The sequence below is a fragment of the Stutzerimonas urumqiensis genome (genome assembly GCF_003640395.1).
Classification (GTDB): domain Bacteria; phylum Pseudomonadota; class Gammaproteobacteria; order Pseudomonadales; family Pseudomonadaceae; genus Stutzerimonas; species Stutzerimonas urumqiensis.
In genome coordinates this window covers 230,547-286,089 of the sequence record NZ_RBZQ01000004.1, presented here as the reverse complement: position 1 = coordinate 286,089, position 55,543 = coordinate 230,547, and the positions used below count along the sequence as shown (strand labels likewise).

The 55,543-nt window shown below is 63.2% G+C and carries 56 protein-coding genes (2 of these 56 only partly in view); 24 read left to right on the top strand and 32 right to left on the bottom strand.

Annotation, left to right across the window (positions count from 1 at the left end; translation table 11 throughout):
- The 3 genes from D7325_RS09660 to D7325_RS09650 all read right to left on the bottom strand — a co-directional run.
- On the bottom strand, nucleotides 1-153 hold the beginning of the coding sequence (locus D7325_RS09660) for a response regulator transcription factor (protein WP_120995346.1). It extends 525 nt beyond the left edge of the window; only the first 153 of its 678 coding nucleotides appear in the window; the start codon lies at nucleotides 151-153; its stop codon lies off the left edge, out of view.
- Between the two features lies 1 nt (nucleotide 154).
- Nucleotides 155-529 (bottom strand): hypothetical protein, encoded by a 375-nt coding sequence (locus D7325_RS09655; RefSeq protein ID WP_120995345.1) that lies wholly within the window; start codon nucleotides 527-529, stop codon nucleotides 155-157.
- A 63-nt stretch (nucleotides 530-592) separates the two neighbouring features.
- The gene (locus D7325_RS09650; protein WP_120995344.1) at nucleotides 593-892 is read right to left on the bottom strand and encodes a YciI family protein; all 300 of its coding nucleotides are present in this window, start codon (nucleotides 890-892) and stop codon (nucleotides 593-595) included.
- A 180-nt stretch (nucleotides 893-1,072) separates the two neighbouring features.
- On the opposite strand from D7325_RS09650, the gene D7325_RS09645 reads away from it, so the two are divergent.
- From D7325_RS09645 to D7325_RS09620, 6 genes are all read left to right on the top strand, one after another.
- Nucleotides 1,073-1,948: a PHP domain-containing protein gene (locus tag D7325_RS09645; protein WP_120995343.1), complete on the top strand. Its 876-nt coding sequence runs from the start codon at nucleotides 1,073-1,075 to the stop codon at nucleotides 1,946-1,948.
- Entirely contained in the window at nucleotides 1,945-2,574 is a 630-nt protein-coding gene (locus tag D7325_RS09640) for an L-threonylcarbamoyladenylate synthase (RefSeq protein ID WP_120995342.1), read from the top strand. The genes D7325_RS09645 and D7325_RS09640 overlap by 4 nt, the downstream gene beginning before the upstream one ends.
- Nucleotides 2,575-2,645: 71 nt before the next feature.
- Nucleotides 2,646-3,821 (top strand): tryptophan--tRNA ligase, encoded by a 1,176-nt coding sequence (locus D7325_RS09635; protein WP_245962063.1) that lies wholly within the window; start codon nucleotides 2,646-2,648, stop codon nucleotides 3,819-3,821.
- A 102-nt stretch (nucleotides 3,822-3,923) separates the two neighbouring features.
- Complete coding sequence (locus tag D7325_RS09630) at nucleotides 3,924-4,754, top strand: segregation and condensation protein A (protein ID WP_120995340.1); 831 nt, start codon at nucleotides 3,924-3,926, stop codon at nucleotides 4,752-4,754.
- On the top strand, nucleotides 4,754-5,533 hold the full coding sequence (scpB, locus tag D7325_RS09625; protein WP_120995339.1) for an SMC-Scp complex subunit ScpB: 780 nt from the start codon (nucleotides 4,754-4,756) through the stop codon (nucleotides 5,531-5,533). Before D7325_RS09630 ends, scpB begins: the two co-directional genes overlap by 1 nt.
- A gap of 5 nt (nucleotides 5,534-5,538) precedes the next feature.
- Complete coding sequence (locus D7325_RS09620) at nucleotides 5,539-5,724, top strand: DUF1289 domain-containing protein (RefSeq protein WP_162988030.1); 186 nt, start codon at nucleotides 5,539-5,541, stop codon at nucleotides 5,722-5,724.
- Between the two features lie 6 nt (nucleotides 5,725-5,730).
- Here the strand turns inward: D7325_RS09620 and D7325_RS09615 are convergent, their stop codons facing one another.
- Together D7325_RS09615 and gap are read right to left on the bottom strand one after the other, a co-directional pair.
- Nucleotides 5,731-6,195: a methylglyoxal synthase gene (locus D7325_RS09615; RefSeq protein ID WP_120995337.1), complete on the bottom strand. Its 465-nt coding sequence runs from the start codon at nucleotides 6,193-6,195 to the stop codon at nucleotides 5,731-5,733.
- Between the two features lie 35 nt (nucleotides 6,196-6,230).
- Nucleotides 6,231-7,232 (bottom strand): type I glyceraldehyde-3-phosphate dehydrogenase, encoded by a 1,002-nt coding sequence (gene gap, locus D7325_RS09610; RefSeq protein ID WP_120995336.1) that lies wholly within the window; start codon nucleotides 7,230-7,232, stop codon nucleotides 6,231-6,233.
- 121 nt (nucleotides 7,233-7,353) lie between these two features.
- Between gap and edd the strand changes: the two genes are divergently transcribed.
- A complete protein-coding gene (gene edd, locus D7325_RS09605) occupies nucleotides 7,354-9,183 on the top strand; it encodes a phosphogluconate dehydratase (protein ID WP_120995335.1) in 1,830 nt (609 codons plus the stop codon).
- Entirely contained in the window at nucleotides 9,180-10,145 is a 966-nt protein-coding gene (locus D7325_RS09600) for a glucokinase (RefSeq protein WP_120995334.1), read from the top strand. The genes edd and D7325_RS09600 overlap by 4 nt, the downstream gene beginning before the upstream one ends.
- A 194-nt stretch (nucleotides 10,146-10,339) precedes the next feature.
- Here D7325_RS09600 and D7325_RS09595 read toward each other — a convergent pair whose 3' ends face one another.
- The 9 genes from D7325_RS09595 to D7325_RS09555 all read right to left on the bottom strand — a co-directional run bounded on the left by D7325_RS09595 (nucleotide 10,340) and on the right by D7325_RS09555 (nucleotide 19,130).
- On the bottom strand, nucleotides 10,340-11,935 hold the full coding sequence (locus D7325_RS09595; protein WP_120995333.1) for an isocitrate lyase: 1,596 nt from the start codon (nucleotides 11,933-11,935) through the stop codon (nucleotides 10,340-10,342).
- Between the two features lie 455 nt (nucleotides 11,936-12,390).
- Nucleotides 12,391-13,188 carry a secretin N-terminal domain-containing protein gene (locus D7325_RS09590; RefSeq protein ID WP_120995332.1) on the bottom strand — a complete coding sequence of 266 codons (798 nt, stop codon included), beginning with the start codon at nucleotides 13,186-13,188 and terminating at the stop codon, nucleotides 12,391-12,393.
- Nucleotides 13,185-13,679: a DUF7931 domain-containing protein gene (locus D7325_RS09585; protein WP_162988029.1), complete on the bottom strand. Its 495-nt coding sequence runs from the start codon at nucleotides 13,677-13,679 to the stop codon at nucleotides 13,185-13,187. Before D7325_RS09585 ends, D7325_RS09590 begins: the two co-directional genes overlap by 4 nt.
- Nucleotides 13,680-13,752: 73 nt before the next feature.
- Nucleotides 13,753-14,178 (bottom strand): GNAT family N-acetyltransferase, encoded by a 426-nt coding sequence (locus D7325_RS09580; protein ID WP_120995330.1) that lies wholly within the window; start codon nucleotides 14,176-14,178, stop codon nucleotides 13,753-13,755.
- The gene (locus D7325_RS09575) at nucleotides 14,171-15,337 is read right to left on the bottom strand and encodes a ribosomal protein uL16 3-hydroxylase (RefSeq protein WP_120995329.1); all 1,167 of its coding nucleotides are present in this window, start codon (nucleotides 15,335-15,337) and stop codon (nucleotides 14,171-14,173) included. The genes D7325_RS09580 and D7325_RS09575 overlap by 8 nt, the downstream gene beginning before the upstream one ends.
- 70 nt (nucleotides 15,338-15,407) lie before the next feature.
- A complete protein-coding gene (gene purB, locus D7325_RS09570) occupies nucleotides 15,408-16,778 on the bottom strand; it encodes an adenylosuccinate lyase (RefSeq protein WP_120995328.1) in 1,371 nt (456 codons plus the stop codon).
- A gap of 88 nt (nucleotides 16,779-16,866) precedes the next feature.
- Nucleotides 16,867-17,496 carry a high frequency lysogenization protein HflD gene (hflD, locus tag D7325_RS09565; RefSeq protein WP_120995327.1) on the bottom strand — a complete coding sequence of 210 codons (630 nt, stop codon included), beginning with the start codon at nucleotides 17,494-17,496 and terminating at the stop codon, nucleotides 16,867-16,869.
- The gene (gene mnmA, locus D7325_RS09560; protein ID WP_120995326.1) at nucleotides 17,493-18,602 is read right to left on the bottom strand and encodes a tRNA 2-thiouridine(34) synthase MnmA; all 1,110 of its coding nucleotides are present in this window, start codon (nucleotides 18,600-18,602) and stop codon (nucleotides 17,493-17,495) included. Before mnmA ends, hflD begins: the two co-directional genes overlap by 4 nt.
- A 90-nt stretch (nucleotides 18,603-18,692) precedes the next feature.
- Nucleotides 18,693-19,130: an NUDIX hydrolase gene (locus D7325_RS09555; RefSeq protein ID WP_120995325.1), complete on the bottom strand. Its 438-nt coding sequence runs from the start codon at nucleotides 19,128-19,130 to the stop codon at nucleotides 18,693-18,695.
- 229 nt (nucleotides 19,131-19,359) lie between these two features.
- Here D7325_RS09555 and icd point away from each other — a divergent pair, with 229 nt between their 5' ends.
- A complete protein-coding gene (gene icd, locus D7325_RS09550; RefSeq protein WP_120995324.1) occupies nucleotides 19,360-20,616 on the top strand; it encodes an NADP-dependent isocitrate dehydrogenase in 1,257 nt (418 codons plus the stop codon).
- Nucleotides 20,617-20,668: 52 nt separating this feature from the next.
- Here icd and cspD read toward each other — a convergent pair whose 3' ends face one another.
- A complete protein-coding gene (gene cspD / locus D7325_RS09545) occupies nucleotides 20,669-20,926 on the bottom strand; it encodes a cold shock domain-containing protein CspD (protein ID WP_120995323.1) in 258 nt (85 codons plus the stop codon).
- 189 nt (nucleotides 20,927-21,115) lie between these two features.
- Here cspD and clpS point away from each other — a divergent pair, with 189 nt between their 5' ends.
- Nucleotides 21,116-21,478 carry an ATP-dependent Clp protease adapter ClpS gene (gene clpS / locus D7325_RS09540; protein WP_120995322.1) on the top strand — a complete coding sequence of 121 codons (363 nt, stop codon included), beginning with the start codon at nucleotides 21,116-21,118 and terminating at the stop codon, nucleotides 21,476-21,478.
- A gap of 29 nt (nucleotides 21,479-21,507) precedes the next feature.
- Nucleotides 21,508-23,778, top strand: a complete 2,271-nt coding sequence (clpA, locus tag D7325_RS09535; RefSeq protein ID WP_120995321.1) for an ATP-dependent Clp protease ATP-binding subunit ClpA — start codon at nucleotides 21,508-21,510, stop codon at nucleotides 23,776-23,778.
- A 55-nt stretch (nucleotides 23,779-23,833) separates the two neighbouring features.
- Here the strand turns inward: clpA and infA are convergent, their stop codons facing one another.
- The 4 genes from infA to trxB form a co-directional block, all read right to left on the bottom strand.
- Nucleotides 23,834-24,052: a translation initiation factor IF-1 gene (gene infA / locus D7325_RS09530; RefSeq protein ID WP_002553999.1), complete on the bottom strand. Its 219-nt coding sequence runs from the start codon at nucleotides 24,050-24,052 to the stop codon at nucleotides 23,834-23,836.
- 90 nt (nucleotides 24,053-24,142) lie between these two features.
- Entirely contained in the window at nucleotides 24,143-24,850 is a 708-nt protein-coding gene (locus tag D7325_RS09525) for an arginyltransferase (protein ID WP_120995320.1), read from the bottom strand.
- Nucleotides 24,847-25,563, bottom strand: a complete 717-nt coding sequence (gene aat, locus D7325_RS09520; protein WP_120995319.1) for a leucyl/phenylalanyl-tRNA--protein transferase — start codon at nucleotides 25,561-25,563, stop codon at nucleotides 24,847-24,849. The genes D7325_RS09525 and aat overlap by 4 nt, the downstream gene beginning before the upstream one ends.
- Before the next feature lie 30 nt (nucleotides 25,564-25,593).
- Nucleotides 25,594-26,541: a thioredoxin-disulfide reductase gene (gene trxB / locus D7325_RS09515; protein ID WP_120995318.1), complete on the bottom strand. Its 948-nt coding sequence runs from the start codon at nucleotides 26,539-26,541 to the stop codon at nucleotides 25,594-25,596.
- A 206-nt stretch (nucleotides 26,542-26,747) separates the two neighbouring features.
- Between trxB and ftsK the strand changes: the two genes are divergently transcribed.
- The 6 genes from ftsK (at nucleotide 26,748) to cysG (ending at nucleotide 34,342) form a co-directional block, all read left to right on the top strand.
- Nucleotides 26,748-29,150 carry a DNA translocase FtsK gene (gene ftsK / locus D7325_RS09510; RefSeq protein ID WP_425452282.1) on the top strand — a complete coding sequence of 801 codons (2,403 nt, stop codon included), beginning with the start codon at nucleotides 26,748-26,750 and terminating at the stop codon, nucleotides 29,148-29,150.
- A gap of 11 nt (nucleotides 29,151-29,161) precedes the next feature.
- Nucleotides 29,162-29,791 (top strand): outer membrane lipoprotein periplasmic chaperone LolA, encoded by a 630-nt coding sequence (lolA, locus tag D7325_RS09505; protein WP_120995316.1) that lies wholly within the window; start codon nucleotides 29,162-29,164, stop codon nucleotides 29,789-29,791.
- Between the two features lie 63 nt (nucleotides 29,792-29,854).
- Nucleotides 29,855-31,180, top strand: coding sequence for a replication-associated recombination protein A (locus D7325_RS09500; RefSeq protein ID WP_120995315.1), 1,326 nt, complete (start codon nucleotides 29,855-29,857; stop codon nucleotides 31,178-31,180).
- Nucleotides 31,177-31,548, top strand: a complete 372-nt coding sequence (crcB, locus tag D7325_RS09495; protein WP_120995314.1) for a fluoride efflux transporter CrcB — start codon at nucleotides 31,177-31,179, stop codon at nucleotides 31,546-31,548. The genes D7325_RS09500 and crcB overlap by 4 nt, the downstream gene beginning before the upstream one ends.
- A gap of 63 nt (nucleotides 31,549-31,611) precedes the next feature.
- Nucleotides 31,612-32,892 (top strand): serine--tRNA ligase, encoded by a 1,281-nt coding sequence (gene serS / locus D7325_RS09490; protein ID WP_120995313.1) that lies wholly within the window; start codon nucleotides 31,612-31,614, stop codon nucleotides 32,890-32,892.
- 46 nt (nucleotides 32,893-32,938) lie between these two features.
- A complete protein-coding gene (gene cysG / locus D7325_RS09485; protein WP_120995312.1) occupies nucleotides 32,939-34,342 on the top strand; it encodes a siroheme synthase CysG in 1,404 nt (467 codons plus the stop codon).
- Nucleotides 34,343-34,345: 3 nt separating this feature from the next.
- On the opposite strand, the gene D7325_RS09480 is transcribed toward cysG, so the two are convergent.
- From D7325_RS09480 to D7325_RS09430, 11 genes are all read right to left on the bottom strand, one after another.
- On the bottom strand, nucleotides 34,346-35,335 hold the full coding sequence (locus D7325_RS09480; RefSeq protein WP_120995311.1) for a glycosyl transferase family protein: 990 nt from the start codon (nucleotides 35,333-35,335) through the stop codon (nucleotides 34,346-34,348).
- A complete protein-coding gene (locus tag D7325_RS09475; RefSeq protein WP_120995310.1) occupies nucleotides 35,332-35,667 on the bottom strand; it encodes a TusE/DsrC/DsvC family sulfur relay protein in 336 nt (111 codons plus the stop codon). The genes D7325_RS09480 and D7325_RS09475 overlap by 4 nt, the downstream gene beginning before the upstream one ends.
- Nucleotides 35,664-35,969 carry a sulfurtransferase complex subunit TusB gene (gene tusB / locus D7325_RS09470; RefSeq protein ID WP_120995309.1) on the bottom strand — a complete coding sequence of 102 codons (306 nt, stop codon included), beginning with the start codon at nucleotides 35,967-35,969 and terminating at the stop codon, nucleotides 35,664-35,666. Before tusB ends, D7325_RS09475 begins: the two co-directional genes overlap by 4 nt.
- Complete coding sequence (tusC, locus tag D7325_RS09465; RefSeq protein WP_120995308.1) at nucleotides 35,966-36,325, bottom strand: sulfurtransferase complex subunit TusC; 360 nt, start codon at nucleotides 36,323-36,325, stop codon at nucleotides 35,966-35,968. The genes tusB and tusC overlap by 4 nt, the downstream gene beginning before the upstream one ends.
- Nucleotides 36,325-36,717 (bottom strand): sulfurtransferase complex subunit TusD, encoded by a 393-nt coding sequence (gene tusD, locus D7325_RS09460; protein ID WP_120995307.1) that lies wholly within the window; start codon nucleotides 36,715-36,717, stop codon nucleotides 36,325-36,327. Before tusD ends, tusC begins: the two co-directional genes overlap by 1 nt.
- A gap of 69 nt (nucleotides 36,718-36,786) precedes the next feature.
- Entirely contained in the window at nucleotides 36,787-37,581 is a 795-nt protein-coding gene (fabI, locus tag D7325_RS09455; RefSeq protein ID WP_120995306.1) for an enoyl-ACP reductase FabI, read from the bottom strand.
- Nucleotides 37,582-37,595: 14 nt separating this feature from the next.
- Nucleotides 37,596-39,206, bottom strand: a complete 1,611-nt coding sequence (locus D7325_RS09450; RefSeq protein ID WP_120995305.1) for an ABC transporter ATP-binding protein — start codon at nucleotides 39,204-39,206, stop codon at nucleotides 37,596-37,598.
- A gap of 1 nt (nucleotide 39,207) precedes the next feature.
- Entirely contained in the window at nucleotides 39,208-40,227 is a 1,020-nt protein-coding gene (locus D7325_RS09445) for an ABC transporter permease (RefSeq protein WP_120995304.1), read from the bottom strand.
- On the bottom strand, nucleotides 40,228-41,301 hold the full coding sequence (locus D7325_RS09440; protein WP_120995303.1) for a microcin C ABC transporter permease YejB: 1,074 nt from the start codon (nucleotides 41,299-41,301) through the stop codon (nucleotides 40,228-40,230).
- A gap of 1 nt (nucleotide 41,302) precedes the next feature.
- Complete coding sequence (locus D7325_RS09435) at nucleotides 41,303-43,162, bottom strand: extracellular solute-binding protein (protein ID WP_425452294.1); 1,860 nt, start codon at nucleotides 43,160-43,162, stop codon at nucleotides 41,303-41,305.
- Nucleotides 43,162-44,991: an extracellular solute-binding protein gene (locus D7325_RS09430; protein WP_120995301.1), complete on the bottom strand. Its 1,830-nt coding sequence runs from the start codon at nucleotides 44,989-44,991 to the stop codon at nucleotides 43,162-43,164. The genes D7325_RS09435 and D7325_RS09430 overlap by 1 nt, the downstream gene beginning before the upstream one ends.
- A 137-nt stretch (nucleotides 44,992-45,128) precedes the next feature.
- On the opposite strand from D7325_RS09430, the gene D7325_RS09425 reads away from it, so the two are divergent.
- A complete protein-coding gene (locus D7325_RS09425) occupies nucleotides 45,129-46,574 on the top strand; it encodes an HDOD domain-containing protein (RefSeq protein ID WP_120995300.1) in 1,446 nt (481 codons plus the stop codon).
- Between the two features lie 2 nt (nucleotides 46,575-46,576).
- On the opposite strand, the gene D7325_RS09420 is transcribed toward D7325_RS09425, so the two are convergent.
- Both D7325_RS09420 and gloB read right to left on the bottom strand, forming a co-directional pair.
- Nucleotides 46,577-48,118, bottom strand: a complete 1,542-nt coding sequence (locus D7325_RS09420) for a lytic transglycosylase (RefSeq protein WP_120995299.1) — start codon at nucleotides 48,116-48,118, stop codon at nucleotides 46,577-46,579.
- A gap of 101 nt (nucleotides 48,119-48,219) precedes the next feature.
- On the bottom strand, nucleotides 48,220-48,996 hold the full coding sequence (gene gloB / locus D7325_RS09415; protein WP_120995569.1) for a hydroxyacylglutathione hydrolase: 777 nt from the start codon (nucleotides 48,994-48,996) through the stop codon (nucleotides 48,220-48,222).
- A gap of 94 nt (nucleotides 48,997-49,090) precedes the next feature.
- Here gloB and D7325_RS09410 point away from each other — a divergent pair, with 94 nt between their 5' ends.
- From D7325_RS09410 to D7325_RS09385, 6 genes are all read left to right on the top strand, one after another.
- Nucleotides 49,091-49,846: a class I SAM-dependent methyltransferase gene (locus D7325_RS09410; protein WP_120995298.1), complete on the top strand. Its 756-nt coding sequence runs from the start codon at nucleotides 49,091-49,093 to the stop codon at nucleotides 49,844-49,846.
- An 18-nt stretch (nucleotides 49,847-49,864) separates the two neighbouring features.
- The gene (gene rnhA / locus D7325_RS09405; RefSeq protein ID WP_120995297.1) at nucleotides 49,865-50,320 is read left to right on the top strand and encodes a ribonuclease HI; all 456 of its coding nucleotides are present in this window, start codon (nucleotides 49,865-49,867) and stop codon (nucleotides 50,318-50,320) included.
- A 12-nt stretch (nucleotides 50,321-50,332) separates the two neighbouring features.
- The gene (gene dnaQ, locus D7325_RS09400; RefSeq protein ID WP_120995296.1) at nucleotides 50,333-51,100 is read left to right on the top strand and encodes a DNA polymerase III subunit epsilon; all 768 of its coding nucleotides are present in this window, start codon (nucleotides 50,333-50,335) and stop codon (nucleotides 51,098-51,100) included.
- A 68-nt stretch (nucleotides 51,101-51,168) separates the two neighbouring features.
- Entirely contained in the window at nucleotides 51,169-53,460 is a 2,292-nt protein-coding gene (locus tag D7325_RS09395; RefSeq protein WP_120995295.1) for an Orn/Lys/Arg family decarboxylase, read from the top strand.
- Nucleotides 53,461-53,588: 128 nt separating this feature from the next.
- The gene (locus D7325_RS09390; RefSeq protein WP_120995294.1) at nucleotides 53,589-54,407 is read left to right on the top strand and encodes a crotonase/enoyl-CoA hydratase family protein; all 819 of its coding nucleotides are present in this window, start codon (nucleotides 53,589-53,591) and stop codon (nucleotides 54,405-54,407) included.
- Nucleotides 54,408-54,444: 37 nt separating this feature from the next.
- Nucleotides 54,445-55,543: the 5' portion of a FimL-related protein gene (locus tag D7325_RS09385; RefSeq protein ID WP_120995293.1), read on the top strand. It continues 578 nt past the right edge of the window; only the first 1,099 of its 1,677 coding nucleotides appear in the window; it begins with the start codon at nucleotides 54,445-54,447; its stop codon lies beyond the right edge, outside the window.

The following is a 55,543-nucleotide window of genomic DNA, read 5'->3' as shown; positions in this document are numbered from 1 at the left end:
GAGCACCACCGCGGCAGGCTGATGCCCGGCCAGGTAGGCGCGCGCGCTTTCGCCATCGTGGCGGGCCGTCGCCTGGAAGCCTTCCTGCGACAGCCAGCTCACCAGCAGGTCGCAGAGTTCCTGGTCATCGTCGATGAGCAACAGATCGGTCATTTCAGTTCAACCACAGCATCCGCCGACGGCGCCCGCGGCCATTCACGGTGCCCAGAATGAAGCACACCAGTGCCAGGACGCCCCCGATCACGAACCATCGTTGCCGTTCATCGAACATCGGCGGTGTAACCGCGGCCTCCGCCTGCGCCAGCCGTTGCCGGAGCTGGGCGTTCTCCTTTTCCAACCGAACGACGCGCTCCGCATCGACCGGCAGCGACAGGCTTGGTGCCGCCTGCGTTGTGTGGGCTGGCCGCTGTGACGCCAGGGTGGTCGTCTGCTGCGTCGGTAAACCAGGAGGCGTGGCAGGTGTCTGGGCGAATAACGCCGCGGTGGGCGTCGCGAAGGCGAGCAGCAACATGAGTGAGCCGATGCGCATGTGGAACTCCTTTTTCCAGGTACGGCGCGGTTCAGCCGCCCGGAGGGGCTGCCGGTGCGGCTGTCAGGGCAGGACTTTCTTGAAGGGTTTGACGATCACGTCGACGTAGACGCCCGCCGCCTTGTAGGGGTCTTCCGAGGCCCACTGCTGAGCGACTTCGAGCGACTCGAATTCGGCGACCACGAGGCTACCGGTGAAGCCCGCAGCGCCCGGATCGTTGCTGTCCACCGCCGGGTGCGGCCCGGCGAGTACCAGTCGGCCATCGTCCTTCAGCGCTTCGAGGCGGGCCAGGTGCGCAGGGCGGGCGGCCAGGCGTTGTTCGAGGGAGCCGGGTGCGTCGGTGGCGATGATGGCGTACAGCATGGTCTGCATCCTTCTGTCAGAGCGAATCGGTGGCTGGCGTCAGATGCGGGGTGGTTTCCCGCAGGGGACGCCGCGGCGGACAAACGCCCGGCATAATAGCAGCCCTTGCGAGCGACGATCGCGGCACCGGTTGGCGCCTGCATGGTCTTTAAAGAATCGAATTCGGAGATACCTTTGGGCATGACTATCGACCTGCACTGCCATAGCACCGCGTCGGACGGAGCCCTGGCACCGGATGCATTGATCGAGCGTGCCTGCGCCCGCGGCATCACCGTCCTGGCGCTCACCGATCACGATACGCTCGACGGCCTGCCCGCTGCGCACGCGGCGGCGGCAGAGCGAGGCATGACGCTGATCAACGGCATCGAGCTGTCCTGCCTGTGGGGCGGTGCAACGATCCATGTGCTCGGCTATGACTTCCAGGTCGATTCCCCCTCGCTGCGCGCGGCCATCGATGCGCTGCACCAGGGGCGCTGGGAGCGGGCCGCTCTGATCGGCGAGCGCCTGGCCGCCAAGGGCATGCCGGGTGCGTTCGATGGCGCGCGGGCCATTCAGCAAGCACAGGGAGAGAGCGGCAACGCGCCGGCACGGCCGCACTTTGCCGAATTCCTCGTCCGCGCGGGGCATGTGCGTGACCGGGCCGAAGCCTTCTCCAAGTGGCTGGGTTCGGGAAAGCTCGGCGACGTCAAACAGCACTGGCCGAGCCTCGCCGACACGGTGCGCGTCCTGCGCGAGGCCGGCGCCTGGATCAGCCTGGCGCATCCTTGGCAATACGACTTCACGCGCAGCAAGCGCCGTCGCCTGATTGCCGATTTCGCCGCGGCCGGCGGCCATGCCCTGGAAGTGGTGAACGGCATGCAGCCGGCCGAACAGGTCGGCAGCCTCGCGACGCTTGCGCGCGAGTTCGGCTTGATGGCGAGCGTCGGTAGCGACTTCCATGCCCCGGGCGACTGGTCGGAGCTCGGTCTCTACCGGGCGCTGCCCGGCGATCTGTTGCCGCTCTGGCGGCATTTTGGCCACCCGCTTTCAAGGAGCGCCGAGCAGGAGCCCGTATGAGCCAGTTCTTCCAGATTCATCCTGAAAACCCCCAGCCGCGCCTGATCAAGCAGGCGGTGGATATCCTGCGTGGCGGCGGCGTCATCGTGTATCCCACCGACTCGTCCTATGCGCTGGGCTGTGCGATGGGCAACAAGACCGGCGTCGAGCGCATTCGGCGGCTGCGCCGCCTCGACGACAAGCACAACTTCACGCTGGCCTGCTGCGATCTTTCCCAGCTCGGGCTGTTCGCGAAAGTCGATACCACCGCCTTTCGGCTGCTCAAGGCGCATGTGCCGGGGCCTTACACGTTCATTCTCGATGCCACGCGCGAGGTGCCGCGGATCCTCATGCACCCGAAGCGCCGGACCATTGGTCTGCGTGTCCCGGGAGCGCCGATCGCACAGGCGCTGTTGAGCGAGCTGGGCGAGCCGATGATGACGGCGAGCCTCATCCTGCCGGGCGAGGACCTGCCGATGAGCGATCCCTACGACATGCGCCCGGTGCTTGAACATCAGGTCGACTTGATCATCGACGGCGGTTACGGTGGGCTCGAAGCCTCGACGGTGATCAGCCTCGTCGATGGCCGGCCCGAGGTCCTCAGGACGGGCTGCGGAGACCCCGCGCCGTTCCTCGATCAGGCCTGACGCCGTACGTTTCAACACACAAGGAACCTGTTTTGAGCGCGCTCGATTCGCAGCGAAGGGTCGTTTCCGGAATGCGCCCCACCGGGCGATTGCACCTTGGTCACCTGCATGGGGTGTTGCGCAACTGGACGCGCCTCCAACATGAGTACGACTGCTATTTCTTCATTGCCGACTGGCATGCGCTCAGCACCGATTACGCATCGGCCGACGGCATCGCGAACCATGTGATGGACATGGTGGTGGACTGGCTGGCGGTGGGCGTCAGCCCGAGTTCGTCGGCGCTGTTCATCCAGTCGCAGGTGCCCGAGCACGCTGAAATGCACCTGCTGCTATCGATGATCTGCCCGACCGCCTGGCTCGAACGCGTGCCCTCGTTCAAAGAGGCCCAGCGGCTGGAGGGCGGCCGCGAGCTCAATACCTACGGCTTCCTGGGTTACCCGTTGCTGCAGGCGGCGGACATACTGCTCTACCGCGCCGGATTGGTGCCGGTCGGGGATGACCAGGTCAGTCATATCGAATTCGCGCGTGATGCGGCCCGACGCTTCAACCATTTGTATGGGCGCGAAGAAGACTTCGAACTCAAGGCCGAAGCCGCCATCCGGCGCCTGGGTCGCAAGACGTCCAAGCTCTACGTGAACCTGCGGCGGGCCTATCAGGAGCAGGGCGATGTCGAGGCCTTGAACACGGCAAGAGCCGTGATCAAGGAGCAGCAGACCATCACCCTCGGCGATCAGGAGCGTCTCTACGGTTACCTCGAAGGCGCGGGCAAGCTCGTCCTGCCCGAACCTCAGGCGCTGCTGACCCAGCGCCCGCGCGTCGCCGGCCTGGATGGTGCGCGGATGTCCCGCTCACAAGGCAACGCGATCTTCCTTCGGGACGCCGATACCGAGCTGAACGAGAAGATCCGCCAGATGCCGACCGATCCTGCGCGGGTGCGGCGTATCGATCCTGGCGAGCCGACGCGCTGCCCGGTCTGGCAGATGCACCTCGATTATTCCTCCGCCGACGTGTGCCAATGGGCCGAGCAGGGCTGCCGAAGCGCCGGGATCGGCTGTCTGGAATGCAAGGCTCCGCTGGTCGAGGCGATAGACGCCGAGCTGGCACCGATCCGCGAGCGCGCGCAGGACTACGCCGGGAATCCCGATCTGGTCTGGGCGATCCTGGCCGAAGGTGCCGAGCGCGCCCGCGACGAGGCTCGCGAGACGCTGGGCGAGGTGCGCCGGGCCATGGGGTTGAAGTATCGGTGACGCGGGCCGTTCGACGGCAGTGGCCGGAGCGTCGGTCGCGACGGCTTCGGTTTCATCGCCCGGACGTGGCAACATGGCCGCTCTTCGATCAGTGAGCTCCGCATGCAACCGTCATCCACTCCAGTCGACAATTCAGCTGACAACGCCGGACCAGGCGAACAGCTGCGTCTGGCGCTGGTATATGGCGAGGCGCTCACCGAACTGCCGTTGGACCTTTACATCCCGCCCGATGCGCTGGAGATCTTTCTCGAAGCCTTCGAGGGACCGCTGGACCTGCTGCTGTACCTGATCCGCAAGCAGAACATCGACATTCTCGACATTCCGGTTGCCGAGATCACTCGCCAATACATGGGCTACGTCGAGCTGATGCAATCGGTGCGGCTTGAGCTGGCGGCCGAATACCTGGTGATGGCGGCGATGCTGGCCGAGATCAAGTCGCGAATGCTGTTGCCGCGCTCGGCTGACGTCGAGGCCGAAGAGGACGATCCGCGCGCCGAACTCATTCGCCGCTTGCAGGAATATGAACGCTACAAGGCGGTGGCCGAAGACCTCGACGCGCTGCCGCGGGTGGGGCGAGAGCTGCTGGTGCCGCGGGTCGAGGCCCCCGAGGCGAGGGCTCGCAAGCTGCTGCCGGACGTCCGCCTGGAAGAGCTTCTGGTGTCGATGGCCGAGGTGCTGCGCCGCGCCGACTTGTTCGAAAGCCATCAGATCACCCGCGAGGCGCTGTCGACCCGCGAACGCATGAGCCAGGTGCTCGAACGCTTGAAGCTCGGCGGGTTCGTCCCGTTCGTCGAGCTGTTCGATGTCATCGAAGGCCGGCTGGGTGTGGTCGTCACCTTCATGGCGGTGCTCGAACTGGTCAAGGAATCGCTGGTCGAGCTGGTACAAAACGAGCCTTTCGCCCCCATCCACGTTCGCGCACGAGCCGAGTGATGAACCTCTCCGAACCCAAAGACCTGGCCTGCCTGCTCGAAGCCCTGCTGCTGGCGGCAGGCAAACCGCTGTCCCTGGAGCGCCTGGCCGAGCTGTTCGACGAGAACGAGCGGCCTTCGGTGCCGCTGCTGAAGAAGGCCCTCGCCGAACTCGAGCGCTCGTGCAAGGGGCGTGCGGTGGAGCTCAAGGAAGTCGCGTCCGGCTATCGCCTGCAGGTGCGTGGTCGCTTCTCGCCCTGGGTCGGGCGTCTCTGGGAGGAGCGGCCGCAGCGCTACTCGCGCGCATTGCTCGAGACCCTTGCGCTGGTGGCCTACCGGCAGCCGATCACGCGGGGCGAGATCGAGGATATCCGTGGCGTGGCGGTCAACAGCCAGATCGTCCGGACCTTGCTCGACCGCGACTGGATACGGGTGGTTGGCCATCGCGACGTTCCCGGTCGTCCGGCCATGTTCGCCACGACCAAGGCCTTTCTGGATCACTTCAATCTGAAGAGCCTCGAGGACCTGCCGCCCCTCGCCGAGCTGCGCGAACTCGAACCGGGCAACGTGCTGTCCGAGGACGACGACATCCCGGTACCCGAGGCATTGCAAGCCCGCGCGGACCTTGAGCAGGACGCTCCGCAGGCGCCGCGCGAGCAGACCAGTTTCCGCAGCCTTCTGGCCGAACTCGACACGATGGAAGAAGGCCTCAAGACGGATTTCGATGATCTGCGCGACGAAGCAGAACCCGCCGCGAACGAAGGTCAGGATGCCTCCGTGGCGGATCGTTCGACGAGCTGACCCTGATGAGGAGTCCCTGCATCAGCGTGTGCGAATTCGAGGAAGGCGTCTGCTGTGGATGCGGTCGCACGCGAGACGAGATCAAGCGCTGGAAGAAACTCGACAAGCCGGAGCGTCGCGCCCTGTTGGCCGAGTGCGACTTGCGGCTGCTGGCCCTGGAGGCCACCGGGCGCCGTCGCTTCAAACGCTGACCGTCGCTAGCGGCGCCCGGCCAGGTAGCTGTCGTAATCCGGCACCCGACAGGCGTGGGCCTGATCGAGCAGCGGGCTCGATAGCAGGTAATCGGCGCTGCTCTCGTTACTGGCGACGGGGATGTTCCAGACCGCGGCGACCCGTAGCAGCGCCTTGATGTCCGGGTCGTGCGGCTGGGATTCGAACGGGTCCCAGAAAAACACCAGCAGGTCGATCCGTCGCTCCGCGATGCGCGCACCGATCTGCTGGTCGCCACCGAGCGGCCCGCTGATCAGACTCTCGACCGCAAGCCCGAGGCGGTGGTCGAGCAGCATTCCGGTGGTTCCGGTCGCGATCAGCTCATGGCGGGCGAGACGCTCCCTTTGCCGATCGGCCCAGGCCAGCAGATGCTCCTTGCAGTGATCGTGGGCGACCAGTGCGATGCGCTTTCGCGCAGGGAGCGTGGCATCCACATAGGCGATGCGGGACATGGCGTTCTTCCTTGGGTTCGGCGTTGCCGCGCGGATCAGGCGGCGGCAAACAAGGCGCGACAGGTGTCGAGCATGCGGTTGGAGAAGCCCCATTCGTTGTCGTACCAGGCCATGACTTTCAACATGCGGCCGGCGACCTTGGTGTGGTTGGTGTCGAAGATCGAGGACATGGGGTTGTGGTTGAAATCGCAAGAAACCAGCGGCAGGGTGTTGCAGGCCAGGATAGGCGAACGCTCCGCCGCGGCCAGCATGGCGGCGTTGACGTCGGCGGCCGTGGCATCGCGTGCGATCTGCACGGTGAGGTCCACCAGCGAAACGTTGATTACCGGTACCCGCACGGCCATGCCCGTCAGCTTCCCGGCGAGCTCCGGCAGCACCAGGCCGACGGCTTCGGCCGCACCGGTCTTGGTGGGAATCATCGACTGGGTCGCCGAGCGCGCCCGATACAGGTCGCTGTGGTAGACGTCGGACAGGTTCTGGTCATTGGTGTAGGCGTGGATGGTGGTCATCAGCCCTTGCTCGATACCGAACTCGCGCGAAAGGACCTGCGCGACCGGGGCCAGGCAGTTGGTGGTACAGGAGGCATTGGAGATGATCTGGTGCGACGCGCGCAGGCTGTCGTGGTTGACGCCATAAACGATGGTCGCGTCGACTCCCTTGCCAGGAGCCGAAATGATCACCTTGCGGGCGCCGGCCTCGAGGTGGGCGGCGGCCTTGTCGCGGCTAGTGAACAGACCGGTGCACTCGAACACGACATCGACCTGGTGTTCCTTCCACGGCAGTTCCGCCGGGTTTCGGATGGCGCTGACGGCGATCACGTCGCCATTGACGACCAGTTGTCGATCGTTGGCCTCGACCTGGCCATCGAAATGGCCATGGACGGTGTCGTATTGAAGCAGGTGCGCATTGATCGCCGGACTGCCGAGATCATTGATCGCGACCACTTGCATGTGCTCGCGGTAAGTCTGGCTGTACAAGGCACGCAATACGTTGCGTCCGATACGGCCGAAGCCATTGATGGCGATGCGAATGGTCATGGGGGCTCCAGTGAAAAATGTTGTGGGAATTACAAGATTATTCCTGTCAAAATAGAAATCAAGCCACCGGTTATCCAATTTTGTTGATAAAGCTACGCCGAGTATGTGCAGGAGCGATGACATGCACCCGCGAGTCCTTGAAGTTACAGAACGTCTGATCGAACGCAGCCGGCCGACGCGTGAGCGCTACCTCGCCATGATGGCGGCGGCGGCGAGCAACCGGCCGCTGCGGTCGGGATTGCCGTGCGCGAATTTCGCCCACGGCGTCGCTGGCTGCGGCCATGCGGACGACAAGCAGCGGTTGAAGCTGATGAACGAGGTCAATGTCGCCATCGTGTCGGCTTACAACGACATGCTCTCGGCGCACCAGCCTTACGAGCATTTTCCCGAGCAGATCAAGCAGGCGCTGCGTGACGTCGGCTCGGTCGGCCAGTTCGCCGGTGGCGTTCCGGCGATGTGCGATGGGGTCACCCAGGGCGAGCCGGGCATGGAAATGAGCCTGGCCAGCCGCGAAGTGATCGCCATGTCCACCGCCGTCGCGTTGTCGCACAACATGTTCGATGCGGCGCTGATGCTTGGCATCTGCGACAAGATCGTCCCTGGCCTGATGATCGGCGCGCTGCGCTTCGGCTACCTGCCGACCGTCTTCGTCCCGGGCGGCCCGATGCCGTCGGGCATCCCCAACAAGGAGAAGGCCGAGGTCCGGCAGCGCTACGCCGAGGGCAAGGCGAGCCGTGAGGAGCTGCTCGAGTCGGAAATGAAGTCCTACCACAGCCCCGGCACCTGCACCTTCTATGGCACCGCGAACACCAACCAGGTGGTCATGGAAATCATGGGGTTGCACCTGCCGGGCTCGTCGTTCGTCAATCCGTACACGCCGCTGCGCGATGCACTGACGCGCGAGGCCGCCATCCAGGTGACGCGCCTGACGGAACAGGCAGGCGAGTACCTGCCGCTGTGCCGGATCGTCGATGAAAAGGCCATCATCAATTCGGTGGTCGCGCTGAATGCGACGGGCGGATCGACCAATCACACCCTGCACATTCCCGCGTTCGCCCGTGCCGCCGGCATCCAGCTCACCTGGGATGACATGGCTGATCTTTCCGCCGTCACGCCAACGCTCGCCAAGGTCTATCCGAACGGCGCGGCCGATGTGAATCACTTCCATGCCGCCGGCGGCGTCGGCTTCATGATCCGAACACTGCTCGATGCCGGCCTGCTGCACGAAGACGTCAACACCGTCGTCGGGCATGGTCTCAAACGGTATCTGCGCGAGCCTTACCTCGAAGGCGGCAAGCTGGCCTGGCGCGACGGCACGCCCCAAAGCCTCGATGAAGGCATCCTGCGACCGGCCGCTGAGCCCTTTTCGCCGGAGGGTGGCTTGCGGGTCCTGGAGGGCAACCTTGGCCGTGGGGTTACCAAGATTTCCGCGGTTGCGCCTGAGCATCGCATCGTCGAAGCCCCGGCACGGGTGTTTCACGATCAGGCCGAGCTGGCCGCCGCCTTCAAGGCCGGTGAGCTGGAGCGCGATTTCATCGCGGTGGTCCGCTTCCAGGGGCCGAAGGCCAACGGCATGCCGGAGCTGCACAAACTGACGCCGTTCCTCGGCGTGCTGCAGGATCGCGGGTTCCGGGTGGCACTGGTCACCGACGGGCGCATGTCGGGCGCATCGGGCAAGGTCCCGGCTGCCATCCATGTCTGCCCCGAAGCGGTCGATGGTGGCCCGCTGGCGAAGGTGCGCGATGGCGATATCGTGCGCATCGACGGGGTCACCGGGGAGCTGGTCGTCAAGGTCGATGCCGCCGAGTGGGCGGCGCGCGAGTGTGCCGCCGCGCCGGCCGACACCGGAATCGGTTGCGGTCGTGAGCTGTTCGCCTTCATGCGGGACGCCTTCAGTTCGGCAGAGAAGGGCGCCAGTGCCTTTACTGAAGCGCTGGAGGCTCTCAAGTGAAGACAGCGCTGGTTGGAGACATCGGTGGTACCAATGCACGCCTGGCGCTGTGGCAGGACGGCCAGCTGGCCGACGTCCGGGTGCTGGCCACGGCCGACTTCCCACGACCCGAAGATGCCGTTCGCAGCTATCTCGAGCAGATCGGCCGAACGGTCGAGTCGCTCGAAGCCGTCTGCCTGGCCTGCGCCGGCCCCGTTGGCGGCGACGAGTTTCGTTTTACCAACAACCACTGGCGCTTGAGTCGGTCGGCCTTCTGCGAAGAACTCGGCGTACGCGACCTGTTGCTGATCAACGACTTCGCCGCGATGGCGCTGGGCATGACGCGTCTGCAACCAGGCGAATCCGTGGCCGTCTGCGATGGCGTGTCCGAACCAGGGCGTCCGCGCCTGGTGATCGGCCCCGGCACGGGGCTGGGCGTCGCGACGCTGTTGCCGCTGAGCAATGGCGGTTGGAGCGCAATACCGGGCGAGGGAGGGCATATCTGCCTGCCGGTCGGCACCGAACGTGAAGCGGCCCTGTGGACGCATGTGCACCGAGCCATCGGTCACGTCAACGCCGAGGCGATCCTGAGCGGCGGCGGCTTGCGTGCCCTCTATCGCGCCAGTTGTGCCTTGGATGGACGAGAGGCTTCGCTGCAATCGCCGGCCGATGTCACCGCCGCAGCTTTGGCTGGCGACACGTATGCCCAGGCCGTGCTCGATCAGTTCTGTTGCTGGCTGGGACGCGTGGTGGGCGACAACGTGCTCACGGTCGGCGCCCGGGGCGGGGTGTATATCGTCGGCGGCGTGGTGCCGCGTTTCGCCGATTTCTTCTTGCGCAGCGGCTTCGTTCGCAGCATGCGCGACAAGGGCAGCATGAGCCGGTATTTCGACGGCATTCCCGTATGGCTGGTAACCGCCGAATACCCGGGCCTGGAAGGTGCGGGTGTGGCATTGCAGCAGGTGATGGACAGTCGGCGCTGATATGGCGGATACGAAAAAGGCCCCTGCGCAGATTGTGTGAAAACTACTGCGCTCGGTTATGCCGCGTTAAAAACAGGCTCGGAATGCTCATTTACAGCTCGTAAACTCCGCTTCCTCGCCTGTTTTTGCCTTGCCTAACCTTCGCTCGCTACGTTTTCACACAAGCTGTGGGGGCCTTTTCTTTCGCTTTCGAATCAGTGGAACTGATTCATGGTGTTGTCTTTGCCGCCTGCCTTCAGGGCTGCTTCACCGGCGAAGTACTCCTTATGGTTGTCGCCTATATCGGAGCCAGCCATGTTCTGGTGCTTCACGCAGGCGATGCCCTGACGCAGTTCCTGACGCTGAACGCCCTTCACGTAGGCCAGCATGCCTTCTTCGGCGAAGTAGCCCTTGGCCAGGTTGTCGGTCGACAGCGCCGCGGTGTGGTAGGTCGGCAGCGTGATCAGGTGGTGGAAGATGCCCGCTTCGCGAGAAGCGTCCTTCTGGAAGGTGCGGATCTTCTCGTCGGCGATCTTGGCCAGCTCGGTGTCGTCGTACTCGACGCTCATCAGCTTGCTGCGGTCGTAGGCGCTGACGTCCTTGCCCTCGGCGCTCATGGCGTCGAATACCTGCTGACGGAAGTTGAGCGTCCAGTTGAACGACGGGCTGTTGTTGTACACCAGCTTGGCGTTCGGGATGACTTCACGGATGCGGTTGACCATGCTGGCGATCTGGCCGACGTGAGGCTTCTCGGTCTCGATCCACAGCAGGTCGGCGCCGTTTTGCAGGGACGTGATGCAGTCCAGGACGACACGATCTTCGCCAGTGCCCTGGCGGAACTGGAAGAGACCGCTGGCCAGGCGCTTCGGGCGCAGCAGCTTGCCGTTGCGGTTGATGACCACGTCACCGTTTTTCATCTCGTTGACGGAGATTTCTTCGCAATCGAGGAAGGCGTTGTACTGGTCGCCCAGGTCGCCTTCCTGCTTGGTCACGGCGATCTGCTTGGTCAGGCCGGCGCCGAGCGAGTCGGTGCGGGCGACGATGACGCCATCGTCCACGCCCAGCTCGAGGAAGGCGTAGCGAACGGCGTTGATCTTGGCGAGGAAGTCTTCGTGCGGAACGGTGACCTTGCCGTCCTGGTGGCCGCACTGCTTCTCGTCGGAAACCTGGTTTTCGATCTGGATGCAGCAGGCACCGGCTTCGATCATCTTTTTGGCCAGCAGGTAGGTGGCCTCGGCGTTGCCGAAGCCGGCATCGATGTCGGCGATGATCGGTACGACGTGGGTTTCGAAGTTGTCGATCTGGTCCTGGATCTGGGCTTCCTTGGCCTTGTCGCCAGCCTGGCGTGCATCGTCCAGCGCGCTGAACAGCAGGTCCAGCTCGCGGGCATCAGCCTGGCGAAGGAAGGTGTAGAGCTCCTCGATCAGGCTGGAAACCGCCGTCTTCTCGTGCATGGACTGGTCGGGCAGCGGACCGAAATCCGAGCGCAGGGCAGCGACCATCCAGCCGGAGAGGTAGAGGTAGCGCTTGTTGGTGGTCTTGAGGTGTTTCTTGATGGAGATGAGCTTCTGCTGGCCGATGAAGCCGTGCCAGCATCCCAGCGACTGGGTGTAGAGGGAGGTGTCGGCGTCGTATTCGGCCATGTCCTTGCGCATGATCGCAGCAGTGTACTTGGCGATGTCCAGGCCGGTCTTGAAGCGGTTCTGGGTGCGCATGCGAGCGACGTACTCGGGGTTGATAGCGCTCCAGCTGTTGCCGGCGGCTTCTTTCAGAGCGGCAACGGCCTTGATGTCATTCTGGTAAGCGGACATGGTCAATCCTTCAAAGTTGGGTTAGTGAGCACCGACTTTCCCACTGGAACCTGCGTGCTAGCGCTGTTCATGCTGCAACGCGGTAGATGTCGATCGACGACCGGGGCGAGGATTGAACCGAAGGAGGGGTTGTGCAGACGTCATCGGCAGGACACCCAGACCATCGCGTTCGGCTCGTGGATGCCTTGGCGAAGGAGCGGACGATACCCGTGATGCGCGAGTTGCTTCCCCGTCCCTCAGGACGACTCGTTCCAGTCGCAACCTCGTCAGTCCACCTTGTGGGCAGTACAGGCACGGAGCCGCTCGGCTGGTTGGCTGGAGCGTGCTCCGGAACCCTCTTTCGAGGGCTCTGGTTAGCGGGAGCGAGGCCATCATGCTCCGGGGAAAAAGGAGCGTCAATCGCTTTGTAGTGTTTTTTTGTAGCTACTACATATTTTGGCTACATGACCTTCCGGTCACTCGATTACTTCTACCTTCAAGCGCAGGCCGAAGTCATCTTCGGATTGGGTGGAGTAACGGCGAAGCGTTCCCCGATCGGTTGCAATACGCTGCTCGCCTACGCCGCCGATGTAGATCCACTCACCCAATCGTCCGCTGACCCGGGTGTCGGCGCGCTGCCGATCGATCGTGTCGGGGTGGACGGAGTCAATGCGTTCACGCTGGCTGCTCAGCACTACCTGCACGCGTTCGCCGACCACGGTCGCGGTCGCATAGAAGCCGCGCGTCACGTCTCGGGGCTCGACGTGTTGGTAGATCTGCCCGTAGCCATCGGTGACGGTGGTGGTCATCGGTACCGTCTCGCCGACCTCGATCAGCGCCGGATAGCCCTCCGTGGTGCGAACCTGTTGCACGCCATCCCCTTGGCTGGAGGTGCTGCGCCGGATGATGCGAATGCCGTCGCGCCCTTGAGTATCTGTGCCGACACTGACGCCGCCGGCGTCGATTTCGCCATTCACCCGGTAGCCGTCCTCCGTGATCGCTCCTACCTCGCCGGTGGCGACCGTGATGAGCAGTTCCTTCGGCGGCGTATCCAGCTCGCCGAGGACCCGCTTCACTTCTTCGATGACCTCCGGCGATGCGCTGATGACCAGCTGATTGCGATACGCCGAGACGGTGCCGTGTCCGGCAATGACCGATTCGGCGATCGGCATGATCTCGTCCGCCGTTCGGTACCCCAGCGGAAGCACCTCGGTGGCCGCGGTGGCGGTGGTTGAAAGGCATGCAAGCAGGAGGCAGGGAAGCAATGACTTCATAACGACAGACTCCGAAGGTCCTGGCTGTGAACCCCTTGTTCCCAGTCCTGGTTGAAGCGTTTGAGGTGCGCCCGCGCCTTGGCCGGCGATGCCTGCAAGAAGAGGCCCTGCGGTCGTGCAGCGTCACGGCGCACCATCAGTTGGCGGTCGTCCCCGATGAGAAAGGCGTCACGCTCCCGGATGGCATCGGGACGCAGCACCCTGATCTCGATTCGGCTGGTCAGCCGGCGGGCAAGCCGCAACAGGCGATGGCCCTCTCGGATGGCGCGCGATGGATCCTGCAGAAGAATGTGCAGACGATTGCGCGGATGCCGCACGAGAAATCGTGCACAGGCCTGTTCGAACGGAGGGGTGTCATACAGCCAGGGATCGAAGTCGTGGCTGTACAGGGAGAGGTGGCGGCGAGTGCCGGTGATCAGCGCCACGGCGCATTCGTGGGCATCGCCAGCGCCAAACCAGATGGCGTCCGGTCCCGGCAGGGCGCTGGACACCGATGCCGGCACCCGCCGTACCGCCATGCCAGTCGACAGGGGTACGTAGTCAATGGGTGGCAAATCGTCCGATTCAGGCGCTGCGTCTGACCATCTCGACATGTGGAATGCCCGCCTCGAGGAATTCATCGCTGACGATGGTAAACCCGAGTCGCTCGTAAAAGGAGCTGGCATGCACTTGGGCGGTCAGCCATTGCTCCCGAACACCCTTGGCCTCGGCTTCGCGAATGGCGGCATGCATCAGCGCTTCGCCGACATGCAGACCACGCCAGTCACGCAGTACCGAAACACGACCGATATGGCCGTCGCTGAGCAGTCGAGCGGTACCGATCGGGTAATCGCGCTCGTATGCCAGGAAATGCACGGCACGTTCATCATCGGCGTCCCATTCCAGTTCCGGCGGCACCGCCTGTTCGGCAACGAAAACCGTCTCGCGGATTCGCCTGATCTCGGCGTTGTCAGCCGTCCAGTCGGCAACGCGTACCGTGATCTCACTCATCGGCGAACTCCAGGCTGCCTTGCTTGACCAGCTGATGGAGCAGCTCGGCGGCGTCCGGATCCTTCAACCAGGCGGCGAGATTGCCGGCATGGAGGCTCTCGGCTGCGCAGATGAGTTTCAGCAGATCCTTCAAATGCGTAGGGAGCAGCGTGCTCTGACCGCTGGCGAACAGCAGCAGGCCGATGTCCACCTCGCTCCAGGCCATCCGTGCGCTGGGGTGTCTGACCAGCACCGCGCCCTCGTCGATGGCCTGAGCCAATTCGTCGGCTTCGAGCTCGGCGCCGACGATTCTTTCCGGATAACGCGGCTCGGTCATGAATTGTCCGAACCACGTCAGCAACAGGCGCTCGTCACCCATGTGCTCGGCCAGCAGGGCCTTCAGGCGATCCAGTGCGTCGGTCTGGATCTGGTAGGGGTCCTCGGCGGGTTGCAGGTCCGGATCGGCATAGCGCTCCTCGTCGGAGACGAACTGCGCGAGAAAGTCGGTGAAATGGGTCAGCACCTCAGCGGCGCTCGGCGCGCGGAAGCCTATCGAGCAGGTCATGCACTCATCGACCGCGGTGCCGAAATGAGCCAAGCGAGGCGGCAGGTAGAGCATGTCTCCCGGTTCCAGCACCCATTCTTCCGTCTGCTGGAAGTCAGCGAGAATCTTGAGGTCACCGTGCTCGAGTAGCGCTGTGTCGGTCGCGCACATCTGGCCGATGCGCCACCGGCGGCGGCCCTGCGTCTGGAGCAGGAACACGTCGTAGTTGTCGAAATGCGGGCCGACGCCACCGCCCGGCGCGGCATAGCTGATCATGACGTCGTCGATCCGCCAGTTCGGAAGGAAGTCGAACTGGCGCGTCAGGTCCGCCACTTCGGGCACCCACTGGTCGACGGCCTGGACGAGCAGGGTCCAGTCTTGCTCGGGGAGCGCGCTGTAGGTCTGCTCGTCGAACGGGCCGCGACGCAGCTCCCAGGACGTGGTGCCATGCTCGAGCACGATGCGCGACTCGACATCTTCCTCGAGCGATAGCCCGGCCAGCTCGTCGGGGGAGAGGGGGCTGGTATAGCCGGGAAACGCCTGCCGAACCAGCAAGGGTTTCTTCTGCCAATAGTCCCTGAGGAACTCCCGTGCGCTGAGGCCACCAAGTGCTTGAATGGGTTGATCGGAAGTCATGACCGGACCTGCATGGAAGGCTGTAATAAAAACGCCCGGCACAGCCGGGCGTGCGGTGTTCGACGAGTCGTCAGATACGTTTGGCCTGTTCGACCGCATTGCCGATATAGCCAGCCGGCGTCAGCGCGCGAAGCTCTTCCTTCGCCCGGGCCGGAATGTCGAGCTGGTCGATGAACTGACGTAGCGCATCGGCGCTGATGCCCTTGCCGCGGGTCAGCTCCTTGAGCTTCTCGTAAGGGTTGGCTACGCCATAGCGGCGCATCACCGTCTGTACGGGCTCGGCGAGCACTTCCCAGCAGTTGTCGAGGTCTTCGGCGATACGCTGGGTATTGAGTTCCAGCTTGCCGATGCCCTTGAGCGAGGCTTCATAGGCAATGAGGCTGTGTGCAAGGCCGACACCTAGGTTGCGCAGCACGGTCGAATCGGTCAGGTCCCGCTGCCAGCGGGAGATCGGCAGCTTGCTCGCCAGGTGTTGCAGCAGTGCGTTGGCGATGCCCAGGTTGCCTTCCGAATTTTCGAAATCGATAGGGTTGACCTTGTGCGGCATGGTCGAGGAGCCAATTTCGCCCGCGACAGTCTTCTGCTTGAAGTAGCCCAGCGAAATGTAGCCCCACACGTCCCGATCGAAGTCGATCAGGATGGTATTGAAGCGTGCAATCGCATCGAACAGCTCGGCGATGTAGTCATGAGGCTCGATCTGGGTGGTGTAGGGGTTCCAGACCAGGCCGAGGTCGTCTTCGATGAACGTGCGAGCGTTGGCTTCCCAGTCCACGTCGGGATACGCGCTGAGGTGGGCGTTGTAATTACCCACCGCACCGTTGATCTTGCCAAGCAGCGGCACGGCCTGGATCTGTGCGAGCTGACGCTCCAGGCGGTACACGACGTTGGCCATTTCCTTGCCCAGCGTGGTCGGCGATGCAGGCTGCCCGTGGGTCCGGGACAGCATCGGGATGTCGGCGAAGCGAACGGCCAGCGCGCGTATGGCTTCGGTCACCTGGCGCATCAACGGCAGCATGACCGTGTCACGGCCTTCCTTGAGCATCAGCGCATGGGACAGGTTGTTGATGTCTTCGCTGGTGCAGGCGAAGTGAACGAATTCGCTGTTGGCGGCCAGTTCCGGGAGCTGCTGGGCGTGCTCCTTGATCAGGTACTCGACCGCCTTGACGTCATGGTTGGTGGTGCGCTCGAACTGCTTTACCCGCTCGGCATGGTCAACCGAGAACCGCTCGGCGAGTTCTTCGAGCACCTCGTTGGCCTGCGAGGAAAAGGGTTTGAGTTCGGGTATCCCATCATGTGCCGCCAGGCGTTGAAGCCAGCGCACTTCGACGAGCACGCGAAAACGGATGAGTCCGAACTCGCTGAAAATCGATCGCAGTGCCGTGGTTTTGCTGCCGTAACGGCCGTCGACAGGGGAAATTGCGGTGAGCGAGGAAAGCTGCATGTGTCGTTCTCAGGCGGGCGGGCTGACGGGCGGGCTGAAAAGGGGGCGCATAGGATACCCGAAACTGCCTCTCATGCCTGCGGCCAATTCACCCCCGGTCCGCACGCATGAGCCGGTAAAGTTCATCGAGCAGCCGCCGCCGCGCCAGGAGGAATTGCCAGCGGTGCCCGCCAACCTGGCGCCATAGGCGTGCCGAGCGGATGCCGGCGAACAGCAGTGCCCGAATCCGGGCGGCATTGTCGCGCTGTTGCAGGTGACGCATGTCGCCATGGACCTGGATGCGCTGACGGAAGGTGCTGAGCGTCTCCTCATAGAGTCCGCCGAACGAGGCGATGACGTTCTCATGAGTGAGGCCGAAGTGCTGGGATTGCTGTTCGATCTGAACCAGCCGATCGCCAATCAGACCCAGCATGTCGTTGCGCTTGGCAAGTTGCCGCTCGAGGCCAAGCATGGCCAGCGCATAGCGGAGCGGCTGGCGCTGCAACTCCGCGGCGTTCCGTTCCAACGCGCTGACCAGCGCCTTGTAGCCATCCTGCAGATAAAGGTCGTCGCCTCCGTAGACATCGATCGTGCGCGCCGGATTGGTCACCAGCAAACTGCCCAGCAGGCAGCTCAGCGAGGCCGACGGCGCCTGGCCGGTACGCGCGATACGGTCGACCAGCACCGCCGCTTCGAAGACGGCGCCGAGGGCGGTTACCTGGTCGGTGATGCCGCTCATGTCGGCTTGCCTGCATCGAGCGCGGATTCGATCACGCCGCCACCGAGGCACACCTCTGCGTCGTAGAACACGACGGACTGCCCCGGGGTCACCGCTCGTTGGGGCTCGTCGAACGTCACGACGTAGCCATCGGCCGATCGCGACAGGGTGCAGGCCTGGTCGCTTTGGCGGTAGCGAACCTTGGCCGTAAGGCGAAGCGGGGTCGAAACATCGACCGGATTGACCCAGTAGATATCGGAAGCGGTCAGCGTGCCGGAAAAAAGCATGGGATGTTCGTTGCCCTGGGCGACGATCAGGACGTTGCGATCGAGGTCCTTGCCGACGACATACCAGGGCGTTGGGTCCGCTTCGCGCAAGCCGCCTATGCCAAGCCCTTGCCGCTGTCCGATGGTGTGGTACATCAAGCCGCTGTGCTGTCCGACTGCGACGCCTTCGGTCGTTTCGATCGCGCCAGGCTGAGCGGGGAGGTACTGCTTCAGGAAGTCGGTAAAGCGACGCTCTCCGATGAAGCAGATTCCGGTCGAGTCCTTTTTGCGGGCGGTCGCGAGTCCGTGCTTTTCGGCGATCGCGCGAACCTCGGGCTTTTCCAGTTCACCGACCGGAAAGAGTGTCCTCGCCAGTTGCTCACCGCCAACGGCGTGAAGGAAATAACTCTGGTCCTTGTTCGGGTCCAGTCCCTTCAACAATTCGCAACGTCCGTGCCGGTCCCGGCGCCTCACATAATGGCCGGTGGCGATGAGATCGGCGCCAAGCATCAGGGCGTAGTCAAGGAACGCCTTGAACTTGATCTCGCGGTTGCAAAGGATGTCCGGGTTCGGGGTCCGTCCGGCGCGGTATTCGGCCAGAAAGTGCTCGAACACGTTGTCCCAGTACTCCGCAGAGAAGTTGGCCGTGTGCAGCTTGATACCCAGCGTTTCGCACACCGCCTGGGCGTCGGCGAGATCGTCTTTGGCCGTGCAGTATTCGGTGCCGTCGTCTTCCTCCCAGTTCTTCATGAACAGGCCTTCGACCTGATATCCCTGCTCGAGAAGAAGCAAGGCCGAGACGGACGAATCGACGCCGCCGGACATGCCGACGATGACGCGGGGAGAGGCTTGATCTGGCATAGGTTCGCTATCGAGAAAAACGCCGCGGATATTACCAGCTAACCGGAGTGTTACGCGAAACGGGCAAAGGACCTGACGCCCTGGTCAGCCTCATCGAATCAGATCGAGCGGGTAGGTCGGGCCGTTCAGGTAATCCCGGATGCAGGTCATCACCAGCTCGCTTCGCCATTGTCCGCGCAATGTATCCAGCTCGTCCGGGGTGAGCCATCTTGGGCCGATGATACCGTCATCAAGAGGGTGGTCGGCCCGGTGCCGACGTGCCTGGCCGGCGAAGCAGATTCGCTGGTAGGTCGTACCGTTGCTCGGGGCGGTGTAGAGATATATGCCGATCACGCCGGTCAGTTCGATTTCCCAACCCGTCTCTTCGAGCGTCTCGCGTATGGCGGCGTCCCTGAGACTTTCGTCTGCTTCCAAGTGGCCAGCAGGCTGATTTAATACCGCCTTTCCTTCGACGAGCTCCTCGACCATGAGGAAGCGACCCATTCGTTCGATGACGGTCGCCACGGTGACGTGAGGGACGAATGGCATTCCAGGGCTCCTTGGATGGTGGCGGTTAGGGTATCCGCATCGGTACTGATTCAGCTTGCGGGCCGCTCCGGCGGTTGCCAATGCCTTTCGTTGAGCGGCGCGCGCATGCCGAAGTGCGTGACATTTGCGCGGAATGCTACAAAAATGTCGCGCTTCTGAGAAAGCGAGAATCCAATCCGCCGCATGATCATGCGGCGATCTGTCCGACCCTCGAAAAACGGAGTCAAGCATGGGATACCAAAAGATCCAGGTGCCTGCCAATGGTGACAAAATCACCGTGAATGCCGACGGTTCCTTGAACGTTCCGAATAACCCGATCATTCCCTTCATCGAAGGCGACGGCATCGGTGTCGACATCAGCCCCGTGATGATCAAGGTGGTTGATGCCGCCGTGCAGAAGGCCTACAGCGCCGACCGCAAGATCGCATGGATGGAAGTTTTCGCGGGCGAAAAGGCGACTCAGGTATACGACCAGGACACTTGGCTGCCCAAGGAAACCCTCGAAGCCGTTCGCGACTACGTCGTTTCGATCAAGGGCCCGCTGACCACGCCGGTCGGTGGCGGAATTCGCTCTCTCAATGTCGCCTTGCGCCAAGAGCTCGATCTGTATGTCTGCCAGCGGCCCGTTCGCTGGTTCAATGGCGTGCCCAGCCCTGTGAAGAAGCCTGGCGACGTCGACATGGTGATCTTCCGTGAAAACTCGGAAGACATTTATGCAGGCGTCGAATGGAAGGCTGGCTCTGCCGAGGCGGACAAGGTCATCAAGTTCCTCACCGAAGAAATGGGCGTCAAGAAAATCCGGTTTACCGACATGTGCGGTATCGGCATCAAGCCCGTTTCGGAAGAGGGCACCAAGCGCCTGGTGCGCAAGGCACTGCAGTACGCTGTCGACAACGACCGTGACTCGATGACCCTGGTGCACAAGGGCAACATTATGAAGTTCACGGAAGGCGCCTTCAAGGAATGGGGCTACGAAGTGGCCCGTACCGAGTTTGGTGCCGAGCTGCTCGATGGCGGTCCCTGGATGCAGTTCAAGAACCCGAAGACCGGCAAGAACATCGTCGTCAAGGACGTTATCGCGGACGCCATGCTGCAGCAGATCCTGCTGCGTCCGGCCGAGTATGACGTGATCGCTACGCTGAACCTGAACGGTGACTACCTGTCCGATGCGCTCGCGGCAGAAGTGGGCGGCATCGGCATTGCCCCCGGCGCGAACCTGTCAGACACGGTGGCCATGTTCGAAGCCACGCACGGCACCGCCCCCAAGTATGCTGGTCAGGACAAGGTGAACCCGGGCTCGGTGATCCTCTCGGCCGAGATGATGCTCCGCCACATGGGCTGGACAGAAGCCGCGGATCTCATCATCAAGGGTGTCGACGGTGCGATCACGGCCAAGACCGTGACGTATGACTTCGAGCGCCTGATGGATGACGCCAAGCTCGTTTCCTGCTCGGGCTTCGGTGACGCAATCATCGCTCACATGTAAGGAGCGATGAACAGAAAAGGCCGATCGATTGATCGGCCTTTTTCATTCCTGCTCAGGCGTCGGCGGTTGCCTCGGCGCGGTGCGCCACGGCCCCTGCTTCGACCGTCACCTGCGGGCGAATCTTGGTGGCATGAAGGCCCTTGGGACCCTGGAGGATTTCGAACGAAACGGGCTGGCCCGCCTTCAAGGTCCTGTAACCCTCCATTTCGATAGCCGAATAGTGGGCGAACAGGTCCTCATCACCGCCGTCCGCTACGATGAAACCGTAGCCCTTGGCGTTGTTGAACCACTTGACCTTACCGCTTAGCATGCTGGTATCCCTCTGCAAAAACTCCATCACTGGAGTAACATCCACTTAACCGCGCCGAAGATGAAGTGTGGCGCGTGCCGCCATGTGCCTAGACACTCTCTGTTTGTATCATCGTTTGGCTGATAGTCAAGGCAACTCATCCGGTGGCTGGAAGCCAGTCAAGCCGTCATCCATAGAAGTCCTCCGCGTATGCATGCAACCCCCGATATTCGACTAACCTTGAATCAGAGCCTCCCAGGCGACGGCGAGGAAGGCGATGCCGGCCTTGCAGTGAGCGAAGCGAAGCCGGCTCTTACGGCACCACCGATGTATAAAGTTGTCATGTTCAATGATGACTACACACCGATGGATTTCGTCGTCGAAGTGCTGGAAGGAATCTTCAACCACAATCGCGAGGTGGCTACCCGAATCATGCTGACTGTTCATACCGAGGGGCGAGCGGTGTGCGGGGTGTTCACCCGCGATGTCGCCGAGACCAAGGCGGCGCAGGTGAATCAGTATGCGAGAGAGTGCCAGCACCCGTTGCTTTGCGAGATCGAGAAAGACGGTTAACCCGACTGCCTGGGTAAGAGGTAAAAGCTATGTTGAACCGTGAGCTCGAAGTCACTCTGAATCTGGCTTTCAAAGAGGCACGCACCAAGCGCCATGAGTTCATGACGGTTGAGCACCTCCTGTTGGCGCTGCTGGACAATGAGGCGGCCGCCACCGTGCTACGCGCATGCGGAGCGAACCTGGACAAGTTGCGGCGAGACCTGCAAGAGTTCATCGACTCCACCACACCACTCATTCCGCAGCATGATGAAGAGCGCGAAACCCAGCCAACACTTGGTTTCCAGCGCGTCCTTCAGCGCGCTGTCTTCCACGTGCAGAGCTCGGGAAAGCGCGAAGTCACTGGCGCCAATGTCCTGGTTGCAATCTTCAGCGAGCAGGAAAGCCAAGCCGTGTTTCTGCTCAAGCAGCAAAGCGTGGCAAGGATCGACGTCGTCAATTTCATTGCCCATGGCATTTCCAAGGTGCAGGGCAATCCGTCCGGAAGCGATGGCGAGCCCGATACGCAAGACGAGGACGTTGCGGAGTCGTCGTCCGCCAGCCACCCGCTCGATGCTTATGCGAGCAATCTCAACGAAATCGCCCGGCAGGGCCGGATCGATCCGCTCGTGGGTCGCGAGCATGAAGTCGAGCGCGTCGCGCAGATTCTCGCGAGACGACGGAAGAACAATCCGCTGCTCGTTGGCGAGGCCGGGGTCGGCAAGACCGCCATTGCAGAAGGGCTCGCCAAACGCATCGTGGATAACCAGGTGCCCGATCTGCTCGCGGACAGTGTCGTTTATTCGCTGGATTTGGGTGCACTGCTTGCCGGCACCAAGTACCGCGGCGATTTCGAGAAGCGCTTCAAGGCTCTGCTGAACGAATTGCGCAAGCGCCCCCATGCCATCCTTTTTATCGATGAGATCCATACCATCATTGGGGCAGGAGCCGCGTCGGGTGGGGTGATGGATGCATCGAACCTGCTCAAGCCTTTGCTTTCGTCCGGCGAGATCCGCTGCATCGGCTCGACGACCTTCCAGGAATTCAGGGGCATATTCGAGAAGGATCGGGCACTCGCCAGACGCTTCCAGAAGGTCGATGTATCCGAGCCGTCGGTCGAGGATACAGTCGGCATTCTTAGGGGGCTCAAGCCACGCTTCGAGCAGCACCATGGGATCGAATACAGCGATGAGGCACTGCGGGCAGCCGCCGAGCTGGCTTCACGCTATATCAACGATCGGCATATGCCCGACAAGGCTATCGACGTGATCGATGAGGCGGGAGCCTACCAGCGGCTGCTGCCGGAAGAGCGTCGCGTGGCTCGGATCGATGTGGCGGAAGTGGAAGACATTGTCGCGAAGATCGCCCGCATTCCGCCGAAGCATGTCAGCACGTCCGACAAGGAACTGCTGCGTAACCTCGAGCGCGATTTGAAACTGACCGTCTTCGGCCAGGATCGCGCCATCGAGTCCCTGGCAACTGCGATCAAGCTATCGCGCGCCGGGCTCAAGTCGCCGGATAAGCCGGTAGGGTCGTTCCTGTTCGCCGGGCCCACTGGCGTCGGTAAGACCGAGGTAGCCCGACAGCTTGCCAAGGCGCTTGGTATAGAGCTGATTCGCTTCGATATGTCGGAATACATGGAGCGGCACACCGTTTCGCGTCTCATTGGTGCGCCTCCCGGCTATGTCGGTTTCGATCAGGGTGGGTTGTTGACCGAAGCGATTACCAAGCAGCCTCATTGCGTGCTGCTGCTCGATGAAATCGAAAAAGCACACCCTGAGGTTTTCAATCTTCTGCTGCAGGTGATGGACCACGGCACTCTGACCGACAACAACGGGCGAAAAGCTGATTTCCGGAATGTCATCATCGTCATGACGACCAATGCCGGTGCGGAGACGGCCTCAAGAGCATCGATCGGCTTCACGCATCAGGACCACGCATCTGATGCCATGGAAGTGATCAAGAAGAGCTTCACTCCGGAATTCCGGAATCGCCTCGATACCATCATCCAGTTTGGCCGGCTCAGTCATGAAGTCATCAAGAGCATCGTCGACAAGTTTCTTATCGAACTGCAGGCGCAGCTGGAAGATAAACACGTCACGCTGGAAGTCTCCGAGACGGCACGCAGCTGGCTAGCCGAGCGAGGATATGACGTGCAGATGGGTGCCCGGCCGATGAGTCGCTTGATACAGGACAAGATCAAGCGGCCGCTGGCTGAAGAAATCTTGTTCGGTGAGTTGGCAGAGCATGGTGGAACGGTGCATATCGACGTCGAGAATGACGATCTGACCTTCGATTACGAAATCACCGCAGAGCTGGCCTAGTTAAAGAGGAAGAATGAAAAAGCCCGGCGGTTGCCGGGCTTTTTCATTTCTTAGATCAACGGGCGCGATAGGTGATGCGGCCTTTGCTCAGGTCGTACGGAGTCAGCTCGACGCGGACCTTGTCGCCAGTAAGAATTCGGATGTAATTCTTGCGCATCTTTCCGGAAATATGCGCAGTAACGACATGCCCATTTTCCAACTCCACACGGAACATGGTGTTGGGCAGGGTGTCGACGACAGTACCTTCCATTTCGAAGCTGTCTTCTTTCGACATGCAATAGAGCCCTCGGTGTCTGGATTGGCCGGGCGTGATGCCGGCAAAAGCGGCAAGTATTGTGCCCGAAACGTGCCCAAGCGCCAAGGGTCAGGTCAAGTTGACCCAGCGTTGATTCACCAGCAGCTCGATCGGTCGGTACTCGGTTTTGTAGTTCATCTTGCGGCAGGTCTTGATCCAGTAGCCGAGGTACACCGCATCGAGTCCAAGTCGGCGAGCTTCGGCGATCTGCCACAGGATGGCGAAGCGGCCGAGACTGCGCCGCTCTTCTTCCGGCGCATAGAAGGTGTAGACGGCAGACAGGCCATTCGGAAGGATGTCGGTGACGGCAACGGCCAGCAGCCGGCTTTCCAGCCGAAACTCATAGAAACGGCAAAAGGGCAGGTCTCGAACCAGGAACGTATTGAACTGGTCGCGCGTCGGCGGATACATGTCTCCGTCGGCATGCCGCGTTTCGATGTAGCGCGAATAAAGCCCGTAATACTCCTCGGTGAAGCGGGGCCTCACCTCAGAGATGCCTAGATCACCGTTGCGTTTCAAGATTCGCTTTTGTTGACGCGAAGGCTGGAAACCACGGGCCGGTATTCTCGCCGGAATACAGGCGCTGCAGCGCTGGCAGTGGGGACGGTAGAGATGATCGCCACTTCGTCGAAAGCCGATCTCCGACAGCTCTGCATAGATGCCCACGTCCATTGGCTGGCTGGGGTCGAGAAACAGGGTCGTCGCCTGCTCGTCCGGTAGGTAGCTGCACGCGTGAGGCTGAGTCGCGTAAAACTTGAGTCTAGCCAGTGAGGTCATGGTAGCGCTCGCGTCAGTTCATCGGCCGTGCTGCCCGGTACCCAGGATGCCGCGGTTGGTTGATCCAGCCCACGCTCAAGACACTGTCGAAACTGTGCTCGGGCGATGGGGCGGGCGCCGAGGCTGGCCAGGTGCCCGGTATGCATCTGGCAATCTATCAATTCGAATTCCCATTCCTTCAGTCGTTCAACCAGCGTCACGAAGCCAACCTTGGATGCATCGGTCACCGTGCTGAACATCGACTCCCCAAAGAATAGTCGGCCCATCGACAGGCCGTAGAGGCCTCCTACCAGCCGTTCGTCCTGCCAGACCTCGACGGAGTGCGCGATGCCCTGCTCATGCAGTGTGACGTAGGCATCCTGCATGGCCGAGGTTATCCAGGTGCCTTCCGCATAAAGTCGCGGCCTTGCGCAGGCCTCGATCACGTTCCGAAAGCAGCGATCGAAACTAACCTCGAATTGCCCGCGCCGCATGGTTTTGCGCAAGCTCCGCGACACGTGCAGCTCCGAGGGGTAAAGCACCATTCTGGGATCCGGAGACCACCATAGGGGCGGCTGGCCTTCCTGGAACCAGGGGAAACAACCATGGCGATAGGCGGCAACGAGCCGCCCGGGCGAAAGGTCGCCTCCTGCCGCCAGAAGGCCGTTAGGTTTCTTCAGCGCAGCCTCGAGCGGCGGAAACAGATAGCGATCGCGAGGAAGCCAATTCAGCATGACGTGCGAGCCGGAGGCAGGGCAGGGGTCTTACTCGTCGAGATATTTCTCGGCGTCGAGGGCGGCCATGCAGCCGGCCCCTGCGGAGGTGATGGCCTGACGGTAGACATGATCGGCCACATCGCCTGCTGCAAACACACCAGGAATGTTGGTCGCGGTCGCATCGCCATTGGATCCCCCGCGCACAAGCAGATAGCCATCCCGCATGTCGAGTTGTCCGACGAAGAGATCGGTATTGGGCTTATGGCCGATCGCGATGAACACGCCCGAAACATCGAGACGCTTTTCGTTGCCGTCGGTTGTGCTGCGCAACCGCAGCCCGGTCACGCCGCTGCTGTCGCCCAGCACTTCCTCGAGCGTGTGATTCCAGTGCAACCGAATGTTGCCCGAGCGCGATTTCTCCAGGATCTTGTCTTGCAGAATCTTTTCCGAGCGCAGCTTGTCCCGACGATGGATCAGGTGGACTTCGCGCGCGATGTTCGAGAGGTACAAGGCCTCCTCGACGGCGGTATTGCCACCACCGACCACCGCAACGACCTGGTTGCGATAGAAGAAGCCATCGCAGGTGGCGCAGGCCGAAACCCCGCGTCCGGCAAACGCATCTTCCGAAGGCAATCCCAGGTATTGGGCTGATGCTCCGGTCGCGATGATCAGCGCATCGCAGGTATAGGTGCCGTTGTCTCCATGCAGGGTCAGCGGCTTGGAACGAAGTTCGGCCGTATGGATGTGGTCGTGGATGATCTGCGTATCGAAACGCTCGGCATGCTGCTGCATGCGCTCCATCAATACCGGCCCGGTGAGCCCCTCCGGATCGCCTGGCCAATTGTCGACTTCGGTTGTCGTCGTCAGCTGACCGCCAGGCTGGATGCCGGTGATGACGACGGGCTTGAGGTTAGCCCGCGCTGCGTATACCGCCGCCGTGTAACCCGCTGGGCCGGATCCGAGAATGATCAGGCGCGAGTGCTTGACTTCGCTCATGGAAACCCCTCATAAGCCTTTGTTGCAAATAGGGAAGCGTGCTCCAGTCGAGACGCCAATCGAAATGAGGCCGGTATGCTACACCGAAGCTTCGGTGAATGCGTCGCCGGCATCCTGTGCGATGGGCGTGCCAGCGGCAAATCCGTACAATGCTCGCAATGAGCACTCGCAAAAAGACGCGCCTTAGCAGGCAGGAATCCGTTGTTTTGAAGAATTCGCCCACTACGTCGCTTGTCGCAGCCTGGCGGCAGCAACTCAATTACCGCCTCAAAGAAGGCGCATTGATCGCCCTCGCGGCGCTCTGCGTGTACCTCTGGATGGCACTGCTGACCTACGACCCCGCAGACCCGGGCTGGACGCATACCAGCAGTGTGGAGCAGGTGCAGAATGCCGCTGGCCGTGCCGGCGCGTGGTTCGCAGACGTCCTGTTCATGGCCCTTGGTTATTTCGCCTACCTGTTCCCGCTGTTGCTGGCGATCAAGACCTGGCAGGTCTTCAAGGGTCGGCATCTGCCGTGGCAATGGAGTGGCTGGCTGTTCTCCTGGCGCCTGATCGGGCTGGTGTTTTTGATTCTCTCCGGCTCGGCACTGGCCTATATCCACTTTTCCGCCGGCAGCCACATGCCTGCGTCGGCGGGCGGAGCGCTCGGGGAAAGCCTCGGACAGCTCGCCGTGCTCTCGCTCAATGTGCAGGGCAGCACTCTGTTGTTCCTGGCCCTGTTCCTGTTCGGGCTGACCGTGTTCGCTGACCTGTCATGGTTTCGCGTCATGGATGTCACCGGCAAGATAACCCTGGATCTGGTCGAACTGGTTCAGGGCTTTTTCGGTCGCTGGTGGGCCGCCCGGAGCGAGCGCAAGCAACTGGTCACTCAGCTTCGCGAAGCCGACGAGCGGGTCAGCGAGGTGGTTGCGCCGGTAGTCAGCGATCAGCGCGAGCGTGCGCGCGCGAAGGAGCGGCTGCTAAAACGCGAGGAAAATCTCGCCAAGCACATGAGCGATCGCGAATCGCGCCCCGCACCGGTCATCAGCGTTCCGACCGCTGCAAAGGCACCGGAGCCCAGCAAGCGTGTGCTGAAGGAAAAGCAGGCCCCGCTGTTCGTCGATACCCTGGCGGACGGGAGTCTGCCGCCGATTTCCCTGCTCGACGCCGCCGAAAAGAAGCAGAAGCAGTTTTCGCCCGAATCGCTTGAAGCGATGTCCAGGTTGCTGGAGATCAAACTCAAGGAGTTCGGCGTCGAGGTGGTGGTCGAATCCGTTCATCCCGGTCCGGTGATTACCCGGTTCGAAATCCAGCCGGCGCCCGGCGTGAAAGTCAGCCGTATCTCCAACCTGGCGAAGGACCTGGCCAGATCGCTTGCGGTCATCAGCGTTCGGGTGGTCGAGGTGATTCCAGGCAAGACCACGGTTGGCATCGAGATCCCGAACGAGGACCGTCAGATCGTGCGGTTCTCCGAGGTTCTTTCCTCGACCGAATACGACAACGCGCGCTCTCCGGTCACGCTGGCGCTGGGGCATGACATCGGCGGCAAGCCCGTCATCGCCGATCTGGCCAAGATGCCGCACCTGCTGGTTGCCGGCACCACGGGCTCGGGGAAGTCAGTCGGCGTGAACGCGATGATCTTGTCGATCCTGTTCAAGTCGGGACCGGAAGACGCACGCATGATCATGATCGATCCGAAGATGCTCGAGCTGTCGATCTACGAAGGCATTCCGCATCTGCTTTGCCCCGTCGTGACGGACATGAAGGAGGCCGCCAACGCCCTGCGCTGGAGCGTTGCGGAAATGGAACGACGCTACAAGCTGATGGCGGCGATGGGCGTGCGGAACCTGGCGGGGTTCAACCGCAAAGTGAAAGATGCCGAGGAGGCCGGCGCGCCGCTGCCTGACCCGCTGTATCGCCGCGAGAGCATGGAAGACGAGGCTCCGCTGCTGAAGACCTTGCCGACCATCGTGGTCGTCGTCGATGAGTTCGCCGACATGATGATGATCGTCGGCAAGAAGGTCGAAGAACTGATCGCTCGCATCGCGCAGAAGGCCCGCGCCGCCGGAATCCACCTCATCCTGGCGACGCAGCGTCCTTCCGTGGATGTCATCACCGGCCTGATCAAGGCCAACATTCCCACACGCATGGCATTTCAGGTGTCCAGCAAGATCGACTCCCGCACCATTCTGGATCAGGGCGGAGCCGAACAGTTGCTGGGGCATGGCGACATGCTTTACCTGCCACCCGGTACGGGCTTGCCGATTCGCGTGCATGGCGCATTCGTTTCGGACGACGAGGTTCACCGCGTCGTCGAAGCCTGGAAAGCCAGGGGCGCACCGGATTACATCGAGGAAATCCTGGCCGGGGCCGAAGAGGGTAGTGGCAGCTTCGACAGCACCGGCATGGAAGGCGGCGAAGGCAGCGAGGAGGATGCGCTGTACGATGAGGCCGTTCGCTTCGTCCTCGAAAGCCGACGCGCTTCGATCTCCGCCGTCCAGCGCAAGCTCAAGATCGGTTACAACCGCGCCGCCCGCATGATCGAAGCGATGGAGATGGCCGGCGTGGTGACACCGATGAACACCAACGGATCGCGCGAGGTCATTGCACCTGCCCCCATGCGCGATTGATACGAGGCCCTATGAAGCTCATCCGCATCTGCACCACCTTTGTGTTCCTGCTACTGCTCGGAACCGTTCCTGCCTTCGCACAGACAGGCTCAGCCGAAGAGTTGACTCGCCTGCTCAAGCAGGCCGACACCTTGACCGCACGCTTTTCACAGCTCTCGCTCGATGGCACCGGCACTCAGTTGCAGGAAACCAGCGGTGAAATCGCGCTGAAGCGTCCCGGCCAGTTCCGCTGGCACACCGACCAGCCGATGGAGCAGTTGCTGGTGTCGGATGGCCAGAAAGTCTGGCTGTACGATCCCGATCTGCAGCAAGTCACCATCCAGACGCTGGATCAGCGATTGACTCACACACCGGCTCTTCTGCTATCCGGCGACGTCTCGCAGATCAGCGAGAACTTCGAGATCAGCCACAAGCGCAGTGGGGATGTCATCGACTTCGTGCTCGAACCCAAGGGCGGCGATAGCCTGTTCGACAGCCTGCGGTTGTCGTTCCGCTCGGGTGTCATCAACGACATGCAGCTGATCGACAGCGTCGGCCAAAGGACCAACATCCTGTTCTCGAACGTCGAAATGAACCAGCCACTGGAGGCCGGATTGTTCACCTTCGAGGTGCCCGAAGGCGTCGATGTCATTTCGGAGTAACGATCGAATCTGGCGACCTGAAAAGCCTTTCGTCATTCCGAGCCGTCACTGACAGAGCCATCCATGGATCTATTCGGACAGGACCCAGTCGCCCAGCCCCTGGCGGCGCGTCTGCGGCCCGCATCGCTGGACGAATACGTCGGGCAAGAGCATCTGCTTGCACCGGGCCGTCCATTGCGCGACGCGCTGGAGCGGGGCGCGCTGCACTCGATGATCTTCTGGGGGCCTCCCGGCGTGGGCAAGACGACCCTTGCGCGGCTGCTGGCGAAGGTGACGGATGCTCACTTCGAGACGGTTTCGGCTGTGCTCGCCGGGGTCAAGGAAATACGCCAGGCGGTCGATGTGGCTCGCCAGCAAGCGGCGCAATATCGCCGCAGGACCTTGCTGTTCGTCGATGAGGTGCACCGTTTCAACAAATCGCAGCAGGACGCCTTCCTGCCCTATGTCGAAGACGGAACCCTGATTTTCGTCGGTGCGACGACCGAGAACCCTTCCTTCGAGCTGAACAACGCGTTGCTGTCCCGCGCACGCGTCTACACGCTCAAGTCGCTCTCGTCCGAAGCGCTCGATGACTTGCTCACGAGGGCGCTGACCGACCCGCGCGGCCTGGCTCACCTGGCGCTCGAAATCCCCGCACAAAGCCGCCGTTTGCTGATTGCTGCCGCCGATGGCGATGGGCGTCGCTTGTTGAACCTGCTCGAGAACGTCGCCGACCTCGCACCGGAGGGCAGCGAGGTCACGGTCGATCTGCTGGAGGGCGTTCTCGGCGACGGCTTGCGGCGTTTCGACAAGGGCGGGGAAGCCTTCTACGACCAGATTTCGGCGCTGCATAAATCCGTGCGGGGCTCCAGTCCCGACGGGGCGCTGTATTGGTTCGCCCGGATGCTCGACGGCGGTTGCGATCCGCTTTATATCGCCCGTCGCGTCGTGCGCATGGCCAGTGAAGAGATCGGCAACGCCGATCCGCGGGCGCTCGGCCTGTGTCTCTCGGCCTGGGACGTGCAGGAGCGGCTCGGCAGCCCTGAGGGTGAGCTGGCGATCGCTCAGGCGATCGTCTATCTCGCCTGCGCCCCAAAGAGCAACGCGGCCTACCTGGCCTACAAGGCGGCCCGCGCGGACGTGGCGCAAACCGGCTCGCTGGAGGTTCCGCTGCACCTGCGCAACGCCCCGACACGCCTGATGAAAGAACTCGGATACGGCGAGGGTTATCGGTACGCGCATGACGAACCGGACGCCTATGCCGCCGGCGAGGATTATTTCCCCGAGTCGCTGGAGCCGCGTCGCTATTACCAGCCCGTGCCGCGAGGGCTGGAGAGCAAGATTGCCGACAAGCTCGAACACTTGGCCAAGCTGGACAGGACCAGCCAGAAGCGCAGGCGCAAGCCATGATGGCCATGGTGCTCGGCGTTTCCATCGCCGGCGTCGTCGGCACGCTGCTGCGCTTCGGCCTCAGTCAATGGATTGCGCAGCATCTGCCCCGGCACGCGTTTCTCGCGACCTTGCTGATCAACCTGCTGGGGTGCGCCGCCATTGGCTTTCTCTATGTATGGGCAGGTCGTCACGAACTTTCCCTGCCGATACGCCAGGCGCTGTTGGTTGGCTTTCTGGGCGCCTTCACGACGTTTTCCACCTTCTCGCTGGATGCGCTGCGGTTGTTCGAAGATGGCCGCATTGCGCTGGCCATCGGTTATGTCGCGCTGAGCGTCTTCGGCGGATTGGCCTCGGCCTGGCTGGGCGTGACACTTGCGCAGCTGTGAGCCGAACCGCGTTGGCATTAAACTGCGCGCTTTCAGACGCGTGCGTAACGAAGAGATCCCCACATGCTTGATTCGAAACTGGTCCGCACTCAGCCCCATGAGGTCGCGACGCGGCTGGCCGCCCGCGGCTACCAGCTGGATGTCGCTCAACTTGAATCCCTCGAAGCCCGTCGCAAGACCGTGCAAACGCGGTCCGAGACGTTGCAGGCCGAGCGCAACGCACGCTCGAAAAGCATTGGCCAGGCCAAGCAGCGCGGCGAGGACATCGCGCCTCTGCTTGCCGACGTGGAGCGCATGGGCGGCGAGCTCGAGTCGTCCAAGCGCGAGCTCGACCAGATCCAATCCGAACTCGACGCGCTTCTGCTGAGCCTGCCGAACCTGCCTGCCGAAGACGTGCCTCAGGGCGCAAGCGAAGAAGAGAACGTGGAAATCCGGCGCTGGGGCCAGCCGCGTCAGTTCGATTTCGACGTTCAGGATCATGTCGCGCTCGGCGAGCGTCACGGCTGGCTTGATTTCGAGCGCGCCGCCCGGCTGTCTGGCGCCCGTTTCGCCCTGATGCGCGGTCCGATCGCTCGTCTGCATCGGGCGCTTGCGCAGTTCATGCTCGATCTGCATACCCGCGAGCATGGCTATGAAGAGGCCTATACGCCTTATCTGGTCCAGGCGCCGGCGTTGCAGGGCACGGGCCAGTTGCCCAAGTTCGAGGAAGATCTGTTCTGCATACGGCGCGACAAAGAGGCCGATCTGTACTTGATCCCGACCGCCGAGGTGTCGCTGACCAACGTGGTATCGGGCGAAATACTGGACGCCTCGCAATTGCCGCTGAAGCTGGTGGCCCACACGCCGTGTTTCCGCAGCGAGGCGGGCGCGTCCGGTCGCGACACCCGCGGAATGATTCGCCAACACCAGTTCGACAAGGTCGAAATGGTGCAGATCGTGGAGCCGGCAAAATCCGCCGAGGCGCTGGAAAGCCTCACGGCCAATGCCGAACGCGTGCTGCAGGCGCTCGAACTGCCTTACCGCGTCCTTGCGTTGTGCACCGGCGACATGGGGTTCAGCGCCACCAAGACCTACGACCTCGAGGTGTGGGTGCCTAGCCAGGGCAAGTACCGTGAGATTTCCTCCTGCTCGAATTGCGGCGACTTCCAGGCGCGTCGCATGCAGGCTCGCTATCGGAACCCCGAGACCGGCAAGCCGGAGCTGGTACATACCCTGAACGGGTCGGGGCTTGCGGTAGGCCGCACGCTGGTGGCCGTGCTCGAGAACTATCAGCAGGCGGACGGAACGATCCGTGTGCCTGACGTGCTGAAACCCTATATGGCCGGTCTCGAACTGATCGGCTGATCGGCCTTTCACCGGCCAGGCGCTGGCGTCGTCGATGAGGAATCGCATGGATTACTTGCCGCTGTTTCACGATCTACACGACCGGCTGGTGCTGGTCGTTGGCGGCGGTGAGGTCGCGCTGCGCAAGGCCCGGTTGTTGCTGGAGGCCGGCGCCCGGCTGCGGGTCGTCGCCACGCGGATCGATCCGGAACTCGAGCAACTGGTGGTCTCGGCCGGCGGAGCATGCATGGCGCGTGCATACGAGCCGAGCGACATGGACGGCAGTGTGCTGGTCATCGCGGCCACCGACGACGACGCCCTCAACGCGCGCCTGTCACACCAGGCCAGGGAGCAGGGCACGCCCGTCAACGTGGTGGATTCGCCGGCCTTGTGTACGGTCATCTTTCCGGCCATCGTCGACCGTTCGCCGCTGATGGTCGCCGTCTCCAGCGGCGGCGATGCGCCGGTGCTGGCAAGGCTGATTCGGGCACGTCTCGAAGCCTGGATTCCTGCCGCCTACGGCCAGCTCGCCGGCTTGGCGAAACGCTTCAGGCAGCGGGTGAAGGCGTCGCGCCCTGACGTCCGGCAGCGGCGTATCTTCTGGGAAGAAGTCTTTCAGGGACCGATCGCCGAGCGAGCGCTGGCAGGTCAGGTTGCCGAGGCGGAGCGTCTGATCGAGCAGAAGCTGACCGATCAGGCGCCGGCCCACAGGGGTGAGGTGTACCTGGTGGGCGCAGGGCCCGGCGATCCGGATCTGCTCACTTTCCGTGCACTGCGGCTCATGCAGCAGGCCGATGTCGTGCTCTACGACCGCCTGGTGGCGCCCGCGATTCTCGACATGTGCCGACGCGATGCCGATCGCATCTATGTCGGCAAGCGTCGTTCCGAGCATGCATTGCCGCAGGAGCAGATCAATGGCCAATTGGTCTCCCTGGCGCGTGAAGGCAAGCGCGTGTTGCGGCTCAAGGGCGGAGACCCGTTCATCTTCGGCCGCGGCGGCGAGGAGATCGAAGAGCTGGCAGCCCATGGTGTGCCGTTCCAGGTCGTACCCGGCATCACCGCGGCCAGCGGTTGCGCGGCTTACGCCGGCATCCCGCTGACCCACAGGGATCATGCACAGTCGGTTCGTTTCGTTACCGGCCACCTGAAGGATGGCTCCTGCGATCTTCCGTGGCAGCAGTTGGCGGCGCCCGGTCAAACGCTGGTGTTCTACATGGGACTGGTCGGGCTGCCGGTCATCTGCGCTCAACTCATCGCACAGGGTATGGCGGCGACTACGCCGGCGGCGCTGGTTCAGCAGGGCACGACGAGCAACCAGCGCGTACTGACCGGTACGCTGGCCGAACTGCCAGGCATCGTTGCGGCTGAAGAGGTGCAGGCGCCGACGCTGCTGATCGTCGGCGATGTGGTGCGACTCAGGGAAAAGCTGGCCTGGTTCGAAGGCCGCGATTCACAGCCTTCGATCGGCTGAACGTCACATAGCGTCGTGCCGAGCCAGCCAATACCGGCCGGCTCGCTCGAAGGCCTCTTCCTGCGTCGCACCCAGCCCGCGCAGGGCGAGGGCGATGGTCGCGATCACCGCCAGCTCGCCATACTCATCGGCCGCTTCGCCTCGCCATACGGCGGCGAGATGATTGGGGTCGAGCCGCTCCGGCTTGACGTGCCGATGCGTCGCCATCGCAGGCCACACTTCATTCCAGGCGTTCCCGCCTGTAGTTCCGTAAAGCGTGCTGGCGTTGTCTGGATTGATCTCTATCTCGCCACCTTCCCCTTTGATGACGATGACGTTATCGCCGAGCAGGCGGCTCGCCTCCCGGTGGGTTTCCTGGTAGCCGGGATGGAAAATGCTCTGTAGCCCGCAACGTGCGCCAAGCGGATTCAGCACGCGGGCGAGCGAGTGAATCGGCGAGCGCAGCCCGAGCAGGCGACGCAAGTCGATCATGCGCTGGAGTCGCGGCGACCACGCCGACAGCGGGATGAACGCAATGTGGTGCCGATCGAGCGCCTGGCCGACGCCTTCCCAATGCTGACAGACCGGAATCCCAAGCAAATCCACGTATTGCTCGGTATACACCCGGCCTGGCGTGTGCGCGCCGCCGCCGTGGAGCAGGATGCGCACACCGTGGCCAGCCAGGCACTTGGCCGCGAGCAGAAACCAGGGCAGGTGCCGCTTCTTGCCGGCATAGCTGGGCCAGTCGATGTCGACGTCGAGCCCAGTCTCTGGCAGGCGCGCGCGCACAGCTTCGGTGAAGCCGGCCAGCTCCTCAGCAGTTTCTTCCTTGTGCCGAAGCAGCATCAGAAACGCGCCCAGCTGCACCTCCTCGACCTCGCCATCGAGGATCATGCCCATTGCGGCGTTCGCTTCCTCGCGGGTGAGCGAACGCGCGCCACGCTTGCCTTTGCCGATGATGCGCACGAACTCGGCGAAGGCGTGCTCGGTGGGTGTGACGAGTGAGAGGCTCATAGGCAATTGCTCGGCTTGGGCAGCCCGGCCAGTTTCGCAGCGAGCTTGGCGGGGGTGCCGTTGAAAAGGCGGTTGAGGTGCAGGCTGTTGCCTTTCTCCGGGCCGAGTTGTTGCGCGACGTAGCGGATCAATGGACGTGTCGCAGGCGCCAGCTGGAATTCGGCGTAGAAGTCACGGAGCAGGCGAAGAATCTCCCAGTGCGCCTCGGTCAGCTGGATGCCTTCCCGTTCGGCCAGCTGTTGCGCCACGGCTTCGCTCCAGTCGTCCAGCCGGCAAAGGTAGCCATCCTGATCGAGCGCTATGGCGCGCCCGTCGTGCATCAGTTCACTCATGTCCAGCCGTTGACACGCTGATACTGGCAGCTCAGCTCGACGAAGCCCGCATAGTCGACCGCACGGAGCCATTCGGGCAGTCCAGCCAGCGCGCGCGCCGCGAGGTCTTCGTCCAGTGCATAGATGCTGCGCGAGGCTGCGGCAGCCTCGTCGAGCAAGGCGCGCGGCTTCGTACCGTCGCGCAGTGCCTCGACCGCGTTGCCGCACAGCAGCAGGCCGTCTTCGGGTCGCAATAACCGAATGCAGCTTTGCAGGCGGTCATCGGCGAAAGGGGAATGGGAAACAACGTGCAGCGTTGTCATAGCGTCACCACATGGTCGAACCGTGCGATGAAGTCGCCCAGTCGGCTCTCCTCGATCAGCTCGATGGGATGACCGAGCGAATCGATGTCGAGGCCTCGTTGCACGAGACTGTCACGGGCGACATGGATCGTTTCGATACCAAAGAGGGGCAGGGCCTTGAGATTGGCCGACAGATCCTTCTGCTCGAGGGATTCCGGTCGCTGTCCAGCGCTCAGCTGGAACACGCCATCGTCAAGCAGCAACAGGGCGAGCGGTAGCTCGAAAGCACCGCCAGCCAGGGCGATGTCCAGGGCTTCGCGAGCAGCCAGGCCGGACCAGGGGGCCTGTCGTGAAATGACCAGCATCGAGCGCGCCATCATTGATCTCCGAAGCAGACCAGGCGGTCGCATTGTTGGGCCGCTTCGTGCAACTGGCCAAGCCCTGACAATGCCCAGCCCGCAGCAAGGTTGGCGGCAGGGCGCTGGTAGCGCTGCGCTTCGCCGGTATCGAGCACGCCTCGGCGTAGCGCGGCGGCAATACAGACGACCGCATCGATCTGGTTGTCCGCAACGAAGCGTTGCCAGGCGCGGCCCATGTCCGTCTCGTCCTGGGGGGATACGAGGTTGGCCGAGGCCGTCTGGACCGCTTCCCGATAGAGAAATACCCGCACGATTTCATGCCCTCCCGCCAGCGCGGCCTGGGCGAAGCGGAGTGCCCGGCGCGTGCCGGGCGCATGCGGCGCACCGAAAACGGCAATCGTGAACTTCATAGTGGCCTTTCATTCACAACGACCGGGCCGCGAGCGAGGGTAGGGCCTCGCCTGCGGACGGTCGATTGGTCAGTCTTCCAGCGAGCCCATCGCGGTGGTATTGAAGCCGCCGTCGACGTAAAGGATCTCGCCACTGATGCCCGAGGCCAGGTCGGAGCAGAGGAACGCGCCGGCGTTACCCACTTCCTCGATGGTCACGTTGCGGCGCAGCGGCGTCTGCTTTTCGTTCGCGGCCAGCATCTTGCGGAAGCTGGCGATGCCGGAGGCGGCCAGGGTGCGGATAGGTCCGGCCGAGATGCAGTTGACTCGGGTGCCTTCCGGACCGAGGCTGCCGGCCAGGTAGCGCACGCCTGCTTCCAGGCTCGCCTTCGCCATGCCCATCACGTTGTAGTTCGGCATGGTGCGCTCAGCGCCCAGGTAGGACAGGGTCAGCAGGCTGCCGTTGCGGCCTTTCATCATCTCCCGGCCAGCCTTGGCGAGGGCGACGAAGCTGTACGCGCTGATGTCATGGGCGATCTTGAAACCCTCGCGGGTGGTCACGTCGGTGAAGTCGCCATTGAGCTGGTCGCCCGGCGCGAAGCCGACCGAATGCACGATGCAATCCAGACCATCCCACTTCTGGCTGAGCGCCTCGAATACCTTGGCGATGTCCTCGTCGTTGGCGACGTCGCAGGGGAAGCACAATTCCGGCCCGGAGCCCCAGCCGCTGGCGAACTCCTCGACGCGCCCCTTGAGCTTGTCATTCTGGTAGGTGAACGCCAGCTCGGCACCCTCACGGTGCATTGCCGCGGCGATACCCGAGGCGATCGACAGTTTGCTGGCGACCCCGACGATGAGTACGCGCTTGCCGGTGAGAAAACCCATGTACTTGTCCCTCTTCAGTTTTCGTTGGCTACCGGGGCCAGGAAGGCCGACTCCAGCAGCTGCTTGGTGTATGGATGACCGGGCGCCGCGAACACCTCGTGCGCAGGCCCTTGTTCGACCACCGTTCCGCGTTGCACCACCATCAGTTGGTGGCTCAGTGCGCGTACCACAGCCAGGTCATGGCTGATGAACAGGTAGGTCAGGTTGTACTTCGCCTGCAGATTACGCAGGAGTTCCACCACTTGTCGTTGAACCGTCCTGTCCAGTGCCGAGGTCGGCTCGTCTAGCAGGATGAGCGCCGGCTTGAGCACCAGCGCCCGGGCGATCGCGATTCGCTGTCGCTGCCCGCCAGAAAACTCGTGTGGGTAACGGTGCCGCGTCTCGGGGTCGAGGCCCACCTCCGTCAGGGCGTCGACGATCGCCTGCTCCTGTTCCTGCGCCGTCCCGATCCGATGAATGCGAAGGCCCTCACCGATGATCTGGCCCACCGACATTCGCGGGCTCAGGCTGCCATACGGGTCCTGAAAGACCACCTGCATCTGACGTCGAAGCGGTCGTATCTCGGCCTGGCCCATGCCCTCGATCGGCGTGCCGTCGAACTGGATCGCGCCGCGACTCTGCAATAGACGCAACAACGCCAACCCCAGCGTCGACTTGCCCGAGCCGCTTTCCCCGACGATGCCGAGCGTCTGACCGCGCGGCAGCTCGAAGCTGACCCCATCGACCGCCTTGACGTGATCGACCGTACGGCGGAACAGGCCCTTCTTGATCGGGAACCACACCCGCACGTCCGTGGCGGTCAGCAACGGTGGCGCCGGCAACGTCTCGACCGGCGCACCGCTGGGCTCCGCCTCCAGCAACTCGCGGGTATACGGATGGCTCGGTGCGCGAAAGAGCTGTTCACACGACGCCTGTTCGACGACGCGACCTCGTTGCATGACACATACCTGGTCGGCGATACGGCGAACGAGGTTGAGGTCGTGGCTGATCAGCAGGATAGCCATGCCCAGCCGCGCCTGGAGTTCCTTGAGCAGTTCGAGGATCTTGAGCTGGACGGTGACGTCCAGCGCCGTGGTCGGCTCGTCGGCGATCAGCAGTTCCGGCTCGTTGGCCAATGCCATCGCGATCATCACCCGCTGACGCTGGCCACCGGAAAGTTCATGCGGATAGGCGCGAATACGCTCGGCCGGTGTCGGGATGCCGACCAGCTCGAGCAGCTCGATGGCACGCTCGAGCGCCGCCTTGCCGCGCAGCCCTTTGTGCAGCGCGAGCACTTCGATGATCTGCTTGCCCACGGTGTGCAGCGGGTTGAGCGAGGTCATCGGCTCCTGGAAAACCATCGCGATGCGATTGCCGCGCAGGCGACGCATCTCTTTTTCGCTGGCTTCGAGCAGGTTCCTGCCGTCGTAGCGGATCTCGCCGGCCGGGTGCCGGGCGGTCGGGTAGGGCAGCAGGCGCAGGATCGAGTGAGCGGTCACCGACTTGCCCGAACCGCTCTCGCCGACCAGCGCCAGCGTCTTCCCCTTGTACACATCGAAACTCACCTGCTCGACGACCCGCTGGCTGCGTTCGCCCGAGCTGAACTCGACGGCAAGGTCCCGCACTTGCATTAGGATCTCGGACATCTCACTTCCTCGGATCGAAGGCGTCGCGGGCGGCTTCGCCGATGAACACCAGCAGCGAGAGCATCAGTGCCAGCACCACGAAGGCGCTGATGCCGAGCCAGGGGGCCTGGAGGTTCGCCTTGCCCTGGGCGACCAGTTCGCCGAGCGAAGGGGCGCCGGGCGGCAGGCCGAAGCCGAGGAAGTCCAGCGCCGTCAGCGTGCCGATCGCGCCGGTCAGGATGAATGGCATGAACGTCATGGTCGATACCATCGCATTCGGCAGGATGTGCTTGAACATGATCGCGCCGTTCTTCATGCCCAGCGCCCGCGCCGCACGCACGTATTCAAGGTTTCGGCCGCGCAGGAACTCCGCGCGCACCACGTCGACCAGGCTCATCCAGGAGAAGAGCAGCATGATGCCCAGCAGCCACCAGAAGTTCGGCTGCACGAAGCTCGCCAGAATGATCAGCAGATAGAGCACCGGCAGCCCCGACCAGACCTCCAGCAGCCGCTGCCCGATCAGGTCGACCCAACCGCCGTAGAAGCCCTGGAGAGCGCCGGCGATGACGCCGATGATCGAACTCAGGATCGTCAGGGTGAGGGCGAAGAGGACCGATATCCGGAAGCCGTAGATGATCCGGGCGAGGACGTCCCGGCCCTGGTCATCGGTCCCGAGCCAGTTTTCCAGTGACGGCGGGGCGGGTGCCGGCACCTGCAGGTTGTAGTTGATGCTCGAGTGCTCGAACCGGATCGGAGGCCAGAGCATCCAGCCGTCGTTCTTCTCGAACAGTTCCTGGATGTAGGGGCTCTTGTAGTTCGTCTGCAAGGGGAATTCGCCGCCAAAGGTGGTTTCCGGGTAGCGCTCGAACACCGGGAAATACCATTGGCCATCGAAGCGGGCGACGATGGGTTTGTCGTTGGCGATGAGTTCGGCGCCGAGCGAGAGAACGAACAGCACCAGAAAGATCCAGAGCGACCACCAGCCTCGCCGGTTGGCCTTGAACAGCGCCCAGCGACGCGCATTCAGCGGTGACAGCGCCATTCAAGCCTCCCTGCTTTCGAAATCGATCCGCGGGTCCACCAGCATGTAGCTCAGGTCGCCGATCAGCTTGACCACCAGGCCCAGCAGCGTGAAGAGGAACAGGGTGCCGAACACCACCGGGTAATCCCGGTTGACTGCCGCCTCGAAGCTCAGCAGGCCCAGGCCGTCCAGCGAGAAGATCACCTCGATCAGCAGCGAGCCGGTGAAGAACATGCCGATGAACGCCGAGGGAAAGCCGGCGATGATGATCAGCATGGCGTTGCGGAATACATGGCCGTACAGCACGCGGTTGCGCGACAGCCCCTTGGCGCGCGCGGTGGTCACGTACTGTTTGCCGATCTCGTCGAGAAAGCTGTTCTTGGTCAGCAGCGTCAAGGTGGCGAAGTTGCCGATCACCAACGCCGTGATCGGCAGGACGAGGTGCCAGAAGTAATCGCGGATCTTGCCGCCCAGCGACAACTCGTCGAAGTTCGGCGAGGTCAGGCCGCGCAGCGGGAACCAGTCCCAGTAGCTGCCGCCAGCGAACAGGACGATCAGCAGGATGGCGAACAGGAACGCCGGTATCGCGTAGCCGACCACGATCACCGAACTGGTCCAGACGTCGAAGGCGCTGCCGTGGCGGGTGGCCTTGGCGATGCCGAGCGGGATCGACACCAGGTACATGATCAGCGTGCTCCACAACCCGAGCGAGATGGAGACCGGCATCTTTTCCAGGATGAGGTCGGTCACCTTGGCATCACGGAAGAAGCTCTCGCCGAAATCGAACTGCGCGTAATTACGCAGCATGATCAGGAAGCGCTCATGTGGCGGTTTGTCGAATCCGTAGAGGCGCTCGATTTCGGCGATCAGCGCCGGATCGAGACCCTGGGCACCGCGATAGCTCGAACCGCCGACCGATACCTCCGAGCCGCCGCCCGAGATGCGGCTGGTCGCGCCTTCGAAGCCTTCCAGCTTGGCGATCGCCTGCTCGACCGGGCCGCCCGGCGCGGCCTGGATGATGACGAAGTTGATGAGCAGGATGCCGAACAGGGTGGGGATGATCAGCAGCAGGCGGCGGATGATGTACGCCAGCATGCTAGCGGCTCTCCTCGGACGGCTCGTCCACCGGCTCGGCCGTCTCGGTATCCGGCTCGATGCGCGGTACCGGCTTGTCGGGCTGGTGCCACCAGGTCATGAGGCCAAGGTCGTAAGGCGGCGTGGTCTGCGGGTGCTCCAGATGGTTCCAGTACGCCACGCGCCAGGTCTTTATGTGCCAGTTCGGCACGACGTAGTGTCCCCACAACAGCACGCGATCGAGGGCATGGGCACGGGTGATGAGCTCCTCGCGCGAATCGGAGGCGATCAGCTTGTCGACCAATTGGTCGATCGCCGGGTCCGCGAGGCCGATGAAATTGCGGCTGCCCGGGTTGTCGGCGCTCGTCGAGTGCCAGTACTCGCGCTGCTCGTTGCCGGGCGAGTTGGATTGGCCGAAGCCGGCGACGATCATGTCGTAGTCGCGCGAGCGCAACCGGTTGATGTATTGCGAGACGTCCACGCGACGGATCTCGAGCTCGATGCCTAGGTCGGCGAGGTTTCGCTTGTAGGGCAGCAGGACCCGCTCGAAATCGGCCTGGACGAGCAGGAATTCGAGCTTAACGGGGTTGCCGTTCTGATCGACCATGCGGTCGTTCTCGATCTTCCAGCCCGCATCGAGAAGCAGCTGGTAGGCACGCCGCTGCTGGTCCCGAATGATGCCGTTGCCGTTGGTCACCGGCAGGGTGAAGGGCTTCTCGAAGACTTCGTCGGGAATCTTGCCGCGTAGCGGTTCGAGCAGCTTCAGCTCCTCCTCGCTGGGCAGGCCGCTCGAGGCTAGTTCGGAATTGGAGAAATAGCTCTGCGTGCGGGTGTACGCGCCGTTGAACAGGTGCTGGTTGGTCCACTGGAAGTCGAACAGGATGGCCAGCGCCTCCCGCACGCGACGATCCTGGAGCAGCGGGCGGCGCACGTTGAAGACGAATCCCTGCATCCCGGTCGGACTGAGGTTCGGGATTTCCTCCTTGACGATGCGTCCGTCCAGCACGGCCGGTACCTCATAGGCGGTGGCCCAGTTCTTGGCGCTGGTCTCGAGCCAGAAATCGAGGTGGCCGGCCTTGAACGCCTGGAGCGCGACGGTGTTGTCCCGGTAGTAGTCGTACACGAGGCGATCGAAGTTATAGAAGCCGCGGTTGACCGCCAGGTCCTTGCCCCAGTAATCCTCGACGCGTGCGTAGTGGATGGTGCGGCCGGGTTCGACGCGTTCGACGCGGTAGGGTCCGCTGCCCAACGGGATGTCCAGGCTGCCCTCTTCGAAGTTGCGGCCTTCCCACCAGTGCTTCGGTAGGACCGGCAACTGACCGAGGATCAGCGGCAGCTCGCGGTTGTCGCCGTTCTTGAAGTCGAAACGGACGGTCAGGCGATCCTCGGCGACCACGTTCTCTACGTCGGCGTAATAGACGCGGTAGAGCGGCTGACCCTGGCTGATGAGCGTTTCGAAGGTAAAGACGACATCTTCGGCGGTGACCGGCTCGCCGTCATGAAAGCGCGCCTGGGGCCGCAAACGGAAACGTACCCAACGATTGTCGGGCGCCTTTTCGATCGTCTCGGCGAGCAACCCGTACACGGTGAAGGGCTCGTCGAGGCTGCTGACGGTCAGCGTGTCGTAGATCAGGCCGATGTCCTCGGCCGGTACGCCACGGTTGATGAATGGGTTGAGCGTGTCGAAGCTGCCGAACCCGGCCTGGCGCAAGAGGCCGCCTTTCGGGGCGTCGGGATTCACGTAATCGAAGTGGTGGAAGTCGGCCGGGTACTTGGGCGGCTCGCCATAGAGCGTCAGCGCGTGTTGGGGTGCAGCCTGAACGGCCGTGCCCAGCGCCAGCAAGGCGGCCACGGCCAGCCCGCGCAGCCAAGCGGAAGTCATCATGGAGCCTTCTCCTCGTTCTTCAACCACCAGGCCCGCAACCCTAGCGTAAACGGCGGCGTGGTGATGTGTGCGAAGCGGTTCCGGTAGGCCAGTCGATGGTGATCGATGTACCAGTTCGGGATGATGTAGTGGTTCCACAGCAGAACACGATCGATCGCCCGGGCCGCTGCGACCTGCTCGTCCCGGGTCTGGGCGGCCAGCAGCTTCGTCAGCAGCGCATCGACGATGGGGTTCTCGACACCGGCATAGTTGCGCCCGCCCTTGACGTCGACCTGGCTGGAATGAAAGTACAGCCATTGCTCGAGACCTGGGCTGAGGCTCTGCGGCAGCGTCATCAGGATCATGTCGAAATCGTAGTGATCGAGCCGATGCTTGTACTGGGCGCGGTCGACGGTGCGCAGGCGCGCTTCGATACCGATCCGGGCGAGATTTTCCGCATACGGCTGGAGAATGCGCTCCAGCCCAGGGTTGACCAGCAGGATCTCGAAGGTCAGCGGCCGACCTTCGGCATCGCGCAGCACCTGGCCGGACGGCTTCCATCCCGCCTCGCCGAGCAAGTGGAGCGCATTGCGCAAGGTGTCCCGCGGAATTCCACGACCCTGCGTCTTGGGCAGCTCGAACGGCTCGGTGAACAGCGCCGGCGGCAGGGACTGACGATACGGCGACAACAGCAGCCATTCGCGCCCCTTGGGCAGCCCCGTCGCGGCGAACTCGCTGTTCGGGTAGTAACTCTGGCTGCGTTCGTAGGCGCCGTAAAACAGGGCGCGGTTGGTCCATTCGAAGTCGAACATCATGCCCAGCGCCTCGCGCACCCGGACGTCGTCGAATGGCGCACGACGACTGTTCATGAACAGGCCCTGGGTCTGGGTCGGGATCTGGTGCGGTATTTCGGTCCGGATCACGTCGCCGCGCAGCACGGCCGGGAACTGGTAGCCCGTCGCCCAGTTCTTCGATTGATGCTCGATGTAGAAGTCGAATTCGCCGGCCTTGAAGGCCTGGAACGCGACGGTGTTGTCACGGTAGAAGTCGACCACCACGCGGTCGAAGTTGTACTTGCCCCGGTTGACGGGAAGGTCCGCGCCCCACCAGTCCTTGACGCGCTCGAACACCAGGCGACGACCGGGCTGGACCTCGGTGATGCGATACGGGCCGCTGTTCAGCGGCGGCTCGAAGGTAGTCGCGGCGAAGTCGCGCCCTTGCCAGTAGTGCTGCGGCAACACCGGCAGCTCGCCCAGGCGCATGATCAGTTGTGGATTGTTCGGGCGGTCGAAGACGAAGCGGATGCGGTGTCGGTTGAGAATGTCGACCCGCTGCACGCCGGCCAGATCGGTGCGGTAACGCGGGTGGCCATCGGCAACGAGGGTGCGATAGGAGAAAGCGACGTCATAGGCGGTGATCGGCTTGCCATCGTGGAAGCGCGCTTCGGGCCGCAGGTTGAAGACCACCCAGCTCTTGTTGTCGCTGTACTCGACCGAGCGGGCGATCAGGCCGTAGCTCGAGGACGGTTCGTCGCCGGACGGATCATAGAAGCCACTTCCGACCATCAGCGGCTCGTTCAGCTCGAAAATGCCGTAATCGAGAAAGCCCGGCGTTCCGCTGGGGCTCGTGCCTTTGAAGGTATAGGGATTGAGCGTGTCGAAGGTTCCGGACGCCATCAGACGAACGGTGCCCCCCTTGGGGGCCTCTGGGTTGACCCAGTCGAAGTGGGTGAAGCCGGATGGGTATTTCAGAAGACCGAACTGCGCAAACCCGTGGCTTTCGACGAGCGAGGCCGCAGCAGGCAGGCTGACGAGAACGCTTGTGAGGAACAGAAGAAAACGTCGCATCAAACAGGTAATCCGCTCCAAGGGGCGGCTCGCGGTGTTGGGGCGGTACAGTAGCAGCTTGATCAGGCTGGAAAAAGGTCGGCCCTCTGGGCAGACTGCCATCAAATTCCAGCCACCCTCAGCGTCGAGATTTCCATTTGAGTGAGCGTTGTCATGACCTCGAGGCATGGCTCGAGCGGTTGAATCAAGCCGAGCTGCCGGCGCTGGCCACCGTGGTGGTGGAGCTGCAACGGGTGGCGCAGGAGCAGGACTCGTCGGTCAAGCAACTGGCCGATGTGCTGCTGCGCGACGCGGCCCTGACGTCGAACGTCTTGCGGGTCGGCAACAGCAGCTACTACAACCCCTCGCGGGAGCCGATCAAGACCATTTCGCGCGCCATCGTGCTGATCGGTTTCGAGAACGTCCGGTTGATCAGCCTTTCGGTCACGCTCATCGATGGCCTGCTGACACGCGCCCCGCGGCAACAGCTACAGGAGCTGCTCGCGCGCTCCTTTCATGCCGCGGTACAGGCACGCAACATCGCCGGCTACGTGCTCACGCGCAATCAGGAGGAGGTGTTCATTGCCGCGCTGCTGCACAACCTGGGCGAGCTTGCCATCTGGGGCTGTGGCGGCGAGCAGGCCGACGAACTGGCGCAGGCGCTCGATCGACCGGGCGAAGACCGCGACGAGGCGGTGCAGCGGATTCTCGGCGTTGGGTTCCGGCAGCTGACCCAAGGGCTTATCCGCAGCTGGAACCTGGGCGAGCTCGCCAGCCTGGCCTCTGGTACGGCGCGCATCGACGACCCGGCACTGCGCTGCATCAGTCTTGGCGTGCGCATCAGCGAGGCGGCACTGCAAGGTTGGGAATGCGAGGCGATGGAGCCGTTGATCGACGAAACGGCACGGCTGATCGGCGTGTCGCGCGAGGAGGCGCTGCAGCAGATCCTCACCAGTGCGGACGAGGCCGTGGATGTGGCGGCGACCTTCGGCGCGAGTCGCCTGTGCCGGCTGATACCCAACACCGATCCGGCGCAAATCAGACTGCAGCAGGAACAGCGGCGGGCGCGCTTGCTTCAGCCTGACCTGGTGCTGATGCAGCGCGCCTTGCAGGATCTCGGCATGATGGCCTCGTCGCGCGGCTCGATCGACCTGATCCTCGATACGACGCTGGGTGGCCTGCATCATGGCGTCGGGCTCGAGCGGGTCATGCTGGCGGTACTCGCGGACGGGCAGCGGCGCTTCCGTGCCCGTCGCGTGATGGGCGAAAACACGGAGCAATGGTCCGAAGGCTTCGACCTGCCGCTGGATCCGAGCGGCCAGGCCGATATTTTCAGCTTCGTCCTACGGGATCGGCAGCCCCTCTGGATGGGCGTTCCGGCCAGCTACGGTCTGGACGAACTCATCACCGAACCGATTCGTCGCACGATCGGCAAGGGCATGTTCTTCATCGCGCCGCTGTTGTCCGGCACGCGCAAGATCGGCGTGCTCTACGCAGATTGCCGACTATCGGGCCGTGCGCTCAAGCATGAGCAGTTCGTGGCGTTCCAGCGCTTCGTGCAACTGACGGGGCGTTGCCTGGAAGCGCTCGGCAAACGGGACTGAGGCTAAGGAAGGTAGAGCGTCAGCATCTGGCCTGGCTTGAGCAGGCGAGCGCTCGTTGGATTCCACTTCTTCAGCGCATCGAGCTCGACCTTGAAGCGCTTGGCGATGACGTACAGCGAATCGCCTTTGCGCACCTTGTAGTAGGTCGGCGAGTGGCTCGTCTTGGCCGTCTGACGGGTAGAGCCCTGCAGAAGCAGCGCCTGTCCCACTTTCAGGCTGCTGCCGGACAACCGGTTCCAGCGCTGCAGGTCACGCACCGAGACGTCGTGCTTCTTCGCGATGTCCCAGAGGTTGTCGCCGGATCTGACGCGATAGCTGCGTGGCGCGCTGGGCGCCTTGGCGAACAGGGTCGTCGCAGCCCCGTTGGGCGCCGGAATGCTGAGCACCTGACCGATGGCAAGGTGGTTGCTGCGCAGGCGGTTGGCGTCCTTGAGCGTCGAGACGCGCAAGTCGTAGCGCTTGGCGATGGCGGCGAGCGTGTCGCCAGGGCGCACCTTGTACTCCTGCCAGTCGACCAGTTGCTGTGGCTTCATCAGGGCGAGGTTGGCCGCGAGTAGCTCGGCCTTGTCGCTGGGTACCAGCAAGCGCTGGGGGCCGTCGAGGGTGATCCGGCGCGTGAAGGCCGCGTTGAGCTGGAACAGCTCTTCTTCGTCCAGGTCGGCGAGTTCGGCCACCCGGGCCAGATCCAGGCGCTGTTTGACCGGAATGGCGGCGAAGTAGGGCTCGTTGGCGATCGGATTGAGCGTGATGCCGTAGGCTTCCGGCGTGGTGACCAGCTGCGAGAGCGCGAGCAGCTTGGGCACGTAGTCCTTTGTTTCACGCGGCAGCGGCAGGTTCCAGTAGTCGGTCGACAGGCCGAGTCGCTGATTGCGCTCGATCGCCCGACTGACGGTGCCTTCGCCCGAGTTGTACGCCGCCAGCGCGAGCAGCCAGTTGCCATTGAACATTTCGTGCAGGCGAGAGAGGTAGTTCAAGGCCGCGTTGGTCGATGCCATGACGTCCCGCCGGCCGTCGTACCAGTGTGTCTGCCGCAGGTTGTAGTGAAGGCCGGTCGACGGAATGAACTGCCACAGGCCGACCGCGTTGGCCGGCGAATAGGCGAACGGGTTGTATGCACTTTCTATGACGGGCAGGAGAGCCAGTTCCAGCGGCATGTCACGCGCTTCGAGCTGTTCGACGATGTAGTGCAGATACAGCTCGCTGCGTTCGCTGATGATTTCGAGCGATTCGGGGCGGCTGGCGAACAACAGACGTTGCTGTTCGATACGCGGGTTGGCGTCCAGGTATTCCTGAAGCTGGAAACCGTCTCGGATGCGGTCCCAGATGTCGGAGTAGGCCGGGGTCTGGATGACGTCGGCATCCGTCAGCCAGATCGGCTCTCGCTCGAGGCTGCCGGTGTAGGCGCCGATGGCGTCGTCATCGACCGATGAGCGCGTTCCACCGCTTTGGCAACCCGCCAATGCGATGCACAGGGCAAGTGCCAAGGCGCGTCCGGAGGCTGCCAAAGCCTCCCTGTCGCGGCGTTCCTCTGGAGCTGGCGGCATTGGCTTCTGGGTCTCCGTGGACGTAAAAATGCCGCGATTCTAGAAACGCACTCGGCCAAGGGCAAGCTGACCGGCCCATTTTCGGGCGATGGGTCAAAGTTTCAGAAACGGTCCTTCCAGCGGCGCAGTGCCGCGAAGACGGCGACCTGCGACTCGGTGTCGCCGTCCAGATGGCGCCGGGCCGCGACGATTACCGCCGGCTGGTCGCACCGCAGGAAAGGGTTGGTCGCCCGTTCGCTCTCGAGCGTGGAGGGGAGCGTGATCATCCCGGCGGCGCGCTTTTCCTCGACCGAATGCAGCCGCTGAACCACGGCTGGGTTGTCAGGTTCGACCGCGACGGCGAAGCGCAGGTTGGACAAGGTGTATTCATGCGCGCAGAACACCTGGGTCTGCGCCGGCAGCGCGGCCAACCGCTCCAGCGAGGCGTGCATCTGCTCCGCCGTGCCTTCGAACAGCCGGCCACAGCCGCCGGCGAAGAGGGTATCGCCGCAGAAAAGCCAGCCGCCCGCGCCGACGCTCGCATAGGCGATGTGGTCGAGCGTATGGCCAGGCACCGCGATCACCTCGAACGCAGCCCCGAGAATTTCCAGCCGATCGCCACCCTGCACGCGCCGATCGACCCCGACGATGCGCTCGTTATGCGGGCCATGGACCGTCGCGCCGTAAGCCTCCTTCAGGGCCGGGACACCGCCGGTGTGGTCCGCGTGGTGGTGGGTGATGAGGATATCGGTCAGCTGCCAGCCGGCATGTCGCTCGAGCCAATCGATGACGGGGCCGGCATCGCCCGGATCGACCACGGCGCAGTGTCGGCTCCGCGTGTCCTGAAGCAGCCAGATATAGTTGTCGGAGAACGCGGGCAGGGCCTGGATGTCGAGCATGAGCAGGGTCGCCAAGTCGGAAGCAAAGGGGCATCCTAACCCCAGTTTCGAATCGGGCAAGCATCGTCTCGCCATACGAACGGAGGAGGCCAGCATGATCGATGAACCCTTCGCACAGGCCGACGAACCCTGGCTCGGCCTGGTCCGACAGGCACGGCAATGGTTCGACGGCCCGCTGGGCAGCCAGCTGCTCGCCGAGGAGACGCCCGTGCTCGAGGAGGCGCTGTCCCGCTGCTTCGGCAGCTATCTGTTGCATTACGCGCCCTTCGCGGACGCGTCGCTGAGCCTCAAGAAGATCAAGCGCGTCGTCAGGCTTGGGCCGCCGTTGCCCGGGGTGGAAATCGCCTGCGAAGAAAGTGCCTGGCCGATCGGCGAGCACGCCGTCGATGCCGTGGTGCTGCAGCACGGCCTGGATTTCAGTCTCGACCCGCATGCCGTCCTGCGCGAAGCCGCCCGTGCCGTCAGGCCGGGTGGGCACCTGCTCATCGTCGGGCTGAATCCGTGGAGCCTGTGGGGTGTGCGCCGTGCCTTCTCCAAGGAGGTCCTGGGCGAGGCCCAGTGCCTGAGCGCGTCACGCGTCGGAGACTGGTTCAGTCTGCTGGGGTTCGCGCTGGAGCATCGGCGGTTCGGGTGCTATTGTCCGCCGCTTTCTTCAAGCCAGTGGCAATCGCGCCTCGGCCGGCTGGAGCGGCTTGGTCAGCGCGTTCAGATGCCGACAGGTGGCTTCTATCTGTTGTCCGCACGCAAGTTGACGGTTGGCCTGCGTCCACTGCGGCAACAGCGCCAGCAGCGGGTCGGCAAGCTCATTCCGCTTCCGGTCGCCAAGGTCAGCAGGCGCGATACGCAATGAGCGGGACAGCAACGCAACATGAGCGACGACATCGTTGAGATCTACACGGACGGGGCCTGCAAGGGCAATCCCGGTCCGGGAGGCTGGGGAGCGCTGCTGATCTACAAGGGCGCCGAGAAGGAACTGTGGGGCGGTGAAGCGGAGACGACCAACAATCGGATGGAGCTGATGGCCGCCATCCGCGCGCTCGCCGAACTGAAGCGCCCGTGCCAGGTCCGACTCGTCACCGACTCCCAGTACGTGATGCAAGGCATCACCGAATGGCTGAAGAACTGGAAGAAGCGCGGCTGGAAGACCGCCGCCAAGCAGCCGGTCAAGAACGCCGACCTCTGGCAGGCCCTCGACGAGCAGGTCAGTCGGCACCAGGTCAGTTGGGAATGGGTCCGCGGCCACAACGGGCACCCCGGTAACGAGCGCGCCGACCTGCTGGCCAATCGCGGCGTGGTACAGGCCAAACGACAACCCATTGTTTAAAGAGAGCGATCGATGCGCAGCGTAGTGCTCGACACCGAAACGACCGGCATGCCGGTCACCGACGGCCACCGGATCATCGAGATCGGTTGCGTCGAGCTGAACGGTCGGCGCCTGACCGGGCGGCATTTTCACGTGTACCTGCAGCCGGACCGCGAAGTCGACGAGGGCGCCATCGCGGTACACGGCATCACCAATGAGTTCCTGGCTGACAAGCCGCGCTTCCGCGAGGTCGCCGATGAGTTCTTCGAATTCATCAAGGACGCGCAACTGATCATCCACAACGCGGCGTTCGACATCGGCTTCATCAACAACGAGTTCTCCTTGCTGCGGCAGTCGGAACGTGCCGACATCGCGCAGCACTGCTCTGTGCTCGATACCTTGCTGATGGCACGCGAGCGCCATCCGGGCCAGCGCAACAGCCTGGATGCACTGTGCAAGCGCTATGGCGTGGACAACTCGGGGCGTGATCTGCACGGGGCTCTGCTCGATGCGGAGATTCTTGCCGACGTCTACCTGGCGATGACCGGCGGGCAGACCCACCTGTCGCTGGCCGGCGACTCCGAGCTGGACGCCGGCGGCCGGGCGATCCCGACGGCGATTCGCCGGCTGCCAGCCGATCGACGCCGTACGCTCGTACTGCGCGCGAAGGATGAGGAACTCGCCGCCCATGCCGCCCGCATGGCGGCGATCGAGAAGGCGGCGGGGGCGTTGCCGCTCTGGGTCCAGCTCGAACAGCAGGCCGCGACGGCCGGCCAGCAGGATGTTGCCGAGCCGGCCTGAGCCGAACGCGCCTTTCGGGCCGGCGTTGTAGCTTCTACCCTGAAGGGGACTCCCTTCAGGACGGCTACATGTACAAAGACCTCAAGTTCTCCATTCTCATCGTCCACCGGGACATCAAGGCCGACACGGTCGCTGGCGAGCGCATCCGCGGCATTGCCGCCGAGCTCGAGCAGGAGGGCTTCGTCATCCTCCACACGGCCAGCTCTGCCGAAGGCCGCATCGTCGCCTCCACCCACCATGCGCTTGCCTGCATCCTCGTGGCCGCCGAGGGTGCGGGCGAGAATCGCCGCCTGCTGCATGACGTCGTCGAGCTGATCCGGGTTTCGCGGCGACGCGCACCGAAACTGCCGATCTTTGCGTTGGGCGAGCAGGTGACGATCGAAAACGCGCCCGCCGAGGCCATGGCCGACCTGAACGAGCTGCGCGGCCTGCTCTATCTCTTCGAGGACACCGTGCCGTTTCTGGCCCGCCAGGTGTCACGCGCGGCGCGAAACTACCTCGAAGGGCTGCTGCCGCCGTTCTTCCGCGCGCTGGTTCAGCACACCGGGGATTCGAACTACTCCTGGCACACCCCAGGGCATGGCGGCGGCGTGGCCTATCGCAAGAGCCCGGTCGGGCAGGCCTTCCATCAATTCTTCGGCGAAAACACGCTTCGCTCCGATCTTTCCGTATCGGTCCCGGAACTCGGCTCGCTGCTCGATCACACGGGCCCGCTGGCGGCCGCCGAGGCGCGTGCGGCGCGCAACTTCGGCGCCGACCACACCTATTTCGTGATCAACGGCACCTCGACCGCGAACAAGATCGTCTGGCATTCAATGGTTGCCCGTGGCGACATCGTGCTGGTCGACCGCAACTGCCACAAATCCATCCTGCACGCGATCATCATGACCGGTGCCATCCCCATCTACCTGACGCCGGCACGTAACGAACTGGGCATCATCGGGCCGATCCCGCTTGGCGAATTCAGCCGCGCCTCGATCGAAGCGAAAATTGCCGCCAACCCGCTGACCGCCGGGCGACCGCCGAAGGTCCGGCTCGCCGTGATCACCAACTCGACCTACGACGGGCTCTGCTACAACGCGAACCTGATCAAGCGGACGCTGGGCGACAGCGTCGAGGTCCTGCATTTCGACGAAGCCTGGTACGCCTACGCGGCCTTCCACGAGTTCTACGATGGCCGCTATGGCATGGATACCCGCGAGCAAGGCCCGCTGGTGTTCACCACTCACTCGACGCACAAGCTGCTGGCCGCGTTCAGCCAGGCCTCGATGATCCACGTGCTCGACAGCCAGGAGCATCGGCTGGATCGGGATCGCTTCAACGAAGCCTTCATGATGCACACCTCGACCTCCCCGCAGTACGGCATCCTGGCGTCCCTCGACGTCGCCTCCGCCATGATGGAAGGCCCGGCCGGGCGGTCGCTGATCCAGGAAACCTTCGACGAAGCCCTGAGCTTTCGCCGAGCGCTCGCGAACCTGCGTAGCAGCCTGGCCGAACACGACTGGTGGTTCAGCATCTGGCAGCCCCCGCTGGCGGACGGCGCCGAGGACGTGGCGACCGCCGACTGGCTGCTGGAGCCGGAAGCCGACTGGCATGGTTTCGGCGATGTCGCCGCCGACTACGTGCTGCTCGATCCCATCAAGGTCACGCTTGCCACGCCCGGCCTGACGGCGTCGGGCTCGCTCGGCGCAACGGGCATACCGGCGGCCGTGGTCAGTCGATTCCTGTGGGAGCGGGGCCTGGTCGTCGAGAAGACCGGGTTGTATTCGATGCTGGTGCTGTTCTCGATGGGCATCACGAAGGGCAAGTGGAGCACGCTGCTGACCGAGTTGTTGGAGTTCAAGCGCCACTACGATGCGAACGTTCCACTGTGCGATGCCCTGCCTTCGGTCGCCCAAAAGGGCGGCGCGCTGTACCAGGGCATGGGGCTGCGCGACCTGTGCGACGCGCTGCATGATTGCTACCGCGAAAACGCCACGGCCAAGGCGATGCGCCGGATGTACACCGACCTCCCGGAGCCCGCGATGCGGCCGGCGGACGCGTACGACAAGCTGGTCCGCGGCGAAATCGAGGCCGTACCGATCGATGCCCTGGAAGGGCGCATTTCCGCCGTCATGCTGGTGCCATACCCGCCGGGCATTCCGCTGATCATGCCGGGCGAGCGTTTCAGCGCCCAGACCCGTTCGATCCAGGATTACCTGCTGTTCGCCCAGCGTTTCGCCGAGGCGTTTCCGGGGTTCGATGCCGATGTGCATGGATTGCGCGATGACCCGGACGAAACCGGGCGGATCGTGTTTACCGTCGACTGCATCAGCGAAGGCGGGGCGAGTGCCAAATCTGCCGACGCATCAGGCAGTTAGCGAAACGATTCCAGCCTGCCCAGCTGTGTGCTGGGTCACAGGCGGGTAGATCGACTTTCGTCGATGCCTTGTTATAGTTGCCCGCCACGAAACCCGCGACAACAAAGAACGCTCGAGGTTCGCCGAGGATGTCAACGACACCGTATCAAGCCTTCCGCGTGACGCTTGAAGACAAGATCGCGCACGTAGCGATCAACCGTCCGGACAAGGTCAACGCGATGAACGCCGACTTCTGGCGCGAAATCATCGAAATCTTCCAGTGGATCGACGACACCGACGACGTACGCGTCGTGTTGCTTACGGGCGAGGGCAAGCACTTCTCGTCCGGCATCGATCTGCAACTCCTGGCCCAGGCCGCCGCCGGTCTGGGCGATGACGTCGGCCGCAATGCCGATCGGCTGCGTCGCAAGATTCTCGCCCTGCAAGCCTCCTTCAATGCGGTCGATGCCTGTCGCAAGCCCGTCATCGCCGCGATCCAGGGCTACTGCCTCGGCGGTGCGATCGACCTGATCTCCGCGTGCGACATGCGCTATTGCAGCCCCGATGCGCAGTTCTCCATCAAGGAAATCGACATGGGGATGGCCGCCGATGTCGGCACGCTGCAGCGACTGCCACGGATCATCGGCGACGGGCTCATGCGCGAATTGGCCTACACCGGCCGGATGGTCGATGGCGAGGAAGCGGCCCGGATCGGCCTGGTCAATCGGGTATTCGACAGTCACGAAGCGCTGAACGAAGGCGTTCGGGCGCTCGCCCGGCAGATCGCCGAGAAGTCCCCGATCGCCGTTCGCGGCACCAAGGAAATGATTCGCTACATGCGCGACCATCGCGTCGACGACGGGCTCGCCCACGTCGCGACCTGGAACGCGGCAATGCTGCAATCGGCCGACCTGCGGGTCGCGATGGCGGCGCATATGACTAAGCAGAAGCCGGATTTCGCCGACTGATGCACGGCATCGATGTTGCGCGGGAGGCGCATTAGGCATGGTCACTGGAGCCACATCGCTGGGCATGGTACGCGACGAGTTGTTCGCCACCATGGAAGAAGCCGAGCAGAGCCTCGAGCATTTCATCGTCGACAGGAACAACGGCAGCCTGTTGCAGCAGGCCGTGGAAGGGCTCCAGCAGGTTCGCGGCACGCTCAATCTCATCGAACTGGCCGGCGCCGAGCTGCTGGCGCAGGAGATCGTCCAGCTGGCCACCGACATACCGGTGGGGGCTGGCGAGGAGCGTGATGCCCATCTTGCGGCGCTGAGCAATGCGCTCTATGTGCTTGGGCGCTATCTCGAAGGCGTCGATGCCAGCCGGCAGGAAATGCCCGAAGTGCTGTTGCCGGCGATCAATGCGCTGCGAACGGCCAGCGGACAACCGCCGCTGCCGGAGAGCTTCTTCTTCAGCGCACGTCTCGATCAGGCGCGCCCGGAACGGCCATCCGCCGTGAATGCTGCGGCGAGCGGCGACGTTCGCCGGCTGCGCCAGATGTATCAGGTGGGCCTGCTCGGCTTCATTCGCGAAGACAACCTGCAGGCGGGCCTCAGGCTCATGACCCGGGCGCTTTCGCGGCTCGATGGCGTCCTTGGCGACCGCGCCGGTTCTCGGCTCTGCTGGATTGGCGCTGCCGCGGCCGAATCCCAGCTGGAAGGCCAGCTGTTGTCGCGTCAGTCGCGCAAACAGCTGTTTTCCCGTCTCGATCGGGAGCTGCGCCAGCTCATCGCATCGTCAGCTTATGAGCCGCCCCGCAGCCTGCTCAAGGAGCTGCTGTACCTCGTCGCGCTGGCCGAAAGCACGGGGCCGCTGGCGTCCCAGATGCGTGAAGCCTTCAACCTGTCGCCGCTGCCGTTCACCGACCACCTGCTGGAAGAGGAGTACCAGCGTCTGGCCGGCCCCGGACAAGCGGTGATGCGTTCGTTGTCGTCGGCCATCCGTGAGGAGTTGGCGAGCCTCAAGGACACGCTCGACCTGATCGAGCGCGGCGCCGCTCAGCCGGAGGCATTCAGCGGTCTGCACAGCCTGCTCGGCAAGCTCGCCAAGACACTCGGCATGGTGGGGCTGTCCTCGGCAGCCAACACGCTGCATGCGCAGC

Bases quoted from the DNA above. Each gene is read 5' to 3' on its own strand.
- D7325_RS09450 (WP_120995305.1), bottom strand. From the start codon at position 39,206: ATGTCCGAGATCCTAATGCAAGTGCGGGACCTTGCCGTCGAGTTCAGC.
- mnmA (WP_120995326.1), bottom strand. From the start codon at position 18,602: ATGCCAGATCAAGCCTCTCCCCGCGTCATCGTCGGCATGTCCGGCGGC.
- D7325_RS09410 (WP_120995298.1), top strand. From the start codon at position 49,091: ATGATCGATGAACCCTTCGCACAGGCCGACGAACCCTGGCTCGGCCTG.
- scpB (WP_120995339.1), top strand. From the start codon at position 4,754: ATGAACCTCTCCGAACCCAAAGACCTGGCCTGCCTGCTCGAAGCCCTG.
- tusD (WP_120995307.1), bottom strand. From the start codon at position 36,717: ATGAAGTTCACGATTGCCGTTTTCGGTGCGCCGCATGCGCCCGGCACG.
- D7325_RS09390 (WP_120995294.1), top strand. From the start codon at position 53,589: ATGTCAACGACACCGTATCAAGCCTTCCGCGTGACGCTTGAAGACAAG.
- aat (WP_120995319.1), bottom strand. From the start codon at position 25,563: ATGCTGAATTGGCTTCCTCGCGATCGCTATCTGTTTCCGCCGCTCGAG.
- D7325_RS09480 (WP_120995311.1), bottom strand. From the start codon at position 35,335: ATGAGCCTCTCACTCGTCACACCCACCGAGCACGCCTTCGCCGAGTTC.
- gloB (WP_120995569.1), bottom strand. From the start codon at position 48,996: ATGCTCGACATCCAGGCCCTGCCCGCGTTCTCCGACAACTATATCTGG.
- D7325_RS09440 (WP_120995303.1), bottom strand. From the start codon at position 41,301: ATGCTGGCGTACATCATCCGCCGCCTGCTGCTGATCATCCCCACCCTG.
- D7325_RS09630 (WP_120995340.1), top strand. From the start codon at position 3,924: ATGCAACCGTCATCCACTCCAGTCGACAATTCAGCTGACAACGCCGGA.
- D7325_RS09655 (WP_120995345.1), bottom strand. From the start codon at position 529: ATGCGCATCGGCTCACTCATGTTGCTGCTCGCCTTCGCGACGCCCACC.
- clpA (WP_120995321.1), top strand. From the start codon at position 21,508: ATGTTGAACCGTGAGCTCGAAGTCACTCTGAATCTGGCTTTCAAAGAG.
- tusC (WP_120995308.1), bottom strand. From the start codon at position 36,325: ATGGCGCGCTCGATGCTGGTCATTTCACGACAGGCCCCCTGGTCCGGC.
- D7325_RS09590 (WP_120995332.1), bottom strand. From the start codon at position 13,188: ATGAAGTCATTGCTTCCCTGCCTCCTGCTTGCATGCCTTTCAACCACC.
- clpS (WP_120995322.1), top strand. From the start codon at position 21,116: ATGCATGCAACCCCCGATATTCGACTAACCTTGAATCAGAGCCTCCCA.
- D7325_RS09500 (WP_120995315.1), top strand. From the start codon at position 29,855: ATGGATCTATTCGGACAGGACCCAGTCGCCCAGCCCCTGGCGGCGCGT.
- trxB (WP_120995318.1), bottom strand. From the start codon at position 26,541: ATGAGCGAAGTCAAGCACTCGCGCCTGATCATTCTCGGATCCGGCCCA.
- D7325_RS09395 (WP_120995295.1), top strand. From the start codon at position 51,169: ATGTACAAAGACCTCAAGTTCTCCATTCTCATCGTCCACCGGGACATC.
- cysG (WP_120995312.1), top strand. From the start codon at position 32,939: ATGGATTACTTGCCGCTGTTTCACGATCTACACGACCGGCTGGTGCTG.
- D7325_RS09580 (WP_120995330.1), bottom strand. From the start codon at position 14,178: ATGAGTGAGATCACGGTACGCGTTGCCGACTGGACGGCTGACAACGCC.
- fabI (WP_120995306.1), bottom strand. From the start codon at position 37,581: ATGGGTTTTCTCACCGGCAAGCGCGTACTCATCGTCGGGGTCGCCAGC.
- D7325_RS09620 (WP_162988030.1), top strand. From the start codon at position 5,539: ATGAGGAGTCCCTGCATCAGCGTGTGCGAATTCGAGGAAGGCGTCTGC.
- D7325_RS09645 (WP_120995343.1), top strand. From the start codon at position 1,073: ATGACTATCGACCTGCACTGCCATAGCACCGCGTCGGACGGAGCCCTG.
- D7325_RS09445 (WP_120995304.1), bottom strand. From the start codon at position 40,227: ATGGCGCTGTCACCGCTGAATGCGCGTCGCTGGGCGCTGTTCAAGGCC.
- D7325_RS09525 (WP_120995320.1), bottom strand. From the start codon at position 24,850: ATGACCTCACTGGCTAGACTCAAGTTTTACGCGACTCAGCCTCACGCG.
- gap (WP_120995336.1), bottom strand. From the start codon at position 7,232: ATGACCATTCGCATCGCCATCAATGGCTTCGGCCGTATCGGACGCAAC.
- cspD (WP_120995323.1), bottom strand. From the start codon at position 20,926: ATGCTAAGCGGTAAGGTCAAGTGGTTCAACAACGCCAAGGGCTACGGT.
- rnhA (WP_120995297.1), top strand. From the start codon at position 49,865: ATGAGCGACGACATCGTTGAGATCTACACGGACGGGGCCTGCAAGGGC.
- D7325_RS09420 (WP_120995299.1), bottom strand. From the start codon at position 48,118: ATGCCGCCAGCTCCAGAGGAACGCCGCGACAGGGAGGCTTTGGCAGCC.
- edd (WP_120995335.1), top strand. From the start codon at position 7,354: ATGCACCCGCGAGTCCTTGAAGTTACAGAACGTCTGATCGAACGCAGC.
- dnaQ (WP_120995296.1), top strand. From the start codon at position 50,333: ATGCGCAGCGTAGTGCTCGACACCGAAACGACCGGCATGCCGGTCACC.
- D7325_RS09430 (WP_120995301.1), bottom strand. From the start codon at position 44,991: ATGCGACGTTTTCTTCTGTTCCTCACAAGCGTTCTCGTCAGCCTGCCT.
- purB (WP_120995328.1), bottom strand. From the start codon at position 16,778: ATGCAGCTTTCCTCGCTCACCGCAATTTCCCCTGTCGACGGCCGTTAC.
- D7325_RS09595 (WP_120995333.1), bottom strand. From the start codon at position 11,935: ATGTCCGCTTACCAGAATGACATCAAGGCCGTTGCCGCTCTGAAAGAA.
- D7325_RS09640 (WP_120995342.1), top strand. From the start codon at position 1,945: ATGAGCCAGTTCTTCCAGATTCATCCTGAAAACCCCCAGCCGCGCCTG.
- D7325_RS09435 (WP_425452294.1), bottom strand. From the start codon at position 43,162: ATGACTTCCGCTTGGCTGCGCGGGCTGGCCGTGGCCGCCTTGCTGGCG.
- hflD (WP_120995327.1), bottom strand. From the start codon at position 17,496: ATGAGCGGCATCACCGACCAGGTAACCGCCCTCGGCGCCGTCTTCGAA.
- serS (WP_120995313.1), top strand. From the start codon at position 31,612: ATGCTTGATTCGAAACTGGTCCGCACTCAGCCCCATGAGGTCGCGACG.
- D7325_RS09575 (WP_120995329.1), bottom strand. From the start codon at position 15,337: ATGACTTCCGATCAACCCATTCAAGCACTTGGTGGCCTCAGCGCACGG.
- D7325_RS09615 (WP_120995337.1), bottom strand. From the start codon at position 6,195: ATGTCCCGCATCGCCTATGTGGATGCCACGCTCCCTGCGCGAAAGCGC.
- lolA (WP_120995316.1), top strand. From the start codon at position 29,162: ATGAAGCTCATCCGCATCTGCACCACCTTTGTGTTCCTGCTACTGCTC.
- tusB (WP_120995309.1), bottom strand. From the start codon at position 35,969: ATGACAACGCTGCACGTTGTTTCCCATTCCCCTTTCGCCGATGACCGC.
- icd (WP_120995324.1), top strand. From the start codon at position 19,360: ATGGGATACCAAAAGATCCAGGTGCCTGCCAATGGTGACAAAATCACC.
- crcB (WP_120995314.1), top strand. From the start codon at position 31,177: ATGATGGCCATGGTGCTCGGCGTTTCCATCGCCGGCGTCGTCGGCACG.
- D7325_RS09555 (WP_120995325.1), bottom strand. From the start codon at position 19,130: ATGCCATTCGTCCCTCACGTCACCGTGGCGACCGTCATCGAACGAATG.
- D7325_RS09635 (WP_245962063.1), top strand. From the start codon at position 2,646: ATGCGCCCCACCGGGCGATTGCACCTTGGTCACCTGCATGGGGTGTTG.
- infA (WP_002553999.1), bottom strand. From the start codon at position 24,052: ATGTCGAAAGAAGACAGCTTCGAAATGGAAGGTACTGTCGTCGACACC.
- D7325_RS09475 (WP_120995310.1), bottom strand. From the start codon at position 35,667: ATGAGTGAACTGATGCACGACGGGCGCGCCATAGCGCTCGATCAGGAT.
- D7325_RS09650 (WP_120995344.1), bottom strand. From the start codon at position 892: ATGCTGTACGCCATCATCGCCACCGACGCACCCGGCTCCCTCGAACAA.